Origin of the sequence: Neobacillus drentensis (assembly GCF_036962125.1) — a bacterium.
Classification (GTDB): domain Bacteria; phylum Bacillota; class Bacilli; order Bacillales; family Cytobacillaceae; genus Neobacillus; species Neobacillus drentensis_B.
This window is the reverse complement of record NZ_JBALOA010000007.1, coordinates 89,359-146,189: the sequence shown is the minus strand read 5'-3', so window position 1 is coordinate 146,189 and position 56,831 is coordinate 89,359. Positions and strand designations below refer to the sequence as shown.

The window sequence follows — 56,831 nt, the reverse complement described above, 5'->3', positions numbered from 1 at the left end:
GAGTGCCGTCATCCGCCTTTGATTTATCATCACTACTAGTGCTAGTTGCTGTAGATTTATTATCATCATCAGCTTTCACCTTAATTACTGTTTGACCATGTTCTGTTTCGATTTCTACCTTTTTCTTATTTATATTTGAACTTGCCTTTTTATCTTCCTGATGTATAGAGTCTTCTACTCGAGTGTCATTTTTTGAAGCTCCTGCTGCAACGGCACCGCCCAAAATTAGTAACCCAGAGAATGCACCAACAATAAGTTTCTTTTTCATTAATTATTCCTCCTTTGTTTTGTTTGCTACACTTATAGAATATCCTGTGAAGATTAGAGGAAATGGTAGCAAAACATTAGAAATTAATGAGAATACTTATTATTGCATTAGTCATCGTCCTTTTTTTTATCATCCGTGCCTCGATTCTTTGAATCATCATTTTTATCATCTGTGCTTGGATTCTTTGAATCATCGTTTCTATCATCATTTGTACTTTGATTCTTTGAATCATCGTTTTTCTTACTATTATCATTACTATGATCGTCCCAAGAAATTGACATCACATTGCCTGTAATCGCATGAATCTGCACAAATGCTTCTCTGTTATCATTGGTTTTTATTTTAACAAGGTAATAAGTTTGTTCTCCTTTTGTCTCTAGCTTAATATCATCGACAGTCCCACTAACTTGTTTATTGGCTATGTCCTTGGCCTCATCTTCAGTAAGCCTCTTAGTTGAATCAATAACTGGAGCTTGATTAGGAGGCTGAGATTTTGTTCCATTATTAGTAAAGGATAAAACTTTTCCACTTACTGGATCTAGCTTGATCTTATAGAGATTATTACCTTTTTCTATTTTTATCTGATATTGGTTGTCGGCTAACCTAATTTGTAATACTGTTCCCTGATAACGATCTTGGACGATTTTTTTTGCGTCTTGTTTTGTTAAAAGTTCCGCCGATGCATCGGTGGTTCCTAATACTTGCCAACTAACATAAATGAGAAAGACAAATAGCAGAGCAGCTAGCACAATCCAGAACCCTGTTTTTTTCTTCACTTTTTCACCTCACCACGATTAACTAAGTTTATTTTCTAATATCAATATTAGAAAATGATGAGAAAAGGATTAATTTTTATCATTTTAAAAAAAGAGATTTGCTGTGGTTCCCACTCCTTCTTCACTTTCAACTGTAATCTTGATGCCAATCGCATCAGCCATTTCCTTTGCTAATGATAGGCCGAGCCCTGAACCACCCATTTTTCTATTCCTTGCTTTATCTACTCGATAAAATCGATCGAAAATCTTTGGCAGATCATCATTATGGATACCAATTCCCTTGTCAGCGACTTTAATATAAACCATATCCTGCTCGATTCCTAAAATAACCAAAATGGCTTCATCACTATATTTCCTAGCATTTTCGAGAAAAATAAACAGCAGCTGCTTCAGTTTTTTTTCATCTGTTTTAACTGTTATTGGCTCACTATTTTCTTGTTGAAAGTGGATTTCCCTGTGATAAGCACCTTGGAAGGATCGAACCGTTTGCTGCAAGAACTCGTGAAGATTTACTGTTGTCTTTTTGATATTCCATTGCTCGTGGTGCTTTGCAAGCAATAACAACTGTTCCGTCATTTCTTTCATACGAACGGCTTCAGAATGAATTGCTTCAATAGATTCTGCAAAAAGCGCTGGTTCAGTTAAGCCTCTTCTTTTTAAAAGGCTTGCATAGCTTTCAATAATTGTTAACGGAGTTTTAAATTCATGGGATGCATTTGAAACAAACTGTTTTTGTTTATCGTAATTGGTTTCAAGTAAATCAATCATATGATTAAAGGTCTCACTCATTTGAAACAATTCATCCTTTGATTTTCCTTCGAGTGGTAACCGTTTAAAACGACCGCTTTGTCTAATTTCTTTCATTGTGTTGGTCATAGAGGTAACAGGGTTGGTGATTAAATTACTGAGAATACGGCTGGACACAACTACAGGAATTAACGCAAGGAGGGTGACCAATAGTAAAACAAGTTTAAGAACTTTTAAGTTATCAGTGGCCGCTTTGCTGCTTTTTGTGATTTGCAGATTGGCTACACTTCCATCAAATAGAATAATAGGCATTGATTCAAAGGTATAGAGCCTTTTTTGATAGGTAATGAATCGACTATCCTCTCCCTGAGAAAACCTAGTCTTCATACCAGCTAATTTTTGCTCAGTTGGACTTGTTACAATTAACCGTGCATGACCATCAGTTGAGATAATTTTTATCATCCCATTGATGGGTACGTAGGAACGTAAAAGCTCAGCTTCAGGTATAGAGCCGAGTGATTTTCCAATGTCATGCGCGGTTTTTTCCATTTCCTTTCTGGCAGTGTTTAGCTCGCTATCTAGAATTAATTTGCTGAAGGTAAAATACACAGAAATATTCATAATAATTAAGAGGGCGGCAAATAGTACAGCAGTGGACAAATTTATTTTATTACGAAGCTTCATTTTGCTTCCTTCAACACATACCCCACACCACGAACGGTATGAATTAATGGAGGTTTATTTGGTAGTTCCATTTTCTTTCTGACATAGCGAATATAGACATCAACTACATTGGTATCGCCAAAAAAGTCATAGCCCCATACAGCTTCTAATATTTGGTCTCTATTGAGTACCTGTCGCTTATTCGTAATTAAATAAACAAGCAAATCAAACTCCCTTGGTGTCAAATCAATAGCTTCTTCATCTCTAAACACTTCACGGGTTTTTGGATTGACTTTTAGGTCAGCGAATTTAATTAAATCTTCTTCTGGAGACTGATTCTGATTAGCTTGTTCTACCGTTTTCATCCTTAAGGCAGCACGGACCCGGGCTAAAACCTCCTCGATCTGAAAGGGTTTGGTAATATAATCATTTGCCCCATAATCAAGTCCAGATACCTTATCCTCAACTGAACTTTTTGCAGTAAGTAAAAGAACAGGTGTATGCTTGTCATTTAGCCGTATCCTTCTTAGAAGCTCAATTCCACTAATCCCTGGAAGCATTACATCGAGTAAAATTAGGTCCCAATTTCCTTTCTTATAAGCTTCAAACGCCTCAAATCCATCCATGACCTTTGTTACTTTATATCCTTCGTACTCGAGCTCAAGCTCGAGGAGTCTGGCAATCTTATCTTCATCCTCAACAACTAGAATGCTGTTCATTTTCATGAACCCCCTTAAAAAAATTAAACTTCTACTAATTTATTCCCTTTTCCACAGCTAGTTGTTAAATTCCTTTATTAAAAGTATTAAAAATACAAAAAATTCAAATGATTATAAGATTGGTATATTTAGGGGGATCAGGTACCACATTTTTGAGTGGTACCTGACACCCTTTTCAAGTATGATGAAAAAAAGAAATGTTATGAGGTGAATTTGGTGAGGCAACTTCATTTATACAGTAAGAAAATTCCTTTTACATATTCAAGTTTTTTCAGTCGATATTGTTCTCTTGCGGAGAACCGACCCCATCAGGTGCTATTAGAAAGTGGCCGCGGGGGGCGTTACAGCATTGCTGCCTTTCAACCTGAAGCTATTATTAAAGGGAAGAACCATATCCTTGAGATTCATAGTGAAAGAGGTACTGAGAAGCACGCAGGAAACCCTCTTCACTTATTGATGGACTATATGGGTCAATATCATGTCGAAAAATTAGAAGGTCTTCCTAGTTTCCTAGGCGGTGCTATTGGATACATAAGCTATGATTATGCTCGTAATATTGAAGCACTTCCGAATCTTGCAAAGGACGATTTAGAAATGCCGGAAATCTATTTTTTAATAATGAAAGAATGGTTTGTCTATGACCACCAAGACAATAGTTTGTGGCTTATGTTCTTAGCTGAAAATGATCAGGGAATGGAAGAGAAGTTAGCCTTTTGGGAAGCACAATGGCTTCAAGACTCACTTTCAATAGGAGCATCCAACCATAGAAAAATGAGCCCAAATAACTTTGAGGTATCTATGACTGAAGAAGAATTTATACAGGCGGTAAACAAAATACAGGAATACATCCGGCATGGCGATGTGTTTCAGGTGAACCTTGCTGTCCGCCAATCAAAACCGATTGAAATAGACCCATTGAAAATCTATGAGCAATTAAGGTCCATAAATCCTTCTCCCTATATGGCCTATCTACACACACCGGACTTTCAACTTGTAAGTGGGTCACCTGAACTTCTCGTTAAAAAAGATGGACTCGAAGTAAGTACACGTCCAATTGCAGGGACTCGATCAAGAGGTAAAAACCACCATGAAGATATCCAGCTCGCGAATGAGTTAATTGAAAATGAAAAAGAACGTGCGGAACATGTCATGCTCGTTGATTTAGAGCGGAATGACCTTGGAAGGGTATGCAAATATGGTACAGTTGAGGTCAATGAATTTATGGTCATTGAAAAGTATTCCCATGTTATGCACATTGTTTCTAATGTAAGAGGAGAATTGTCAGATGATAAATCATGCGGTGATATCATAGATGCTGTTTTCCCAGGTGGGACTATAACCGGTGCGCCTAAAGTTCGCACAATGGAAATTATCGAGGAACTTGAGCCTGTCCAAAGGGGTGTATACACTGGTTCCCTTGGTTGGATTGATTTTAGCGGTGATTCGGAATTAAACATTATAATTCGAACGATGCTTGTTAAAGATGGAATGGCACATGTCCAGGCAGGAGCAGGAATAGTTATTGATTCTAATCCAAAGCATGAGTATAAAGAATCGATGAAAAAAGCAGCAGCTCTATGGAAAGCGAAAGAACTGGCAGAGGAGAAAGTTCGATGATTTTTATGATAGATAATTATGATTCCTTTACCTTTAACTTAGTACAATACTTAGGTGAACTTGGAGAAGATTTAGTCGTTAAACGAAATAATCAAACATCGCTTGTAGAAATCTCGGAACTGCAGCCTGAATTTTTAATGATTTCTCCTGGACCTTGTAGTCCAAATGAAGCGGGAATCAGTTTGGATGCAATTAAAGCATTCGCAGGGAAAATCCCGATATTTGGTGTTTGCCTTGGACAGCAAGCTATTGCGCAGGCTTTTGGTGGGGAGGTTATTCGGGCAGAAAGGCTCATGCACGGGAAAACTTCCGATATGTATCATGACGGAAAGACGATTTTTCGAGGGTTGCCCAACCCTTTTCCTGCCACTCGGTATCATTCATTAATTGTCCAACGCGAAACCTTGCCTGAGTGCTTTGAGATTTCCGCCTGGACAAAGGAGGGAGAAATTATGGCCATTCGGCATAAAGATTTACCAATTGAGGGCGTACAGTTTCACCCGGAATCTATTTTGACAACATCTGGAAAAGAACTGCTACAAAACTTTGTCCATCACTATAAAAATATTGCCATGATTAAGAGTCATTAATGATGTTTATCTATATAAATGGACAATTTATAAAAAAAGAGAATGCAATGATTTCTCCGTTTGACCATGGATTTTTATATGGAATGGGATTATTTGAAACGTTCCGAGTGTATGAAGGACATCCTTTCTTACTTGATGACCATTTAGAACGTCTTAATCAAGGTTTAGCGGTTCTAAACATTAACTATCGCTTGCAGCACGAAGAAACCAAAAACATCCTGCAGGAATTATTGAAATTAAATAGGTTGACTAACGCTTATTTACGGCTAAATGTCTCTGCAGGGATAGGTGATATTGGATTGCAAGTGGATTCCTATCAAAATTCAAACATTCTTTTTTTTCCTAAACCTTTACCTCCTGCTGGAGAATTAACTGAAAAAAAAGCAGTTTTATTAAAGACAAAACGGAATAGTCCAGAAGGTGATGAACGCCTAAAGTCCCATCATTTTATGAATAATATCTTGGCAAAAAGAGAGATAGGGAATGCTCCGGATGTAGAGGGAATTTTCCTTACAGCAGATGGGCACGTAGCTGAAGGAATTGTCTCAAATCTTTTTTGGGTAAAAGGCAATGTTTTATATACTCCCGCAATACACACCGGTATTTTAAATGGGATAACGCGTCAGTTTGTGATTGAATTAGCGAAGAAAAATAATCTGAGCGTGGAAGAAGGACTTTATCCAATCAAAGAAGTACTTGAAGCAACTGAAATGTTTGTTACCAATTCCATTCAAGAAATCGTTCCTCTTTCAACCTTTGAAGGGCAGCAATTTCCTGGTAAACTTGGACAAGTCGTTCAACATCTACATCGTGAATATCGCGATTATTGTAAACGTTTATGGTCAAGGCATTGTCTAAGGAGTGAATAACTATGAAGGAAAAAATTCTTGCTGAAATCCAAAAAATTGAAGAACAATATGAAGTGAAAATCTGTTTAGCGGTAGAGTCAGGCAGCAGAGCATGGGGCTTCCCATCTAAGGACAGTGATTACGATGTCCGCTTTATTTATGTCCACAAAAAGGACTGGTATTTAAGCATTGATCAAAAACGTGAAGTGATTGAACTTCCCATTAATGAACTTCTTGATATCAACGGCTGGGAATTGCGAAAAGCTCTCAGGCTATTTCGCAAATCCAATCCGCCTTTAATGGAGTGGCTCCACTCGGGAATAGTCTATTATCAAGCATTTTCATTAGTCGATAAGATGAAGATGATTCAAGATCAAGTATTCATGCCGCAATCCGCTCTTTATCATTATTTAAATATGGCAAAAGGGAACTTCCGCGATTATCTGCGTGGTGATCAGGTGAAAATTAAAAAGTACTTTTATGTCCTAAGACCAGTATTAGCTTGTTTATGGATAGAAAAATACAATACAGTCCCGCCCATTGAATTTCAAACCTTGGTAGAAGAGCTTCTTGAAGAGGGACTTCTGAAACAGGAAATCCGTACCTTGCTTGAACGAAAAATTAGCGGTGATGAGCTAAACCTTGAACCAAAGGTTACAGCTATAAATGAATTTCTAGAAAAAGAAATCATCCGGATAGAGGAATATACCAAAACGCTATCCGGACAGAAGGTAGATTTAACACCAAGATTAGATGATTTATTTAGAAAAGTCCTTGATGAAGTTTGGAGTTAATTTTAGATAAATTCCAATGAATGTTCAAAAATTATTCACAAGTTGTGCCCATATCAATATTGTTAATGTCTCAAAATACCATTATCATAGTATCGATAGTGGAAAGTTGTGCGATCATTTAAAAGGGGAGTGAGGGATTGCAAACAAAACAAAAGGCATGGACATTACTCGTAATCCTTTCTCTGTTTCTAGTTTTATATCCGAGTATTTCTTCGGCACACGCTTACATAAAAAAATCGACACCTTTAGAAAATGAAACAGTAAAAAAGGCACCTGAACAGGTAACCATCATATTTGATGAATCGATTCAGCCCGCTTTTAACTCATTAAAGGTGTTTGATTCAAACGGAAATCGCGTCGATCAAAAGGATGGCCGACTTGATCCAAACCAACCATCTATCCTAAAAACTGGGTTAAAGAAAAACCTTCCAAATGGCGCCTATCGAATAAAATGGAAGGTGGTCTCAAGTGATGGTCATCCTGTCGAAGGGGTTATTCCTTTTCAAATTGGCAATGAAGGTAAAGATACAACTTCGATACATAAGGAAACAAGCGGATATGTACCCAAAGCAGATCTTATGGTGATTCGTTGGCTCCAATTTATAAGTAATGCTTCCTATGTTGGGCTTATCTTTTTTTATATGTTCATTATGCCTAAGCAGTTAAGGGTAGAGGAGACTGTCGGCAAAAAGTTTCGCAAACTAATTAACGCCAGTTTCGCACTTTTATTTCTCAGCATCCTGTTGAGTCTGCCATTACAAGCTACGATTGAATCTGGATTCCCTTGGGGTGAAGTGTTTAATTATTCTATACTTGAAAATATGTTAACTAACACTAGTTACGGTCAAACCTGGCTATTGCAAATAGCCATCCTAATAGCCGCTGCACTTCTTACATTATTTATAGGTATGGCTGGGATTACGAAACAGTTTATTGTGTGGGCTTGCTTTTGTCTTGGTATTGCCTTGTTGTATACAAAGTCGTTGACTAGTCATGCAGCATCACATACAAATCAATTATTGACGATTACAATGGATTTTCTTCATTTATTTAGCGCATCGATTTGGATTGGAAGTTTAATTGCTTTTGTTGCATTACTCTCATTTTGGAATGATGTAGATTTAAAACAAGAATATCTAGCACTGGTAAAAAAATTCTCTAAATGGGGTATACTTCTTGTCCTTCTGTTAACCTTGACAGGAATATATGGCAGTCTATTATATATTCCTAACCTTGCAGCCCTTGTACAAACGAATTATGGACAGGTATTACTATGTAAACTTTGTTTGTTTGTGTTAATGGTGCTTCTTGCAGCTGTAAACTTTCTTAAAGGAAAAAAGGAAACCGTTAAGGGACTTGGGATAACATTAAAAAGTGAGCTTTTTATAGGACTTTTGATTCTTATTCTCACTGTGGTATTAACCAACTTACCAACAGCAATGCAATCGCCAGGACCATTTAAGGAGACCAATAAAGTGAATCAAGGGGTGCAGGTGACATTGCGAGCAACCCCCAATATCATCGGAGTGAATTTATTTGAAGTCACTCTAAAAGACAAAGAAGGACAGCCCATCAAGGATATTGAACAATTACACTTAACTTTTACAATGCTTGAAATGGACATGGGTAAGGAACAGGTTAGTTTAACAAAAAAAGCGGATGGCAAATATGAAGTGGAGGGGTTGCATTTTAGCATGGCGGGTCATTGGAACGTCCATGTCCATGCCCTGACAACATCGCTAGAAAGTATAGACTCAGACTTCAAAGTTCTAGTGGGAAGTCAATAACATTTAGGAGAGTTACTTATGAAAAAAATGATTGGTAAGATTTCAAAACTATTTATTCCAGCAGTAATTAGCCTATTTTTCTTTTCAAATATGGCTAGTGCTCATGTGACAGTGATGCCAAAAACCTCTTCAACAGGTGCATGGGAAACCTATACCTTAAAGGTGCCGGTTGAAAAAGAGGTCGCTACCACAAAGGTTACGGTCAAAGCACCAGCAGGTGTGGAAATTATGTCCTATCAACCAATTCCGGGCTGGACCTATTCATCAGAAAAAGATGATAGTGGCAAAGTAAAAACCTTCACGTTTGAAGCAACTGGGGACGGAATCCAAAGTGGTCAATTCCAACAATTCATTTTTGTAGCAAAAAATCCAGAAAAGGCAACTAAAGCTGCATGGGATGCTTATCAATATTATAAGGATGGCAGTATCGTCGAGTGGACAGGTGATGAAGGCTCGGATGCCCCGCATTCAATTACCGAGATTGTAACAGCCACAACCACGGATCATCATAACAGCCAAACATCAGAACATACTGATAAGACGCAGGCAAAAGATACGGAAAAAACAAATACTAAAGTCACTAAAGAGAAAACCGAAACATCCAATTCCTTATCACTCGTTTTATCAGGATTAGCGGCGTTGCTTTCATTTGGTGCACTGATTATCGCCATCAGAAAAAAATAATTTCCAAGAGAAGGTGCTTATGCATCTTCTCTTTCTTTTAAGCAATATTAAAAGAAGTCATCAAAAGAATGTCCATGTTCCGAAACTTTCATAGCTTAAAGTGTTTTAAGTTAGAGAACAATACCTTCTTGATTTCTGCTTTTCTTCTTTTGGATACTTTCTACTAATGTCTTAAATAGCTTAAGAGAGCGTTGGAAAATTGGGCTTTGAATGAATGTATAAAGGAAAGTAGCTATAAATACAGGCCCACCCAATAATAAACCAACCACTAGAACAAAGCTTTCAACTATAATGCGTGCTTGACTAACTGACAATCTTGTTTTATCAGAAATGGACAGCATAAACCCATCACGAGGACCAGCGCCGATTCCTGCTGCAACATACATGCCGCCCCCAATCCCTGTTATGATAATTCCACTGAGAAGAAAAGCGTAATCGACCCAGGTGTTTGTAGCTTTTGGGAGAAAATCTAACCAGAGGAAGAAATCCATAATTGGTCCAATACATAGAGCATTTAGGATGGTACCAATGCTAATATAACTCCGTGCAACAAAAAAAGAAATGATGATTAGGACTAATCCGCACATCACTCCCCAACTACCGATTGTTAAACCATAATGTTGATATAAAGCAACATTAAGTACTTCCCAAGGGTGTAGTCCAACATATTTCACCTTTACGGCAATCGCATTTCCTAAGCCGAAAAAGGTTAGTCCCAAAAAAAATAAAAAATACCGAAACAAATTCATTTGAGTTTACCTCCACACACTCCGATGTTTTCTGAATATTAAAACCTATCCTAAAATTCTAAAGTATGATTTGATAATAATCAATGGTTAATTAGAAATTTAGAATTGAAATCATTACACTGATATAATTGAAAATATGTTAGAATAGTTTTAATTATTTATTAGATTAAGTTCTAATAAAGGAAATTTTCTTTTGATTGAGGGGATATCTATGAATCTCGTTGCAGCTGAAAAAGTTAAAAAAATGTCTGCAAGTATTTTTCAAGAGGTGGCTAATCGGAAACTTGAGGCCATAAAAAAAGGGAAGGATGTCATTGATTTAAGTGTAGGAAGTCCAGATTTTTCACCGCCCCAATTTGTAATTGATACATTGATTGATTATGCGGGCGACCCAAGTAAGTATGGATACACACTAACAGGAATACCTGAATTCAACAACGCAGTTGGTTATTTTTATCAGCAAAGATATGGTGTCGAACTAAACTCCGATACAGAGGTATTGCAGTTGATGGGATCACAGGATGGTCTAGCCCATTTGGCCACGGCAATCATCAATCCAGGTGACTATGTTTTAGTACCTAACCCAGGATATCCAATTTATGAGGCTAGCGTGAATATAGCAGGTGGGATTATCTATCCAATGCCGCTGTTAGCAGAAAATAACTTTCAACCGATGCTAGCTGAAATTCCTACGGAAATTTTAGAAAAAACAAAAATGATGATTATCAGTTATCCTGGTAATCCAGTTACAGCGTTAGCGGATCAGGCCTTTTTTGAGAAAGTCGTTGCCTTTGCTAAGCAGCATGATATTTTAGTCGTACATGATTTCGCCTATTCTGAATTGATCTTTGATGAAAATCCACAACTTAGTTTTATGTCGGTCCCTGGTGCAAAGGAGGTGGGAATTGAATTTAATTCTCTTTCCAAGACCTTTAATATGGCAGGCTGCCGGATAGGTTACGTCGTAGGCAATGAACAAGCAATCGACATCTTATCATCTTTTAAATCACATATTGATTACGGGATCTTTTATCCAATCCAAATGGCTGCAGTTAAGGCTTTAACATCAGACTTCTCCTTCCTTCAAACACAAGTGAAAGAATATGAGCATCGTCGTGATGTGTTAATTTCTGGACTTGAAAAAAGTGGTTGGCAAGTGCCAAAATCGCCTGCAACTATGTTTGTATGGGCAAGAATTCCAACTGGCTGGAAATCTCGTGATTTTGCTTTCGAATTGATTGATCAAGCTGGAGTGGCCGTGATTCCAGGGGATGCGTTTGGAGACCTTGGTGAAGGGTATGTCCGAATTGCTATGGTTCAACCGCCTGAACGACTATCACAGGCGGCCAAACGCATACAGGATTTCCTATTGGAGTTTGCACTAAAAAACTACTTAAGTAAATAATCCTGACACCTTGTGTTGGGATTTTTTATTGAAGTGTTGCTTACCTCTTCTATCATAATAAAGATCGTCATATATTTTTTTTAAGGACCTTCTGCCGCTCGAATGTCTTTTACTTTGAAGACGAAAGAGGGATAAAATGCTTAGCGATTTACAACATTTAGAATTAGATATCCCGATTGAAGTGATTTGGGACTTTATTCGTGACGAAAATAATTGGGCTCCGCTGGTACCAGGTTATATTCAACATGAAAAAATAAATGAACGGCAAATCTGTTGGGAATTTAAGAGTGATCTTAAAGTTATGAAAAAAAAGGTCAGTTTATTGATTGATATTAAAGAGTGGAATGAACCAGCGAGGGTAAGCTTTGAATTAAAGCGTTCAAATGAGAAATATTTGGGTGCAGGTTACTTTGAAGCCAAAGCATTAAATAGAAATAAAACTCGTGTGACGGGATTTTTGGAAATTAATGCAACAGGTCCGATGGGCTCCTTAGCCAATTCCCTTTTTAAAAAGGCTCTCCAAAAATCGGATGAAGAGGTAGCATCAGTGATTTCAGCAAAGTTAGAAGAATTTCATCGAAAGTAAATAATTAAGATAAACTTAAGCAATCAATGATAAAGTTAGTCCAAATTCCACTATCCGCCATGATAGTAGACAGGAGGATTAACTTATGACGCAATCAAAGCCAATCAAAGTTTTAAATGTATTGCTCGTTTTTTCAATGGTATGGATGGGGGTCGGATCATTCATTCCGTCCGTATCAGCGGAAACTAACCCGCCGACAGTTCAAGAGAACCAGCCCGGAAATACTCTTTCAAAATTAGAACTTGAAGGAATAGAGCTCGACCAGAAATTTGCAACTGATTTATATGATTATTCCGCCACAGTCGGAAATGATGTTGAAACCATTAATCTATTAGTAGAAAGTACCATAACAGATTCCATAATTACCATTAATGGGCAGGCAGTAATTAGTGGTGCAAAAGGGACTTATTCGCTTCAAACTGGTGAGAATAAATTCATCATTTCCATAGATGATGGCAGTGGCTCAGTAAATACCTATACCTTGACAATATCGAGAGAGAAAAATGCTAATAATCTCTTGCAAAATATTGAGCTATCAAAGGGGAAGTTATCACCTCAATTTTCTTATGCTGTTTCTGATTACAGCGTCGAAGTTCCCAATCAAGTCCCAGTGATTACTATTAAACCGGTTGCTGTTCAAACAACATCAACGATAAAGGTAAATAATATCTTAGTAAATAAAGATGGTGTAGATGTTCCGCTTCCTGTTGGTAGGACTAATATTCTTATCACAGTAACAGCTGAAAATGGTGAGCTAAAGACATATACCATCCATGTGACGAGAGTTAAAGTTGTGGATGTTAAAGGCACTACTCCAAATCAGAGCAATAAACCTGGTGCTACCACACAACCAAGTTCAAAACCAACTAATCGAGTTAATTCTGGACAGCCAACATCACAAATCCCAAGTGCTGTATCTACAGAAAAAGTGAGTAAAGCATTACTTTCCTCGCTATCGGTGTCGGAGGGAACATGGGACAGTACGTTTTCAAGCGATGAATTTACCTACCATGTAAAGGTATCAAGTAATGTAGATGAAATAACACTAAAGCCGATTGCCACGTATAGCAGTTCAGAAATTTTGATTGAAGGCAGTACTAGCAAAACGATTAAATTAGAAAACGATAAGAAAACAATTATCTCAATTGTTGTTACAAACGACAATAATGATCGGAAAACCTATGTACTTGTGTTTGATAGAAAATCATAAATTAAAGGTCTAATTAAAAGCTTAAAACCCTGCTGAAATCAGGGTTTTTTTTAAGTAGAGAAATTTTTACTAAAAAAAGAAAACTTATTTTTAACACCTCTTATGAAATTGTGGTATATTAATAAATAAAAAATTTAGCGAATTTTTCGATTAAGGGAAGGTGGCAGTATGACTACAGAATTAAAAGTGAATGACAGCAGTCTTCCATTGCGACAAGACGTGAAATTACTTGGCAAAATGCTTGGTGAAATTCTGGTCGATCATGGTGGTTCCGCGTTATTTGATAAAGTGGAAAAAATCCGTTTAATGTGTAAGACATTGAGAGCACATTTCGACCAAGCCATTTATGATGCTTTAAAAGAAGAAATTACTAGTCTAAGTGCACCAATGAGAAAACAAGTGATACGAGCATTCTCAATGTATTTCCATTTGATTAATGCCGCAGAATTGAACCATCGCATTCGTAGACGCAGACAGTACCAACTGGAAGATGAAACGATCCTGCAGCCTAATTCAATTGAGAGTGCGATTCTTTCACTGAAAGAGAATAATATTGAAGAAAATGTGATTCAAAATACCCTAAATACTTTATCACTTGAACTTGTAATTACTGCTCATCCAACCGAGGCAACTAAACGGTCAATTCTGGAAATTCAGCAGCGAATTGCTGATATCTTAAAAAGCCTCGATCATCCGTTATTAACAAGTAGAGAAAGAAAAAAACTTGAAGAAAGTTTGTTTAATGAAGTATCAATTCTGTGGCAAACGGATGAATTACGTCAGAATAAGCCAACTGTTTTAGATGAAGTTCGAAATGGTCTGTATTATTTTGATCAGACTCTTTTCGATGTACTTCCTGAAATTCATCAAGAAGTGGCTGAGTGTTTAGAAAAGAATTTTACTCAAACACAATGGGAAGTTCCCAATTTCTTACGTTTTGGTTCATGGATTGGCGGCGACCGCGATGGGAACCCCAATGTTACACATGATGTCACTTGGGAGACTTTAATTAGGCAGAGAAGACTTGTCCTAAAAAAATATAAAACTGTATTAGTCGATTTAATGAAGCGGTACAGCCATTCTACCTCAAGGGTGGAGGTAAGCAATGATCTTCTTAAATTAATTGAACAAGAAGATACATATTTAACAGATGATAAAAAATGGCCGAATAAAGGTGAAGTGTATCGCCGCGCATTTGCGATTATGATTGAACGCGTCAAACAAGTAGGAAAAACAGACTTAGGCTATAAATCCGCCGAAGAATTATTAGAAGACTTATTTGTTGTTAAGACAAGCTTAAGAAAGCACCACCCAGCTGCACATGAATTAAAGATTATTCAAAAGCTGATTCGACAAGTACAATTGTTTGGCTTTCATTTAGCAACTCTAGATATTCGGAATCATAGTGGAGAACATGAAGCAGCCATTACAGAAATATTGCGTAAAGTTAGCATCACTGAAAATTATGCCGCGCTTCAGGAAGAAGAAAAACTAAAAATATTGCAAAATATCCTCAAGGATCCTCGCCCGCTTCTATTATTAAATGAAGATTATTCGGACGAGACACAGGAAATGATTAAAGTATTCCATATGATTAAAAAAGCGCATGAAGAATTTGGAAAGCGATCCATTACAGTTTATTTAGTGAGTATGACAAAATCTCCAAGTGATTTGCTAGAAGTTCTTGTTCTTGCCAAAGAAGCAGGAATTTATCGACTTCACGCAGATGGTACTTTCGAAAGTCATTTAAATGTGGCACCATTGCTAGAAACAATTGACGATTTAACGGCTGGACCAAAAATTATGGAAACTCTGTTTGAGATGGCAATCTATCGAAATCATTTGGAAATATTGGGTGATCAGCAGGAAATCATGCTAGGTTACTCAGATGGAAGCAAAGATGGGGGTACATTGACTGCCAACTGGAAGCTATACAAGGCGCAAATTGAAATCCATGAAATGGCGAAAAGGTACCAAATTGGACTTAAATTCTTCCATGGACGTGGTGGTTCATTAGGACGTGGCGGTGGTCCGTTAAATAAAAGTATCCTCTCTCAACCGGCGGAAACAATTGGTGATGGTGTCAAAATTACCGAGCAAGGAGAGGTTTTATCTTCGAGGTATTTGCTTGAGGATATTGCTTACCGAAGTTTAGAACAGGCTACTTCTACATTACTTTTAGCAGCAACACATTTATCAAAGGAAGCTGATCAAGGTTACCATCGTGAGCCAGTTTGGGTTGAGGCAATTGAAGAAATCTCAAGCTTATCCTTAACCAAATATCAATCCCTGGTGTTTGGTGATCCGGATTTCCTCACCTACTTTACTGAAGCAACACCACTTAAAGAAATAGGGGACTTGAACATTGGCTCAAGACCAATGAGCAGAAAAAATCAAGGCAGATTTGAAGATTTACGGGCAATTCCATGGGTGTTTGCTTGGACCCAGAGTCGGCAACTGCTTCCTGCTTGGTACGCAGCTGGTACCGGTTTAGCTGGATTTGGTGAAAAAGGCGAATCAAATTTACGTCTTCTCCAGCAGATGTATGAGAAATGGCCGTTCTTCCATTCAACGATTGATAATCTGCAAATGGCATTAATGAAAGCAGACATCACGACGGCAAGAGAATATCTAACTCTTGTAGAAGACCAGAAAATTGCAGAACGGATATTTACAAATATTCTTGAAGAATTTGATAAAACGAAAGAAATACTGCTTAAAATTACAGGTGATAAAGAGTTGCTGGATCACACGCCAAATATTAAAGAATCGGTATATAGAAGAAATCCTTATGTCGATCCATTAAACTTTTTACAAGTGGAATTAATAAAAGAATTACGTAACCAAGAAGCTCCAAATGAAGACCTTTTAATAGAAGTCTTGCTGACGATTAGTGGGATCTCTGCAGGATTAAGGAATACGGGTTGATATTGATGAGGTTAAGCCATAAATTCTTTTTTAAAAGAATTTATGGTTTTTTTTAATTTGTGTATAAAGACTGTTCAGATAAATTTTGAACATTTTGTGAATTATTAAAAAATGAATGGTTATTCATTCATTTTTACGCAAAATTCGACATTTTTCGATTTGTCTGTCGTGATATATTTTAACCAATAGAGAAAAGGAGTGGAAGTTAACGTACCTGTATACTAAAGTAGCCTGGTTTAAAGTCTAATTTCTAAAATAGTAATGAATTTGGAGGAGATATAAATGGCAGTTGAAGAAAAGGTAGCACAGGAAAAACATTTGATCACTTCAATGATTGATACATTAGCGAACAACGCTGAGAAAGCACTTGGTGATTTTCGTTGTTACAATCAGGAAATGATTGATGAAATCGTTAAACAAATGGCTCGTACAGCACTTCAAAATCATAAGAATCTCGCAAAATTAGCCGTTAATGAAACTAGAAGAGGGGTTTATGAAGACAAGGTATTCAAGAATATGTTTGCCACGGAGTTTATCTATAACAATATTAGAGATATGAAAACTGTGGGTGTCATTAATGAAAATGAAAATGAAGGTATGGTTGAGATTGCCGAACCGGTAGGCGTGATCGCTGCTGTAATTCCGATAACAAATCCGACCTCTACAGTAATCTTTAAATCATTGATTTCTCTTAAAACAAGAAATCCAATTATTTTTGCATTTCCGCAGTTTGGTCAAAAATGCTGTACCGAGACAGCAAAGTTACTCAAAGAAGCTGCCATTCAGGCAGGTGCACCTGAGAATTGCATCCAGTGGATTGATGTCCCATCACATGAAGCCTTCCAAGCCTTAATGAAGCATCCAAAGGTATCTCTCATCTTAGCAACCGGTGGGCCAAATTTGGTTAAGGCAGCATATAGCTCAGGTAAACCTGCACTTGGGGTGGGGGCAGGTAATGTACCTTGTTATATTGAAAAAACAGCTAATATCAAACGGGCGGTTAATGACATCATCCTATCCAAGACCTTTGATAATGGCATGATTTGTGCCTCTGAACAAGCTCTCATTATTGACCAAGAAGTGTATGAAACAGTCAAACAAGAAATGATCGCAAATAATTGTTATTTTCTTAATGAGGAAGAACGGTTAATGGTAGAAAAGGTAGCGATATTTGAAAAAACCAATACAATTAATCATTTAATTGTTGGGTTGCCTGCTGCCATGATTGCTAAATTGGCAGGAGTGAACGTCCCTGTAAATACAAAAATTCTAATTGCTGAATTAGAAGGTGTAGGTCCAAAATATCCGCTTTCATGTGAAAAACTTAGTCCGCTTCTTGCCTGCTACAAGGTTAATAGTTTTGCGGAAGGTTTGCAAATTGCTGAAGAAACTTTAGAATTTGGTGGTCTAGGTCACTCAGCTGCTATTCATACCGAAAACCAGAGCTTGGTAGATATGTTTGCACTACGCTTAAAAGCTGGAAGAATCATGGTCAATACACCATCGACACATGGAGCAATCGGCGATATTTATAACACTTCACTACCGTCTTTAACAATTGGCTGTGGTACATATGGGGGGAACTCTGTGTCACAAAATGTAGGAGCCGAAAATCTAATCAATATTAAAAAGGTAGCAAAAAGAAGAAACTTTACCCAGTGGTTTAAAGTGCCATCACAAGTGTTCTTTGAAAGAAATTCAATCCAAATGCTTGCTTCTATCCCTGGTATCTCAAAGGCATTCCTTGTTACAAGCAAAAGCTCAGTAAAAAATGGCTATGTTGATAAAGTTCTCTACTATCTAAACAAGAACCACAGTAAGATTCAATTTGAAGTGTTCTCGGAAATTGAACCAGAACCTACCGTTGATACGGTTATGGTCGGCTCAGACAGAATGAGAAACTTTCAACCAGATTGTATTATTGCTCTCGGCGGTGGTTCGGTAATGGATGCAGCAAAAGCAATGTGGTTATTCTATGAACATCCAGAAACGGATTTTCAAAGTTTAACACAAAAATTCTTTGATCCTACTAAGAGAGTGGTGAAATTTCCGATTCTTCGTAACAAAGCAAAATTGGTTGCTATTCCAACTACATCCGGTACAGGTTCGGAGGTCACAGCTTTCTCTGTCATCTCAGATAATAAGGCGAATATTAAATATCCACTGGCAGATTTCCAATTAACACCTGATATAGCAATTATCGACCCACAATTTGTGATGACAGTACCAAAGCATATTACCGCGGACACAGGAATGGATGTATTGACACATGCGATTGAGTCATATGTCTCTGTTTTGGCTAATGACTATACGGATGGGCTGGCCCTGAAGGCCATCCAACTTGTCTTTAAATATTTACCAATAGCTTATCGGGACGGCAGTAATGAGTTAGCACGCGAAAAAATGCATAATGCTTCGACGATCGCTGGGATGGCTTTTGCCAATTCCTTCCTTGGAATAAATCATAGCCTAGCCCATGTTTTGGGAGCAGAATTCAATATCGCACATGGACGCGCCAATGCTATCCTTTTGCCACATGTCATTCGTTACAATGCTGCAAAGCCAAACAAATTCATGACCTACCCTAAATATGAAAGTTTCATTGCCGATGAGCGATATGCAGAAATTGCTAGAATGCTCGGGCTCCCTGCAAGAACCACTGAGGAAGGCATTGAAAGCTTAGTACAGGCGGTTATTCAACTTGCTAAAGAGTTAGATATTCCGATGAGTATCAAAGCAAACGGTGTTGGTATAGAAGAATTTGAAAGCAAAGTAGAAGTCCTTGCAGAACAAGCATTTGACGATCAGGATACGATTGCAAATCCAAAACAACCATTTATTAGCGAACTAGCTGAAATTTACCGGAAGGCTTTTGCTGGGATATAAATTGAAAAGAATCAGTCCCTATTTTACTGGGACTGATTTTCAAGAATAAAGTACCAAGAAATTTATTATCAAACTGCTAAGAAAATTGCTTGGTAAAGTACAGGAAAAAGTTGAAGTATAAGGAGGAGATATTTAGCATGCCAATAACAAATGTCAACGGTATTGAACTTTATTATGAGGTCCATGGTGAAGGTGAACCATTGTTAATGATCATGGGATTAGCACATAATTTGCTTTCATGGAAAAAAAGCCTGCCTGGCTTGGCAGAACACTTTAAAGTGATAGTTTTTGATAATCGGGGGACAGGAAGAAGCAGTAAACCAGAAACTGCTTATTCGATCGAGTTAATGGCAGAAGAAGCTAAAGCAGTCCTTGATGCAGCCTTAGTGGAATCAGCGCATGTTTATGGAATTTCCATGGGTGGTATGATTGCACAGCGGCTCGCCCTCAATTTTCCTGACCGAGTCAAATCACTCATCCTTGGCTGTACATCTCCAGGCGGCATAAATCAAATCCAGCCTGATACAGAGGTAATAATGACCTTACTATCAGGTGCATCCATCCCAACTACACCAGTAGAAGCAGCTTGGGCATCAGTTCCCATTCTCTACAGTCCCTACTTCATAGAAAACCATCGAGATTCCATTGCAGAGCACATCGAAACAATGATAGAGATCCCTACACCAGCGCATGGGTTTATGCAGCAGCTTCAAGCATGTTTGGCACATGATTCATATAATGAGCTTGAAAACATAAACACACCAGCTCTAATCATTCACGGAGATGCTGATCGTCTGATTCCAGTGGAAAATGGGAAGATGTTGGCAGATAAAATTAAAGATTCTAAGCTATATATTGTCCCAGGAGCCGGACATCTTTATGTAATAGAGGCACAAAAAGATGTTGATGATATTTTGATAGACTTCATAAAGAAACACTCGGTCGAAAAGAAAAAAGTAAAGTAATCAATATATTATCATTTAGTAACTAAAAAGGATGTGTGTTTGATGTCTGAGAAAAAAGAGTTTGAGCAAAAACAAATGAAAGAAACAAAGCCCAGAAAGCAAAAACAAGAAATGAACACCCAGACCGAAACTGAAGCAATCGATGTGGTAGAAAGTGTGGTAGGAATGGTAGAAGAACCCGTTATTGAAACAAAAAAGGAAGAGGAACCAATTTCTGAAACAGATTTAAGTGATGAAGAACTTTCTAGTTTAGATATGCTTTGGCACAATGCATTTCATGAATTAGATGAATGGGCCAAACGCGGGGACTTTCGCGATGAAGTTTTCCTGAAAGAGGCAATGTTTTTTGCTGACAACATTCAAAGGAATCAGGAAAACATTAAAGCACTATCAGAAAAATTTAATAAGGAATTTGCTGAATGGGAAAGAACAGCTAGAGAGGAATTTCTAATGTCCACCACAAGTCTGCAACATTTCTTTCCACTTCGATCGTACGAAGAAATCAATGTTCAGATTGACCAAATTCAAAAAAGGACAATGTCCATTTTAAGCACACCATGTCAAGCAATAACCCAAAATCAAGCAATGGATAAATACCTTTCGATTATTGAACAGTATATTGCGGTTAGGAAAAAAAGCCGAAAGCAATATATAAAAACCGTTAAACAAGCCGGTAACTTAATCTATGAAAATCAAAAAGGTTTTGTTAATCTTTTTGCACGGCAAATCAAAACGTTGATATTTCCTTTAAATAAGTACATGGAGAAAGTCGAAGAAATTTCAAAATCATAATTTGAGGGGCGATTCATCAATGTCTAAGGAAAAAGCATATGATCCTTTCCAAGGAATCAGGAAGATTAGTACGATGTGGGAACACCAACTGAATGGCCTATTATACATGATGACTGACAACAATGAGTTTGTACGCCTTCTTAGCGCTGGTACAGATAGTCATGCAAGATACATGGAATTATTAAGAAAGCGACAAGAACTCATGGCTGGTGTCATGAATATTCCAACGAAAAAAGATGTGGCTAGAGTAGCTAAACTGTCTCTTCAGACAGAAGAGAAAATAGATATTTTAGAGGAGCAAATTTGGAATTTACAAGATAGCTTAGGTTCGTTAAATAAAGAGAATCTAGCTATGTTTCAAGAAATAGTCAATATCGTAAAAGAGATGAAAACTGAATTCCAAAAAATAGGCCTGGAAATTTCTGAAACACACCAGTTGAAAGAGGATTTTCAGGAACTAAAGCAGGAGCTTGCCACCTTGAAAAATCTTGTGCAAAAAGGGAAGGCAAAGGACAATGAAAAAGTAAAAGATAAAGATAAAGATAAAGAGCTAGTCCTCACTGCAGTTGGCACCATGAATGAAGGGGGGGCAATATAAATGAGTGTTAAGGCATCAGGAACAAATTTTATACCATATGTTAATCTAGAAAAAGAAGTAAAAAGGTGGGAACAAGTCTATAACGTCTTAACTGAACCGAAACCGGATATTGTACCAACCGAAAGGAAAATTATTTGGAAAAAGAATAAATCCACCTTATATTTCCATCCTGCTAAAGAAAAAAAATATCAAATTCCCGTCTTTTTAGTCTATTCATTGCTAAATAAGTCGTATATTTTAGATATTGGGGAAGGAAGTAGTGTAGTAGGAGGGTTAACAGATAGGGGATATGATGTTTACTTCCTAGACTGGGGATCTCCTAGTTATGAGGATAATGATATTTCACTTGATAATTACATCCTTGATTATTTAGAAAATGGAGTCAAACGTGCCTTACGACATTCGGGTGCAAAGGAAATATCAATATTAGGTTATTGTTTAGGTGGTACTATTGCTGCTATCTTTACCTCCATTACCGAATTGCCGATTAAGAATTTAATCCTTGCAGCAGTTCCAATTGATTTTAGCGAGGGAATCGTTCCAGCTAAGTGGTTAAAAGGGCTGCAAAAAGGGACAATTAATTTTGATCGTCTATCAGAGGTTTATGGGGTTATTCCAACTGAAATCATGTACGGAATGTATAGGGGCCTTTCACCAGTTTCCATCAGCCCATGGGTAAACTTGGTTACCCGAGCACATGATTTAGAATATGTTAAAAAGTGGCGGCGGATGGACAAGTGGACAAAAGACTCTGCTTCATTTTCAGGGGCAGCTTTCAAACAGTTATTTAACGACTTTTATAAAGAGAACAAACTCCTTAAAGGCGAATTGACAATTGGCGGCAGGAAAGTAGATCTAAAGAATATTGATTGTCCTTTCTATGTCTTTTCCACATCAAGAGATACCTTGGTATTAGAGAAACAAAGCCTTCCTGTGATTGATATGGTCTCTAGTGAAGATAAAACGTACGAGGTTTTTGAAGGAGGACATGTTTCCTTGGCCTTAACTGGACACTTTGCGATTTTCGCCGACAAATGGCTTTCCTCGCGTTCACAGGAAATTTAGGGATCTCTTTCAAAAGACAGGAATAAAGTAATAGCGGACTGGACTCTTATCCTGCCCGCTGTTACTCGTTATGAAGCTGTTTTTTGTTGTTCGAGGAATTTCCTCAATAGTTTATTAAACCGGTCTTTTGCTTCCAATTTGGCAAGATGACCGGTATTCCTCATAATAATAAATTCTGAATGCGGTATTAATTTGTGCATCCATAATTGAATCCACACAGGCAAGATGGAGTCGTATTGTCCGCCAACAATTAAGGTCGGAACATCCACCCTTGGTAATAATGTCAGGTTATTAACATCAAAGCATGCCACTAAGGAGTCAACGAATATCTGCGGTTTCGGCTGGAAAAACTTATTAAACTTTTCAACTGTTTCCTTTTTCCAGGAGTACAGCGCCATACGTGATGCATATTCAGCGTGCTCCTTTGTATATGATAGCTGCTCGAGTAGTTCCTTTCGCGGCTCAAATAATATACTTTTTAGGTTCTTCGGAAAATAATGAAATGAACTAATTAATAGAAGTGTTCGACAGCGTTCAGGTGCCTGACGATACATCTCCTGCGCAACGGCACCGCCCATTGACAAGCCTAAAATGTGAGCGGTTTCAATTTTTAATTCCGTTAATAAATCAAGTATATCAATAGCAAAGTTCTTAATAGAGATTCCTTCCTGTTTATTACACTCACCATGTCCACGTAAATCTGGGATTATCAACTCATACTTATCAGCCAATTCATATTGATCTTCCCATCCTTCTTTCACTTCACCTAAACCATGGATCAAAACTAATGGCTCCCCCTTCCCAAAATGCAAATGGGGGACCCCCGATTGACTAATTCTTGCTTTTCTCATTTCACACCACCTTCTTATTTTTATTAGTTTATTTCCAAGATATAGAAAGTGTAAACACCAATATTTTACTTTTAATCATAATTATTTACTGCATTGACAAAATATTACTCATAGGTGTAAAATACATATATAGGGTGAGGTGATAAAGATATGGTGAATCAAGACAATCAAACTATTAATCCATCAAAAAACTTTGTGTTGCCATTTATTTTATTGCTTCTAAGCAGAATGTCACTCCATGGGTATGAACTTAGTCAGAAGCTTGAGGCATTTGGGTTTAAGACACTTGATCAAGGGAATTTATACAGATTGTTAAGACAATTAGAGAAGGACGAGCTTCTATCATCTGAATGGGATACAACCGGAAGCGGTCCCGCTAAAAGAAGATACTCAATAACAAAAGCTGGATTAACATACTTAAAGGGTTATGCCAATCAACTAGAGTCATATCAATCGTTATTAGATCAATTTTTCAAAATGTATACCAGTTTCTTTGAGCTCTACATTCCTTCGTTTCATAAGAAGGATCCAATAGAGAAAGTCAATATTAAAAAGAGGAGGAACAACGATGGCACAGAAGAAAAGTGATACGATTCAAGCGGCTGAAGAGAAAATAATACCTGCCGCAGAAGAATCGGTTGCCGTAGGTTCATTTGTAGATACTTTTTGGAATCAATTTGAACTATCACGGGAGCGTGCAGAACAGCTGCGGGAAAATAGGGAAGATGCATACATTAATGCATTAAGGGAAGTTATCAAGTTCAATAAACAGTTCAGGAAGTCAGTTGGGGAATTATATCAGCAATCGAAAAAAACAAACAAAGAAATGGTTTCTGAGCTAATGCATCAATTCTCATTCGGTAAAGCTGAAGAAATTAAAGCTGAAGATTTACCGATTACCGAGAGGGAAGAACTAAAGAAACAGCTTTCAGAGGTTTCTGGTCAATTGGAAAACCTAGCACTTACACCGATTAAATCAATTTTCCGAGTAGTTGATCAGTTGGAAGATAACTTTGAAAAAAATGCAGAATCAGGTGTAGCATTTAGCCGGGAGCGCAGAAATGCATGGCTTCAGGTTAGGAAGGAATACGTTAAATTAGCAAGAGATACACATTTAAACATTATCGACCGTAGTAAAGGGAGTTTGAAAGAATTAGTCAAAATGCAATAACAACCTTTTTAGCTGCATCTAAGGAGAATCTACAGCTTTGAGTAACATAAGAATCCAGGGTATATCATAAGAACCACAATCTCTTTTTCTTTTAATCATCGAGATTGTGGTTCTTTATTTTGTTTTATTTATTCCCAAAATTAATAGACAATCAAGTATTTTGGTGATTAATACCTAATAATTACCATTGAAATAAAAATGTAATATAATTAACACTGATTTGACAAAGTTAGTTGATATACTTCTAATTGAGACAAAATAAGATAATATTGGAAAGGTAACGTGATAATTGACCTACATAATTGAATTGTAGTTTGGTAAAATAGTAGTGGATTAGAGAATTCTACTGATATACGTATAGATTAAAAATACTTCATTCGTCTTAGATGCTTGATTTCTATTTTAAGAAAGCAGGGGAACCAAATTGAAAAAGAAGATAATCGCACTAAGCACGACAATTATTATAGGACTAGGAAATTTATCCTCTTTTCCAACAGTCTATGCAAAGGAAAATAATCTTAAAAGTGTTCAGAATAAACGATCTTCAATTCAAACCGATCTATCAAAAGCAAATCAAGAAATTTTCCAGGTTCTTGATGAATTATCCAAGCTATCTGAACAAATTAATAGGGTGGAGCAAGCAATTAAGGATAATAATCAAATGATTGTACAGACTGAAGAAAAAGTAAAAAACTCACAGTCACACGTAAAAGAACTTCAGCAAGAAATAACGACCATACAAGAGAGAATTAATAAACGGAATGAAATAATAAAAAAACGAGCCTTATCACTTCAAGAAAGTGGTGGTCAGGTTAGCTATATACATGTTATTCTCGGTTCTTCAAGCTTTAGTGATTTCGTAGAAAGACTTGAAGCGGTAGCATCAATGGTGGAAGCAGACCAAGATCTTGTTACTCAGTATAAAGAGGACCAAAAGGAAGTCGTAACCAAACAAGCTGCTGTAGTAAAAAATTTAAACGAATTGCAAAACATGCAAACAGAACTTGAAGGGATGCAAACTCTGATACTAGAACAAAAAGAGCAAAATGAAGTTTTAAAAGCGGATCTTAAGATGAAAGAACAAAAAATACTATCTGATAAAGCTGATTTACAAAAGAAGGATAACATACTAGCATCAAAAGAAGCTCAATTAACAGGTAATATTAATACTTCTATTCCTACATCCACCAATGAAGCAATTAATATTGTCATTCATGCAGGTGAACAATATATTGGCAACTCGGTTTATGTTTTTGGCGGAGGAAGAAATTCCTATGATGTGGCCCATGGAAGATTTGATTGTTCTGCATTTGTAGCCTGGGCTTTCAAACAGGCGGGAATAAAGGTCGGCGCACATACTGATATCTTGAAAAAGACTGGAACAAGAGTGTTGCTAAGTGAAGCACGGCCGGGTGATCTTGTTTTCTTTGATACTTATAAAATAGATGGTCACGTGGGGATATACCTTGGCGGTGGTAAATTTATTGGCTCACAAAGTTCAACAGGAATTGCAATTGCCGATTTAACAAAAGGATACTATAAAAAGAAGTTTAATGGACGAGTAATGAGAATCATCAATGATAAAAAGTAAATGGCAACCTTGTTGCCTAATAAAAATGAAAGAAGAAGCGATGCATTCAATGGCATCGCTTCGTTTATTGTTGTGAATTGCTTATTAAACTTTTTAAAAATGCTTTCATTTGAAGAAGCTCTTCCTCACTTTTTGGTTCCATTTCCACCTGTCCTCCCTCATTAATATTCAAACTGAACTGGGGGAGATTTGAATTATTTGCTGATACATGATGGGCTAATAATTTTATATTTTTCAGACCAATATTGCCATCAGCCGGCAAGTAATTCTCAGTGAATTCCGCATTGGTCACTTGCAGAGCTAGGTTATTAAAAAGGACCGTTTCTTTTGGACTCATATCAATTGTAACAATCCCCTTCGGAGACTGAACTAATTTCTTTATACTTAAACCCTCTGCTTTAAGTTGAGAAAAATTCAATTCAAGCATAGGCCGATCTTTTTGTTCGGCTGTATCGCCAGTTACCATAACAGGTTCTTCCATCGATCCTTCCATTTGGGCTGCTTCGATTATAAAGCCAATAATTTTTGGATTGCTTGCAAAACTATCCTTAGTTGGTATGAGAAGACCACATACCATTAGGACCAGTATGATAATGAATTTATAAGAATAATTTCTTTTCAAAGCGATCACCATTTCTGCGAATGCTATTTGTATTTCTTAAACATATTAGTCTGTTTATTAAAACTGTCACACCAGAAGTTTTATAAATACATTTATTCAGGTAATACATCTTTTCCAGATGCTACTTCTTTTTCAGCAAAATTATCTTTAATCGTCTGATCCTTTACCTCATTAGATACAATCTCAGGCTTCCAAGCAATCAGCATGGCACCTCCAATGATACCGAGAATAGTGCCAATGAGAAATCCTCCTAACGCTCCCATGATGGAAAGAACAGACGCGAAAATGGCTAAAACGCCAAGAAGGGTTGAAAGCCTAGGCATGATATATGACAGTACACCCATTAATAGTGTTAACCCTCCTAAGAAAAAGCCAACGAATAGGATACTGCCAGGTGCTGCAGCCACTTCATAAAGTTTTGCCGGTACCCATAAAATGATCAGTCCAGAAAGGATACACAAGGTCGCCCCCCAAAAGGGACGCCTTGATCTCCAATTCTTAAACCGCTCACGTTTTGAATAAGTAGAGGTCATTTTTATCATCCTTACTCAATGTTCTGTGATGGTTAAATTAGTTAAGCTTTTCGAAGTAAACCTTCATTCCAGGTAAACTTACGGTTTTTTGGAATAGATATAATGTTTGCAAATTACCATTTTCAATAGTAATCGTGTTAGCTTTTTGGGTGAATTCTTTAGCAATTGCTTCAGCTCTTTGTGCTGGGTCAGTGAGGTCATAATTTCCAATGTAATTTTCAGACATTGTGAGTTCTTCAAACTTAGCATCACCGTTTACCATGGTAGCTTTTTGAAGAAGTCCATTAATCTCAACTGGCTTGTCGGAGCTAATGACTACGCGAATCCCAAGTGCTGGAATGGCTTTGGAGATTTCTAACCCATTAATAGTGGCTTTGTCAATCGCATTGACGGCAACAGGATTATTCTTAGTGGTTGCTCCATCAGCAACACCACCGTATAATTGGAAGCCCTGTCCAACCATTTTATCGAATTTGACGGTAAATTCACCAAATCCACTTAATGGAGCTGCTACGGCTACACCTGTAAGTCCAAAGATACTAAGTAGCATCCCTAAGAATAAAAAACCGCCTAATAATGCATAGACCAACTTCTTTTTAACCGTTTGCCCACCTACAATTACTGTTTCTGCTGTTAAATTCATTCCCTTTCCTCCTTTTTTTGGTTTAAATTGTGCAAGTATTAATAGGAATGTAAATGCTTACACCATTCGTCACAATTTTATGATAAATTAACAGTTTACGAAATCCCTACATTTGTAGGAAAATATAATTAGTAAGGACAAAGTTCTACAAAAAAGCAAAAATCTCCAAGATTAGCAGGAATTTAGGCGGGTTTAGTTGAAATATGTATAAAGATAAACGGTGATATAAATCAGGATAAATAACAGCATAGATTTTTCAGGGAAGGAAGTGCGAGTGTATTGTCCAAGTCATTAAACCTCCATTTAGACAATCTCTTAAATGATGCCGTTAAAATGTTAGCAAATTATCAAGACAATCTATTACATGAATGGGGATTAATGCTCCAATTATTAAAGAATACAAATAAAAAATCTGTAGCGGTTTTTGAATTTATTAGTCAGTTTTTAGAAAGGTTTCTACAGTCTGTTAACGAAGATCGTTTTGATATATATAAGATGCTAAATGAGCTTCAAGACGAGTGGTTTGCCCACTTTCAAAGGCGTCCAGAGCCTGAGGCCCTAATTTTTCATTTGAATTTATTGGAAAATACAGCGCATAGGGTTCTTAAATCCAGGATTACCTACTCATCAAAATTACACCCATCCGTCCATTATTTGTTTTCAAAGATAAGTGAAGTAATGCTGTTTGATTCTGAAAAAGATAACTATAGTATTTGGAAGGATGCCGTCATTCTTTTTAATGAATGGATTATCCGATCACAAAATTTTCGTGAGTCGATTGAAAATATTTGCTTTGGATTTGGTTATTTTCTTCCCTTTAAACGATGTGCGCTTTTTAAGTTCACCAATGAAGAGAGTATTGGCATTGGTTTATATGGACATCACTTCAACAATGACGAAGTTCAGGCCATTGCTGAAAAAATTACCAATATACCTGTTCTTAGTGAAAGTCTTGTAAAACTAAAATCACAAGGTCATGAAATGAAAAACTTTCAACCGATCTATATACCTAGAGCAGAAAATGATCTCCCTTCGAGTTATGTAAAAAAGTTTGACCTTGGCTCACTAATTATTGTTCCTATTTATGTTCCAGAAGAAGGGAAAATTATTGGAGGGGTGATATTAGATCAAGGTCAGGGGACACATTTTACTGTTGATACCAGCCTATTTCCTGCTTTGATGAAATTCGGCCAAAGTTCAGGAGAGTTATTGTCAAAGTATATGGAAGCAGATATCAAGAAGCAAGATTTACCTTCTGCGGAATCTATTTCCCTGTCTCCGCGTGAAACTGAAATTATCAAACTATTAGCCGATGGCGCTTCGACTGCAGAGGCGGCTTTAAAGCTCTATTTAAGTGAATTTACGGTTAGGGATTATATATCTAATATCATGAAAAGATTAAATGCTCAAAATCGAACAGAAGTTGCAGTAAAAGCGATTCGCATGGGAATAATTGATTAGTAACTTAACTTAACACGAGGAGAAATCATCCCAAATGTGGCACAATCATTTAATGTGCCACATTTTTCATGAGGGAAAAAAACTTGAAACAATTTCGCTGAGAACTTCGTTATTATGAGTGCGGAGCGAAAAATGGAATTTAATAAATATTGCAATGTGATAGGTTAGTAAGTAAAATGTAAAAGTTATACAACATAATACTAATAAACTTTCACGAAAAAGTTAGGAGATTACAACAATGGATCTACTTATGATAATTAAAGCTATTATTCTAGGCTTAGTAGAAGGCTTAACTGAATTTGCCCCAGTTTCTTCCACAGGGCACATGATTATCGTCGATGATATGTGGCTACAATCCGAAAAGTTCCTGACACAGCATGGAGCGAATACGTTCAAAATCGTCATTCAACTTGGTTCGATTTTGGCGGTTGTCGTCACCTTTAAAGACCGCTTTATTGATTTATTAGGGTTGGGTCACTTCAAAACAAAAGCAACATCAGGACAAGGCCGTCTTAAACTTTCCCAAGTTATAGTGGGCTTAATTCCTGCCGGTGTACTTGGTGTCCTTTTTAATGACTACATTGATGAACACTTATTTTCAACCGCAACAGTGTTAGTTGGGTTAGTTATTGGTGCAATCCTAATGATGCTTGCCGACTTTTTTGGTCCAAAACATCCCAAAGTTCAAACTGTTGACCAAATTACCTATAAGCAGGCACTGACCGTTGGATTATTTCAATGCTTTTCACTTTGGCCAGGGTTTTCTCGTTCAGGGTCAACTATCTCAGGCGGTGTTTTAATGGGAATGAGTCACCGGGCGGCAGCTGATTTTACCTTTATCATGGCTGTGCCAATAATGGCAGGGGCGAGTTTTCTCTCCTTATTAAAAAATTGGGAATATATGACGTTGGATGCTTTGCCTATTTTTATTGCAGGATTTATTAGCGCTTTTATTTTTGCCCTTTTGTCAATTCGCTTTTTCCTAAAGCTCATTAACAAAATCAAATTGTTGCCATTTGCGATTTATCGTATTGTTTTGGCACTCTTACTATATATTATTTTCTTTTAGACTAAGTCAGCTTACAAAACACTGTAAGCTGTTTTTTTATAAAAAAATATTTTAATTTTTGTCTAAAATGTGACAAAATTAACGGTGTTTTCCTTACTAATGAGATATGATTGAATTATTAAGGAAAGGAGGGGTAAAATTTGCTAATTATTCCATCATATATTGGATTATGGACATTACAAATTTTATGTATGTTATTTTCTTTCGGTGTATACTATTTCTATTTTCACAAAAAAATTATACATAAAAAAGCCCAACGGATCTTACTGAGGATAGAACAGAGGGAAATCAGTTTTGTAAAAGAGCTGCAGGACACTGTCCTGTTAATGAAATCATTTGCTAAAATTCATCAGGTGGAGCTGATTTATACGTCAACTGCGAATGATGATGTTACCATTAAAGGTGATCCAGGGCTGCTCCGGTTTGCACTAATAAATATAATTAAGAATGGGGTAGAGGCAAGTGCTCCTAAAGGTTCTGTTAATATATCCCTTCATGAAATGCTTACTGATGTATATATAGTTATTGAAGATAATGGAAATGGCATGCCAAAGAAGATTTTAAGCCAGTTAGGAAAACCGCTCGCTTCAAGAAAGTTGAATGGGACGGGCTTGGGGTTGGCATCCACCTATAAAATAACCGAATGTATGGGTGGCAGAGTTAAAGTAGAATCGGATGTGAACAAAGGAACTATTTTTAGTCTATATTTTCCAAAATGGGTTTCTTTAGAGGTCTAATACTTAGGAACTGGTAGTGAAGAAAAGTACTTTTTCTTTACTGCCAGTTTTTTATATTCATGCGGATTATTTTATAAAACGATAGAAAAGTATATTTAGAAATAATTAGTTCCTCACCTGTTTTCTGTAAGAAAGTTGCCTATACCAACAGCTCTAAATAGAATATTTTAAAATAAGGGACAGTTGAATGGTGATAGGGAGGAGGGAAAACATGGGGGAAAAACGGTGTGAAGAACACTGTTTATGTAGAGAAATGGAACAACTTCTTGACGAGCAGCAACGATTAGCGTTTGAAGGGTTTAGATTTGTGTGTGAGAAGATCGGTTATGATACCATTCCGTTTGTCCTGTCGAATGGAAAATGTGCTTTTGAAGTATTTGGAAGAACTAAGAAGGGTCTTTTTTTTACTACTCAGGTGTTTCGATTAGAAAATCTAGATACAAGACACGGCTGTGCAACATTATCTTTGCTACTTCCAGTAGATATGGATGGTCATCCAGTAGAATTTTGCAATGATGTATTTTCACTAGTAAAAACAGATAATTGTATTATGGTGGATCTGACTTGTTTTTGCAGTATTAAACCATTATCGCCTAAATTAGTTAATCGAGAGTTGCCCATTATTGAACCTAAATGTTAAAGGAACGAGGAGGGATCTATTTAGAATGAATAGATCCCTATTCTATTTTTTATGATAAATCGGGATAGTCACTGATAATACCTTCGACCTGTAATTTTTTTAACGTTTTACGATCATTTTTTTTATTAACAGTCCAGATAATTGTTTTAAAACCATAGTGATGGATTCTTTTAATTATCCGCTTATTGACCATCGTTATTTTAGGATTTATAAACGTTACATAATTTTTAAATGCTTTTAAATTCTTATTCGAAATCATTTTAATACCAGTATTCTTCACCAAAACCCCAATAGGAATGGATGGAAGAAGTTTATGGAAATGTTTGAGTGCGTCCCTATCAAAGGATTGAACAATAATTTGCCCGTCTCCTGATGTTAACTTTCTTTTCTTTAGTTCCTCGACAAGTTTTTCTTCTATTTGGGGATAAAGAGCAGGTTTTTTTAATTCAAGTAAAAAGCCAATCTTTCCTGTAAACTCATCAAAAACTTCGGAGAGGGTGGGGATCTTTTCACCAGTATACTTACAATCGAACCAACTTCCAGCATCTAAGCCTTGGATTTCTCGGATGGTAAAATCCTTTACTCGACCCTTTCCGTTCGTGGTTCTGTTAACAGTTGTATCATGAATGACAACTAATTCACCATCTTTTGTCATCTGTATATCGAGTTCGAGGTAATCTGCACCTAATTCTATAGCTTTTCTAAAAGATGAAAGAGTATTCTCTGGGCAGTAACCAGCTGCACCTCGATGGCCAATTTTCAAAGGAGATTTATCATTCGTCTTCAAAGAAATTCTTGTAATTGCCCGGTAACATACCATGAACAGTACAAACAAAATAGTAGCGATGTTCCTCAAATTTGGGGTCTCCAATCTATATATATATATTTGTGAACATGGTATGAAAAACAGAGAAGAATGTCAATTGGGTTGGAGATTAATTATTTTTAGGAAGCACATACCGATACAAAACCTAGTGTTGAAGTCAGAATGGGCTTCTTCTTTTTTTCAAAACTGATTATTTTGGATATGTATCTATCGCACATTTTTATCTAGGTGAATAGGATATATGGAATTAAGAAAAGGAGGTAATGTAAATGTCAGGTGCAGTTGGTGGTTACGGCGGCGGATTTGCTCTACTTGTCGTTTTATTTATATTGTTAATCATTATTGGGGCTTCTTGGTGCTACTAAGAATTTCATAAAGATAAAAAGGAGGTCATAGGTATGTTTGGTTATGGATATGGCGGCGGCTGCTGCGGTTACGGTTATGGCGGCGTTGGCTACGGTGGCGGATTTGCTTTAATCGTTGTGTTATTTATCCTCTTAATAATTGTTGGGGCAGCTTGCTTTAGATAATGTCACTAAAAATGGACCCGCTTGGTTAGTCAAGCGGGTTTTGCTCTGCAAAAATCTTTGCTTGTTTCCATTTACTAAAGGCTTCTAATTCGGCGGAAACCTTTTTAACAGTAAAGCCTATGAGTGCTGCATCATCAAGGATACCAAGACCCACGATGAAATCGGGTACTAAGTCAAGTGGTGAAACAAAGTAGAGCAGTGTACCAATGATGGTAAGGACTGTGCTGGGAGAAACATTTTTATATTCACCTTTTGAATAGGCTTTTACTAATTCTAAAAATAATTGCAGCTTTCCCCATCCTTCGCCTAAACTTGCTTTCTTCTCATTCGCCAATTTTATTGCCTTGTTAAGTAAGCCCTCAGTTTTTTGTGAATTACCAAGGTATTTCTTCGCTTCATTCGAATATTTATGCTGCTCTTTTTCAAAAATCTTAGTTTTATCGAACATATCGTTCACTTCCTTTTAATGAAGTCCAAGCTTAGTTTACCACCAAATAAAAAAATCATTTAAGGAATAAGCAAAAACCAGATACTTAAAGTAGCACCTGGTTTTTGTAGGAGATATTTTATATTAATATCATTTTATCACTTATGTTTGCCTGTGTACCCCAAACAATTTCTTCAATTTCTGAACCTTCAAGTGTTTCTTTCTTTAATAAGGAATCGACTAATAGTTGATACTGATACTGATGGGTCTTAATAAGATTTTCTGCTTTGTCTAAAGCTTTGCCAAAAAGGTCTTGCATCTTCCCTTCTTTATCTGATTTATTAAAGGTTAAAGTAAATCCTTCTTGAAGCATTCCTGTATCTACCATCTGTTCAATTATTTGTTTTGCCTGCTGAACATCTCCACTAACGCCAATGCTATGCTCTCCTAAATGCATTCTCTCAGCTACTCCGCCAGCTAAGACCATAGCCACCCGTTCAAGGAGGTCACTGGTTGTCGATAAATGCAATTCTTTTGGAATAGGTGCAACATAGCCGAGTGCCTCACCACGAGGGATAATGGTTGCTTTACGAACTGACCCTGGCTTCGTTAATGAAGCTACAATAGCATGACCCGCTTCATGAATGGCGACCCTTCGTTTTGTATCATAATCCTGTAAAGAACGGGAAGTATTCCCTAAGATCGTTCGATCAAGTGCATAGTCAAGATCTTGCTTTTGAATCATATCTTGGCCGTTTCGAACGGCTCTTCTACTAGCTGTTTCAAAAAGAGATTGTAGCTCCGCTCCAGAAAATCCTGATGTACTTTCTGCTAATTCATTTAACTGCAGGAGTGCATCATTGGAAAACGACTTATTTTTAGCATGGATAGCAATAATTTCTCTTCTTCCCTTTGTATCCGGAAGTGGAACGTGGAAAGAGAAATCGATTCTGCCTGGACGAAGAAAGGCTTCATCCAACATATCTTTTCTATTCGTAGCCGCAATAAAAAGGATACCATCATTCGGATGACCGCCATCCATTTGTACCAGCAATTCTGTTAAGGTCTTTTCCGCTTCCTCACCGCCATGTGCCTTTCTTTTAGCGGCTAGAGCATCGACTTCATCGATGAAAATAACAGCTGGACCTTGTTTTCTTGCTGATTTAAATAAGGAGCGAACTCGGCTTGCCCCAACTCCGATGAACATTTCGTTAAATTCTGATCCGCTAGCTGAAAAGAAAGCAGCATTTAATTCACGGGCGATTGCTTGTGCAAGTAAGGTTTTACCAGTACCCGGAGGCCCGTATAAAAGAATCCCTTTTGGTGGTTTAATCCCTAACTGGGCTGCACGCTCCGGTTCTTTCAAAGTGGAAACTGTTTGCAATATTTCTTCCTTCATTTCGTCCCCAATTCCACCAACATCTTTAAAAGTAATAGCAGGAAGGGCTCGAGACTTGGCAATACTATTTTTCATTGACTTATTTAATCCTAAGCCGCCGTTTGTTTTTTGAAGAGTGAACGCAGTCGCAGCTAGGAGTAGAATGACACCACCTAGAATCCATTTTCCATATTTACTGCTCGTTGAATAGGAGTAATCAATATTATATTTAACTACTAACTTATCAATCATTTGGCTATTTGGAGGAACATGGGAAACAAATACTTCATCCCCTGAATGAATGTAGAGGCTGCCATCGGGCTTTTCAATTAGTTTTACGACCTTTCCTTGTTGAGCTTGAATGGTTTTTTCAACAGAGGAGAAAGGAATCGTTACTTCCTTATTCACGTTCTGTATAATCCAGAAGATTCCTGCAATAACTAATATAAACGCTGCAATTAGCGGGATAAATTTAGAAACTTTTTTTATATTGGGCTTCAACTGTCTTCATCTCCTTTAACAAGGTCATAGCCTATTATAAAGGAATTTCCAGAAAAATGGATGTGGGAATCGATGGGAAATAGCTGTATCTTAGCTCATAAAAAAACACCATCAAATTTAAAAAAGTGATGGTGTTGTTTAATAATTCCTAGGATAAGAGGCGAAGATGTGGAAGGATTGGCATTAGGACGCTTTGGGCAATGACACCAATACTTGCACCGATACACGATGATTTACTCCATTTAAACACATGAACTTTTTCGTCTTTTCCTTCATACAAAAATAATAACTGATCATTTTCTTCAGCAATCCCAATTTTGTTAAAAGATATTTTATTCTCGTTTAGAACAATTTCAAAAGCTTTATGTAATAACTTAAGGGTTTGTTGATCAATTTGAGTGATATTCAATCCTGTTACCTCCGGTACGGTTATGTATTAACGGTATATATATCAATCATTACCGCTTTCTTTCATTATATTCTTTATGCGCATCGGTTTAAAGAAATATTGCAAAGTTTTCGTTTGAGAGATAAGATTGAAGTTATGGACAAAAATTTTTATTGTCAAAAGAGAGGAAAACGAAATGGGTAACAATTTTAAAGAAGAAGTATTATCACGCCGGACATTTGCGATCATATCCCATCCAGATGCCGGAAAAACCACGCTAACTGAAAAATTATTATTATTCGGCGGTGCGATTCGAGACGCGGGAACTGTTAAAGCGAAAAAAACGGGAAAGTTTGCAACAAGTGACTGGATGGAAATAGAAAAGCAACGGGGAATTTCGGTAACCTCCAGTGTCATGCAATTTGATTATGAAGGTTTCCGAGTTAACATTTTGGATACTCCAGGCCACCAGGATTTCAGTGAAGATACGTACCGTACTCTAATGGCTGTAGATAGTGCTGTAATGATCGTTGATGCCGCTAAAGGGATTGAGGCACAAACACTCAAGCTTTTTAAAGTATGCCGGATGCGCGGGATTCCTATTTTCACATTTATGAATAAGCTCGACCGTCAAGGAAAGCCGCCACTTGAACTTTTAGCTGAATTAGAAGAGGTCCTCGGTATAGAATCCTATCCAATGAACTGGCCGATTGGGATGGGGAAAGAATTCCTTGGAATTTATGACCGCTATAACAATCGAGTGGAACAGTTCCGTGTAGATGAGGAAGACCGATTTATTCCACTAAATGAAGACGGAGAAATCGCGGGGGACCATCCACTAAAAAATTCAGGACTCTATGATCAAACACTAGATGAAATTATGCTGTTAAATGAGGCTGGAAATGAATTTTCAGCTGAAAGAATTGCGGCGGGTAACTTAACACCTGTATTCTTTGGAAGTGCGCTAACTGCCTTTGGGGTCCAAACATTTTTGGAATCTTACTTAAAGTTTGCTCCGCCGCCAATGGCACGTAATTCGTCTGCCGGGGAAATTAATCCGTTAGGGGAAGATTTTTCAGGCTTTGTGTTTAAAATTCAAGCGAATATGAATCCTGCACACCGTGATAGAATTGCGTTTGTCCGAGTGTGTTCCGGAAAATTTGAGCGAGGAATGACAGTGAATATTCCACGTTTGAATAAACAAATAAAACTTTCACAATCGACATCATTTATGGCTGAAGAACGTAATACCGTAGATGAAGCGGTTAGCGGAGATATTATCGGGTTATACGATACAGGGACTTACCAAATTGGTGATACATTAACTACTGGGAAAAATGACTTTCAATATGAAAGGCTGCCCCAATTCACACCGGAATTATATGTCAGAGTATCGGCAAAGAATGTCATGAAACAAAAATCCTTTTATAAAGGAATTCAGCAGTTGGTCCAAGAAGGAGCGATTCAGCTCTATAAGACCATTAAAACGGATGATTATTTATTAGGTGCAGTTGGGCAATTACAGTTTGAAGTTTTTGAGCACCGGATGAGAAATGAATATAATGCTGAAGTTTTAATGGAACGAATGGGATCAAAAATTGCCCGCTGGGTAGACAGTGAAACGGTTGATGAAAATTTATCTAGTTCCCGTTCCCTTTTAGTTAAAGACCGATATGACAATTATGTGTTTTTGTTTGAAAATGATTTTGCACTTCGCTGGTTTCAAGAGAAAAACCCTACGGTTAAACTATATAATCCTATGGATTCGGAAAATTAAAAAGTGGCGGGATTATCGATCCCGCCGTTTTTTTAAATACATTAAACAGAAAATTCAGACTAATTACCCATGGACGAATCTTTAAATAGGAACTTACAATGATTACAATCGTCTAGTTATAGACTAAGGAGGAGATAAATTGGAAAAAGGATTTTTTTTTACTGGTTTTCCTGGGTTCATATGTAATCAATTGATTCGTGAAGTCCTAAAAAGAAATAAGTTCAATAGCACCGTTTATGTGCTTGTCTTGCCTAATATGGTGGAAAAGGCTAAACAAGAATCTGCGGCGATTATTTCTGAATTTGGTTTAGAGCCGTCCTCCTTCAATATTATAATAGGAGATATAACCAAACCGTTATTAGCGATTACTCCTGAAAAACAAGAAATTTTACAACAAAATCTTACCCATGTTTTTCATCTTGCAGCCATTTATGATTTAGCGGTTCCAAGAGACATCGCTCAAAAAATAAATGTAAACGGAACCGAGAATGTAAATGAATGGGTTAAAGACTTAACGAATCTAGAAAGATATATTTATTTTAGTACTGCCTATGTGGTTGGGAATCGTGAGGGGACCCTTTATGAAACCGAACTTATTGAACCAAACGGATTTAAAAACCACTATGAAGAAACAAAATATCATGCGGAGGTTTTAGTTGATAAATTAAAAACCGAAGTACCTGTTACCATTATTCGTCCAGGAATTGTCAAAGGGCATTCGCATACAGGCGAAACGATTAAATTTGATGGACCCTATTTTATTATGAACTTTTTGGACCGGCTAAAATTTCTCCCACTAATCCCACGATTAGGAAAAGGTGAAGCCTATGTGAACCTTGTTCCTATAGACTATATTATTCAAGCCACCACGTATCTGAGCCAATTAGACAAAGCTGCTGGAAAAACCTATCACCTCACAGACCCTAATCCCTATCGCGCATCAGAAATTTATGAAATAATGATGCAAGAAATGCTAAACAAACAGCCAAAAGGAATGATACCATTATCCTTAGGAAAATTGTTCCTTTCCTTTAAACCAATGAGAAAATATCTTGGGGTTGAGAAAGAAGCATTAGATTATTTCACTTGGAAAGGACATTTTGATTGCACACAAGCTGTCACAGATTTAAAGGATTCGGGAATTACGTGTCCAGACTTTAAAGATGGAATTAAGCCGATGGCAGCGTTTTATTTAAATCAAAAGGATAACCCATCGTTTCAAATCAACATTTTATAAAAGGGGTGAAGATTTATGGAGGCGATCCAGGAAAAACTTAAAGTAATTGCCCCAGCAACTGGAGAGCAGATTGGAGAAGTTCCTGAAACCCCAGTCAGCCAAGTCAAAAGTTTTTACCAAAAAGGTAAAACTGCTTTCATGCAATGGAGTAGTTTAACTATGGCGGAGAGGGGAAAATATCTTTCTAAGCTTAAGGAAATAATGGTAGAACAGATGGAGGAAATAGCTAAAACAGTAGCTGCTGATACAGGTAAGGTGATAACAGAGGCATTGATTGCCGATATTATGCCAACATTAGATTGTATTGACCATATTCTGAAGCATGGGGAGAAAAGCCTTCATCGTCAGAAGGCTAAAACCCCTCTTTTATTAATTGGGAAAAAGTCATTTGTTGAATATATGCCAAGAGGAGTTGTTTTGATTATTTCGCCATGGAATTATCCATTGCAGCTTGCCATGGTCCCCATGCTCAGTGCCTTGGCATCCGGAAACACTGTTATATTGAAACCATCGGAAGTAACTCCATTAGTAGGGAAATGTATTGAAGAGCTTTTCGGCCAAGCAGGCTTTCCTGATGGAGTAGTTCAAGTCGCCCATGGCGGAAAAGAGGTTGGCGCGGCATTTACTAATGGTAAACCAGATTATATCTTTTTTACTGGGTCTGTTCGAACAGGAAAAATGATTCAACAAGTTGCCGCTAAGGAACTTATTCCAACGACGCTAGAACTTGGCGGCAAAGACCCGATGATTGTGTTTGCTGACGCCCACCTGGAACGTGCAGCAAAAGGGGCTGCGTGGGCGGCATTTACCAATAGCGGTCAAGTATGTATGAGTGCTGAAAGGCTATATGTTGAAAATTCAATCTATCCCAAATTTTTGTCCTTATTAAAAAATGAAATTTTATCACTCAAACAAGGGACTGATATGGATTCTGATGTTGGTTCGATGACTTTTCCTGCCCAAATAGAAATCGTTAAGGAACAACTAGTGAATGCATTGAATAATGGGGCGAAATTGGAGACTGGTCTCTATCCTGAAGAGTGGAAGAATGGAATGTTTTTACCCTTAACAGTGGTTTCAAATGTGAATCATAAAATGAAAATAATTCAAGAGGAATCTTTTGGTCCCCTCCTGCCGATTATTCCATTTGAAAGCGAAGAAGACGTCATCAGGCTAGCAAATGATACGGTTTTCGGATTAAATGCAAGTGTGTGGACAAAGGATATAGATAAAGCGAGAAGGGTAGCCTCTCAGCTGGTTTCTGGTGCCGTTGTTATTAACGACGCAATTATTAGTATCGCAAATCACGGTCTTCCTTTTGGTGGGGCAAAGCACAGTGGAATTGGCCGGTACCATGGGGATGCTGGATTAAGAATCTTTTGCCATGAAAAAGCTATTATCGAGGATTCAGGACGAAAAAAAACCGAAATCCATTGGTACCCTTATCAAGATAAATTCCCATTATTTATCCAACTTTTTAAAAGTTATTTTCGTACCAAGCGAGAGTGGCTTAAATTTGCCCAAACCTATATGAGAATCCTAAAGAAGAACTAAGGTTGGGAAAAATTATCGAAATTCTGCTGTTTTTTGACATAGTTGGATAAGCTAAGTTGAGGTGTTCTTAGCTAAAAAAATATGCCAAGCGAAGCGGGATAGTACGATGAAAAAAATGAGCAAACTCGAAGCCGTCTTATGGAATATTGCTTTTCCTGGTTTTAGTCAGCTAATCCTAGGTCAATATCTCAAGGGGATATTATTTGTTGGATTAGAAGTAATGATTAACGCCAAAAGTCACTTTAATAGGGGGATTATGTACAGTTTCTTAGGTGAAATTGACAGGGCAGAAGCAGTTATTAATTTCCAATGGCTTATGTTTTACCCCTGTGTCTATATGTTTTCCCTGTGGGATGGATATCGTACTGCTATGCCTGCAAATGAAAAAAACTCATTTTTCCCGTTTGTTTTTAGTGCCTACTTTGTAACAGTGGGTTTAATGGTATCACCAAAGGTAACAATTCTTCAACTTCATCCTGGTCCTGTGTTCTTACCGATGTTGTTCTTAATACCCGGTTTACTTATTGGTTTCTTTATTAAATTTTTGTTGTCATCAAGGCCTTAAAAATAAATAGTCGTGCTTAAAAAAACTTCAAATCAGCCTAGCTGTTTTGAAGTTTTTTTATTGGGAAAAATTTTTTGAAATTAACCCCCACAAATTGTTTAAGATACTACGTAACTATGTAGTGAAACTTTTTTTTCCAAAAATGCTTATCCTTAAAAAAAGTCCAAGATAACACTCGTATGTTATAATTGGTCGAATAGAGGTGAGCATATGCTAAGTTTATTGTTTATGGCCAAAAAGAAAAAGAGGACCTTAGAAGAAACTGTCCTCTTAATACAGCAAGGCGATCTTTACCTGCTTGACGAAATTATCCAATCCTATAAACCATTTATTGCTAAAACCGTTTCTTCTGTATGTAAACGATATATCTATGAAAGTGATGATGAATTTAGTATTGGGCTCATCGCATTTAACGAAGCGATAGAGAAATACTCCACTGAGCGTGGGAATTCCTTGTTGAGCTTTTCTGAAGTCATTATCAAAAGAAGAGTAATTGACTATATCCGTAAACAGTCGAAAAATCAACATTTAAGTTTCGATTTAACCAATGATACAAACGATGAAGAATCTGCTGGAACAGTAATCGTGAATGAACTCTCACTTGATGAGTACCAAAAAAAGAAGGATGAAGAGCTAAGAAAAGAGGAAATTGTTCACTTTCAGAAATTACTAACTACCTTTGATTTAAGTTTTAATGACTTAGTTGAAAATTCACCTAAGCATGTTGATGCCCGCAAAAATGCAATCATTGCCGCGAAAATGTTAGTAGATAACGAAGAATTAAAAGAAATGTTATTTACTAATAAACGTCTGCCTATAAAACAATTGGAAAAAATGGTAGATGTAAGCAGAAAGACAATTGAACGAAACAGGAAATATATAATTGCGATTGCACTTATTTTATCGAGTGATTATGTTTATATGAAAGATTATATAAAGGGGGTGCTTGACACATGAAAAAAGGAATTATAATGGAAATCGATGATGAATTCCTTACGCTTTTGACCCATGAAGGTGAGTTTTTGCATACCAGGAGACTGAGTCAGCAGTATGCTATTGGGGAAGAAATTCACTTTTTTCCAATGGAACGTGTTAAAACTTCAAATTCATTACATCCATTAAAAAATATTTTTAAATTTAAACCGGTTTGGGCACTTTTGGCTGCGTTTGTTATTATGTTGGGCTCATTATTTCCCATGTATCAAAATAATAAAGCATATGCCTACATGTCGATTGATGTCAATCCAAGTATCGAGCTGGGAATTAATAAAAAAATGAAAGTGGTTGGGATTAAGGGTTTTAATGAAGAAGGTAAGCAGATTGTTTCTCATCTTAGAAACTGGAAAATGAAAAATGTTTCTAAAATAGCCGAGGCTATTATCCTTGAAATGGATAAGGAAGGCTATTTGAATACTACAAAACAAGTTATCATCGCTACTGTTCGAACGGAAGAGCCGGAAGATAAAGTAGAAAAGGAACTTAAAAAGAATATTGATGAGATAAAAGTATCCGTAGATAAACAAATGATGGAACCTGTCGTTCGAGATGCTACAGTGGAAGATCGAGAAGAAGCTATTAAACATGGTTCTACAACTGGGAAGTATATAGAAAATAAAACTGAAGCTTTAACTAATGATACAAAAACAAAAAAGCAGATGAAACCTGCTGATAGTAAAGTGGTACAAAAGAAATCTGATAACTCCATTCCTTCAGAAGTAAACAAAAAACAAAAAACAAATAAGGCTCTTCAAAATAAAGGTACAGAAATGAAGAAGCCAGTAGAGAAGAAATTGGCGAATGGAAAAATGATTCCACCTGGACAATTAAAAAAGATTGATGAAAATAAACTAAAACAAAATAAAGGTCAAGCCAAAAAACAAAATAGTCAAAAAGGGAAAAACACTGAGAGTAAAAAAAACTCGAAGCAGGAAGATAATAAAGGGAAATACCGAGGGAACAGTGTCCTTAAAAATAATAATAGTCATCGAGATACCGCTAAGACTAACAATGAACATAAGCTGAAAAACAAAGAAAAAGATTCAAAAAAGGATAGTGGCAAAAATAATAAAAAGTCTAATGGAAATCATGGGTATGTTCATTCTAATAAATAAAGTCCGGAGTTAATCCGGACTTTTTTCCATTGTATTAAATTATTTTTGTGAAGATTGTCCTGAAAGTTGTGCTTGGGCTTGTTGAACTAAACGTTTAGTAATCTCGCCACCTACTGAACCGTTTGCTCTCGAAACTGTATCTGATCCTAAATTAACGCCAAATTCTTGGGCAATTTCGTATTTTACTTGATCTAAATATTGTTCAATCCCAGGTACTAACAACTTATTACTGCTATTAGCCATTTTTTTCAACTCCTTCTTTTCGGTACAGAGATAATTTACCTCTGTATAAATAGTATTATTTGATATTGGATGTTTTATTAATGGTAATGTTTTTCGTTAATGGATATTAATTTCTAAAGCAAAATGAAAAAAGAGCCAAATGGCTCTTTTTTAATTCTTAACAGCTTCTAATAGGAGGTCAACGATATGGACACCTCTCATTTTCTCAGCCAATCCTTCCTTTTCAATGCCCACCTTCATTTGTAATAAACAACCAGGGTTGGCAGTAACAATTGTTGCTGCATGTGTGTTTTTGGCTTGCGTCATTTTATAATCGAGCATTTTCATCGACATTTCGGACTCGATAATATTATATATTCCTGCCGAACCACAGCAACGATCGGCATCCTTCATTTCTGTATAATCTGCACCTTTAATTGATTGTAGAAGTATTCTAGGTGCTGAGGCTGTTTTCATCACATTCCTCAAATGACAGGAATCCTGATAGGTAATAATTTGAGCTGGAAGCTCTAATTTTACCTTTTTATGAAAGTCAACAGCAACCAAAATCTCTGATACGTCTTGAATTTTTTCAGTGAAATCCTTCGCTCGTTGGCTCCATTCAGGATCATCCTTTAACATATGATCATAACCAAGTAAGAAGGCACCGCAACCGCCGGCATTCGTTATGATAAAATCTACATTTAAATCTTCAAAAGCTTTAATATTTCGTTTAGCTAAATCCTTTGAACCGCTTTTTTCACCATAGTGTCCATGGAGGGCACCGCAGCATGTTTGGTCCTCAGGAATAACAATTTCACAGCCTGCCAATTGGAGTAATTTGATGGTTGCATCATTAGTTTTCATAAACATGGAGTCCATCAAACAGCCGCTAAAAAAGGCGACACGATGAGTTTGTTTGCCAATTGGCTCGACATGTACAGGTCTATTTTTCAATTCCTTCATGGTCGCGACTTTAGGAAGCGCTTTTTCCATTAAGGCCAAATGGTCAGGTAAAATACCTAAAAATCCTATTTTCCTTGCAATCGACTGAATACCAGAGCGTTGGTAGAATCCAATTAGCCCGGTTACGTTTTTCATCCGATTTGGATGTGGAAACAGTCCATCAAATACTGTCTTCCGGACAATTCTAGTGGGTAAGGAGTACTTCTTGTTTTGACTGACAATATCTCGCGCTTCCTCTAATAAATGACCATAATTTACTCCAGAAGGGCAAACCGTTTCACAGGCTACACAGCCGAGACAGAGGTTGAGCGATCGCTCAAAATCTTCATCGGGTTCAATCAGACCATCGACAACAGCCTTCATTAACGCAATTCTGCCCCTAGGAGAGTGGGATTCTTTGTAACCTGATTCAATATAGGTGGGGCAAGCAGGTAAACAAAAACCACAGCGCATACAATTTAATAGCTCATCTTCATTCATTCTTTCTTTGAATTGTTCTTGAATCATTTCTTTTTCTTTCACAGTTGTCATTGTGTAACCACCACTTTTTCCATTGCTGTTCCTTGTTCTGTCAGGACTACGCGCTTTCTTTCCTCTTTTGCAAAGACTTTACCAGGATTCATAATATTATTTGGGTCCAAAGCTTGCTTAATTGCTTTCATTACAGCAATGCCTTCTTTGCCCAGCTTTAATTCTAGGTAAGGGGCTTTCATCACGCCGACACCATGCTCACCGGTTATGGTTCCGCCTAGTTCAACAGCTTTTTCGAAGATTTCAGCAAAAGCCATTTCGACACGTTCCATTTCCTCATGATTTCTTGAATCAGTAGGGCAGGTGGGGTGGAGATTACCGTCACCAGCATGACCGAAAGTACAGATTTGCAGGTTGTATTTTGCAGCTATTTTATTAATGGCATTTACCATTTTAGCTAGTTCAGATCTTGGGACAGTAGCATCTTCCAGTACCGTGGTTGGCTTAAGACGGGCCAATGCCGAAAGAGCTGTACGCCTAGCTGCTGCTAAAGCTAAGGCCTCTTCCTCTGAGGAAGCCACTTGAACGGATACGGCACCTTCCTGTTTACAGACCTCGATAATTTTCTCAATATCGCGATCCACCACTTCTGGTGAGCCATCTTGTTCAATTAATAATATTGCCTTTGCTTCTGTCGGTAAGCCGATTTTTGAATAGTCCTCAACGACCCTAATGGTCGGCTGGTCAAGAAATTCAAGTGTAATAGGAATAATTTTATTAGCAATAATCTTGGAAACGGTCTTGGCAGCTGCTTCAAGATCTTGGTATAAAGCTAACATTGTTTTCTTAGTTTCAGGCATAGGAATGAGCTTCAAAATTGCTTCAGTGATAATACCAAGTGTGCCTTCAGAGCCAACCATTAGACGAGTTAGGTCATAACCAGCAACATCTTTTGCCAGCTTTCCTCCCGTTTTGATGATATCACCGTTTGGCATAACAACTTCAAGACCAATTACATAATCCCGTGTAACCCCATATTTAAGTCCACGCAATCCACCAGCGTTTTCATTTATGGTTCCACCAATGGTGGCAATTTTCATTGAACCTGGATCGGGTGGATAGAATAATCCTTTCGCAGATGCTGCATTAGCTACATCGAGTGAAATGACACCAGGCTGGACAGTTATGGTCAAATTTTCTTCATCTAGGTCAATGATTTTATTCATATGTTTGAAAAGGATAACAATGCCACCTTCAGTTGGACACGTTCCTCCACAAAGATTGGTTCCTGAACCGCGTGGAACGATGGGAACTTTATATTCATTACAAACCTTAACAACTTCAGATACTTCCTTTGTATTCCTTGGTGCAACTACGGCATCTGGCATAGACTGCAAATTTGGTGTCGAATCATAAGAGTAGACAAGTCGTTCGGTTTTAGCATCATCAAAATTTTCCTTTGAAACAATTGCTTGTAACTTTTCTTTTACTATATTGGAAAGCATTCTGTTTCCCCCATTCCTTGAATACGCTTACAAGTTAATAAGTTTTATTACCTAAATAAAGTATAAAAAAAACAGGCATCTGCCTGCTATAGATAAACATCTAAAAAAAGTCGATTTTATTTTCTAATTTTTGTTTGTTCATCCAAAAAGAGAATACCTAGATACAGGTTGACCAAATCTTGGATATTATTAGCATTCAAATGGGTTAATTCTTCCACTTTTTTTAAACGGTAATGGAGAGTATTAATATGTATATGTAATTTTTTTGCTGTATTCTTTAAAGAATGATTTTGCTTAAATAATTCCTTTAAAGTCTCAAGCAGTTCCACTTCCTTTAGAAGAGGTCCAATGGTCCTGATTACAAAATCCGCTTTAGTTTTGGGATTTATCTCTTCAGAAATCATTTCTAGGGTCAAATTTTCGTCAAAGGTAATCGTGCCATTTACCTTGGCAATTTTTAATGACCGTTCCGCTTGGCGATAGGAATGACTAATTTCAAATGATTCTGCCGCTTGGCCAACACCTGCCACTGCTTGAATTCCAAAATTATTGAATAAGAACAGAAAAAATTTCATTAATCTCTTCTCGATAGAAGCGCGAGTAGGACCTTTTGAAGAATTTATGAGCAATACCATTCGTTCGTTCCCTGTACGGGCTACAACTTCTTGTGTATTCTCCTGAAACCTATTAAAAATTGAAGACCAACTGTCTCTCGACAGTGGCGAGTTTAGTCCTAAAAATTCAATAATAACCACTGTTCTTTTGGCCTTTAAATCAATGGCTAATAATTTCGCACGATTGATAAAAGGGTCGTCCCATTCTTTAGATTGAACCCAGTCCATTACAAATGATTCTATAGCACGTGTATGCCAGTCGTGTTGTTCTGCATAATAATTTTCACTAATGAGAAGTTCAGTCATTTTTCGGATAATCTCACCAAAAGGGGTAACTTTATTGGGGTCCCCCGTAATCCCAAGCACGCCAATCACATCATGCTGAAAGAAGATAGGAAAGTTAATCCCTGCTTTTACACCAGCTAACTTTAACTGATCTTCTTCGGTAATAATCAGTTTCCGCTTTTTTTGGGCGGTTAACAACGCTCCTTCGTGGAAGGTGCCGACTCTTTCCATGTCTGTACTTGCAATAATATCCCCTTCTGTGTTTACGACAATAATATCTTCTCCGATTAACTTTCTAACTTCTTTAACAATTTTTTCAGCTAATTCAGGTAATATCAATGCTGCCACCTCCGGTAAATCCTGAAAATAATTATATCAAGCTTTTATTAAAAGCGGGTCTTTAAAAATTAAATAAAAAAATGCTCTGGAAATTCCCAGAGCGATTTTTTATTTATTTTTCAATCACTGCCATGGCTTACGTCTTTAGTGGGATGCATAAAGGGGTAGGCTTGTGGTTTCTTCTTACTTTCAAGCAATTCTCGATTTTCTGATGTGTTCCAGCCAATATCATTGGTGGGATGAACCCACTCATCCCCAGCCATAATTGAGGGATCTGTATTAGTATCCCAGTTTTCCAACGGAGAATTTTCTGAGGCGTAATGACTGTCACCTATAACTACTCCGTGTTTATTAACAAAGGGAGGTTCAATTTTTATTCCGGTCCCCTTAAAACTAGGAGAATTTATCTGGTGCGGAAAAGTTTCATTTATGCTTAGTTTTTCCTGCTTATTTTCTTTGTTTTCATTTGTCATCTACAACACACTCCTGTTTTTTCTTATTTTCTTCGAGTAACAAAATTTTATTTATGAAAAATAAGGAAAGGAATGATAACCATTAATTTGTTAAAAACTATGGAGGTAAGATTGATTTTAAGGGAGGAATATTTGATGGCTAAGCGTAAAGCAGAATTTGATGCGGTAGAAAAATATACAAAAACCCCTCATAAGAATGTACAAGAAAGTGAATTTTCAGCGGAATTTACCGATAATAACAATGCTATTAGGTTTCAGAATAGAAATTCCAAACAAGGAAAAAAGGGTAGAAGTTAATGAAAAGCCGCCGTAAAACCCCACCGCGCATTCCTACGGAAGAATTCAGTGTTGAATTTGGCGATGTTAACGGCACAAAATTATATGATGTTTTACAAGTGTCCCAAAAAGAGAAGAAAAGTAATAAAAAAAAATAAGCCGGCAATGCCGGCTTTTTTAGTTCTCAAGAAATGAAAAGATAAGTGTTCGACCATTAATTGGGTCAAAATAAGCTAATAAACAAGAAGGGTGCTTATCAATCTTGCCCGTTGTTTGAAATTGTGGTAAATCAAAGGAAATCTCTTCAAGCATTGTATGTTTAAACAATTCTTTTTCATCAAGGCCAAGATCAACAAAGGATTGTCCAAGTAGGGAAGGCTTCTCAGAAATTTGTTTGTAAATTTGTGTTCTTTTATCCTTGTCAAAACTTGCTTCCCACCATGGTTTTCTTGGTTTATATTTATGGTTCTTAAGATAATCATACTTCATCAGGCCAGCTATAACATCTAAGTCATTAACGTCCAAGTATTCCAAAAAGGCATACAGTCTTCGGAATAAGTCTTCAAGTTGATGACCAATTCTGGACCAACCTTGGTTTTCCCAATATGAACCGAACTGTTGAAAGAAATCAAACGGTGACGGAAAAACATGTGTAATTAAAAATTCAACTGTAGCATCCATCCGGTGATCATTCCAGTATTTTTCCAAAACATCCTCAACCTGCTTTATTCTTACAATATCATCAAAGGAAAGGACATTATTGCTTAAGATTTCATAAGGAGAATGATCCATATAAATATAGTCGTGTTCCGCGGCTCGAAGACGTACTCCCGTTCCACGGAGCATTTTTAAAAAACCTAACTGCAGTTCTTCCGGACGTAATTCAAAGACATCATTGAAGGTCTTTCGAAATGAATCATAATCTTCCTCAGGTAAACCCGCAATTAAATCCAGATGCTGGTCAATTTTTCTTCCTTCCTTAACCATCGAAACCGTTCTTGTCAGCTTCGAAAAATTTTGTTTTCGCATCACGAGTTCATTGGTAAAGTCATTGGTTGATTGGACGCCAATCTCAAAGCGGAATAGTCCCTTTGGTGCTTCTTGATTAAGAAATTCAATTACCTCTGGACGCATGATATCTGCAGTAATCTCAAACTGAAAGACGGTTCCCGGAAGATGCTCATCTATTAGAAAGCGAAACATTTCCATTGCATAACTTCTGCTTATATTAAAGGTTCGATCAACAAATTTAATTGTTTTTGCCCCATTAGCCATTAAGTAACGAATATCCTCTTTAATTTTTTCACGATCAAAGTACCTGACACCTACTTCAATGGATGACAAGCAAAATTGACAGCTAAATGGGCAACCGCGGCTTGTCTCAATATAGGTGACTCTTTTGCCTAAATGAGTGATATCTTCAGGGAATCGATATGGTGATGGCAGTTCCTTAAGATCAAGTTTATTCATTTGAGGTGTAATTACTACCTGTTCTTTGTCACGAAAAGCAATACCCGGTACATTTTTGAAATTTTTTGTGGTCTTAATTTCAGTAAGCAGCTGTTTAAAGGTTTGTTCCCCTTCACCGATGACAATAAAGTCGGCCTCTGGTATTTTCTCCATCCATTCATGTGTATCATAAGTTACTTCAGGCCCGCCGAGGACAATCTTTATTGATGGATTAACCTTTTTTATCATATTGACCACTTTAATGGTCTCTTCAATATTCCATATATAACAACTAAATCCAATCACTTCAGGCTTTTGTTGATAAAGGTCAGTAACAATGTTTAGGACGGGGTCCTTAATCGTATATTCTTTGATTTGTATAGTAAATTCAGGTTCTGCGTATGCTTTTAAATACCGTATCGCTAGGTTGGTATGTATATACTTAGCATTCAAGGTAGAACAAATCACATTCATGATAAAACTCCTTTGCTTAAATAAGAACAATATTTTATTATAGCTTAGTTTAGACAAAAAGAGTAGTAAACCATTCAAAAGACCCATGCCGTTTCGGGCATGGGTCTTAACCAACTGTTTATTAAGGGATCATTATTGAAAGGAAATGACTTTGAATAAAGGTCATAATTCCAATAATAATAACTAAGAAGAAACTGTGTTTAATTGTAAAGCGGAACAATTCAGATTCCTTACCTGCAAGACCTACAGCAGCACAAGCAACAGCGATCGATTGTGGTGAAATCATTTTTCCGGTTACCCCACCTGAGGAGTTAGCCGCAAGTGCTAGGACTGGGTGCATGCCGACAGATTCTGCGGTGATTTTTTGTAGGTTACCAAATAATAAGTTTGCAGAAGTATCAGAACCAGTAATGAACACTCCAAGCCAGCCAAGGAAAGGTGAGAAGAACGGAAATAGTAATGAACCTGTTTTTGCTAGAGTCATTCCAAGAGTTGTACTCATTCCAGAGGCATTGGTTACATAAGCAAAACCAACCACAGCTGCAATTGTAATGACTGGATATTTTAGTTCATTAATTGTTTCTCCAAAAGTAGCCAACCAATTTTTCCAAGAGATACCAACAATGAATTTTGTTATGATGGCTGCAATTAGGATTGCTGTACCAGCGGCGCCAAGAAGTTCTAATTTATAAATGGCAGGAATCGGTGCGCCAGCTATATTAATTATTTTATTATTGATTAATGGTACATTAGGAATAAAAGTAAATGCGTGTCCAATTGTATTCACAGCTTTTAGAATAGCATTTGCTCCTTCATAATGCCCAGTTAATGCTAGTTTAACAGTTGGCATACCCCATAGAGTTATGATGGCTGTTAATAATAGGAATGGTGACCATGCCTTGAAAACTTGTCCACCTGTATGTTTTACTTCTTGTGTTTTAAGTTTTCTTGCTGATGTAGCAGCAAGTTCTTGCTCAGAAGCAAAGCGGAAAATGGTTTTTGGCTTCCAGAATTTTAAGAAGATAGCAAGTGCAAATAATGAAACTAATGCAGATAAGATATCGGGAAGTTCTGGTCCCATATAGTTTGAAGTAAAAAATTGAGTTCCAGCAAATGCAACACCTGAAACAAGAATCGCTGGCATTACTTCTTTTGTTTTTTTCCAGCCTGCCATGATAAATACTAGATAGAAAGGAATGAAGACTGATAGAAATGGTAACTGACGGCCAACCATTTTAGAAATTTCTGTAGCTGCAATACCAGTTGGACCTTCCATTGCAATGATTGGTGCACCAATAGCTCCAAATGCAACAGGGGCAGTATTAGCAATAAGACAAAGTCCTGCAGCATATAAAGGGTTAAATCCTAAACCAACTAAAAGTGCTGCGGAGATGGCAACTGGTGCTCCGAAACCTGCTGCACCTTCAAGAAATGCTCCAAAAGAAAACGCTACCAATAATGCTTGTAAACGGCGATCCTCGGTAATAGAAACAACGGAACTACGGATAATATCGAATTGTCCTGTTTTTACAGTAAGTTTGTACAAGAATACTGATGTAATGATAATCCAGCCAATCGGAATTATCCCATATACAGCACCTTGTGATGCAGACATAAATGCCATTCCAGCCGGCATTTTATAAGCGAAAATGGCAATCACTAAAGCTATGGCAAGTGTTGATAATCCAGCAAGATAACCCTTCATCCGTTTAATAGCTAAAGCCCAGAAAAAGTAAAGAATTGGAATTAGTGCAACGACTGCAGAAAGTGCGAGATTATCTCCCACTGCAGTAAAATTTTGAGTAAATGTCATAATAGCTTAATCCCCCCGAATTAGCTTGTTTTGATTTTTAAACCCTAAGAGAAAGTGCCTACCCTCCTTTTTGTGAGTAACCGCTTACAAACGGTGACAAGGTCATCAGATGACTTGATGTCTAAGTTGCTAAAATGAATTATATGGTTAATTTGGTAGAAAAACAATATTTTTTTGAAAATTTACATTTTACAACATTACCACATTAAAAAATTGTAAAAGGTGTTTTTTTAAAATAAAAGTAACTCGTAGGTGCAGTTTTAAGAAAAAAATGTATAATTAAATTGCGTCTGATTTATGAAATGTTGTTAGATGTTAGGGGCTGGATGGGTGCAATATAAGAAAATTAAACCAAAAAAGATTTATGAAGAAGTAGCAGAAGCCATTTATGAAATGATACGCTCTGGTCAGGTTAAACCGGGAGAAAAACTTGATTCTGTCCAACAATTGGCTGAAAATTTTCAAGTTGGAAGATCTGCGATTCGAGAAGCACTAACTTCCTTGAGGGCGATGGGGCTTGTTGAAATGAAGCAAGGGGAAGGCACGTATATTAAAGAATTTGAAACAGAGCAAATTACTTTTCCACTATCAACTGCAATTTTAATGAATAAAGAGGATATCGCTCAACTATTAGAAGTTCGGAAGATTATTGAGATTGGAACAGCATCCGCAGCCGCTAAAAAAAGGACGGCTGATCATCTTTTAAAGATGGAGAAGGCACTTGAAGAAATGAAGAGTGCCAATGGAGATGAGGCACTCGGTGAAATAGCTGATTTACAATTTCATTTTGCCCTTGCTGAGGCTGCACAAAATCCTCTTTTGCTGAATTTGATGAATCATGTATCTGGATTAATGGGAGAAACAATGAAAGAAACACGTCGGGTATGGCTCTTTTCTAAACAAACTACGGTGGAACGGCTTTATGAAGAACATCGGGATATTTATGAGGCAATTAAAGACAAAGATGAAGAAAAGGCAAGAAATTGTATGCTTGTTCACTTAGAGAATGTTGAAGCAATCCTGCAAAAGTATTTTCTCTCAACGAACTTATCAAGATAATTTCTAAACACATGTATGCCAGCTTCGGCTGGAGATACGTGTGATTTTTTTTTCAGAAAATTTTCTGGAAGCACTTTCAAAGTTTGCCACTTTTGTTGTAGTATAAATAATATAGAAATATTTCTTTTTTTTATTAAGTCATCAGATGACCAGTTCATCAGCTGGATTATAAAAATCTGATTTATAGGAGAGGAAGACCGCCATGAAGGTTACACTTTTTGCAACGTGTATAGTAGATATGTTTCAAAGTAATGTAGGAAAAGCAACAGTAGAACTACTTGAAAAGCTTGGGTGTGAAATAGATTTTCCTGAGTCCCAAGTATGCTGTGGGCAGCCATCCTATAATAGTGGGTATGTTAAAGAAACAAAAGAAGCAATGAAACGTATGATAGATACTTTTAATGATGCCGAGTATATCGTATCTCCATCAGGTTCATGCATCACAATGTTCCACGAATATCCTCACATATTTAAAGGCGATCCAATTTGGGAACCAAAGGCTAAGAAATTGGCAGAAAAGTCTTATGAACTCACTCAATTTATTGTCGATGTCCTAAAAATTGAGGATGTTGGGGCACGTTTTGAAGGAACGGTTACATATCATACCTCCTGCCATATGACAAGATTGTTAGGAGTTAGAAAAGCGCCAATGATTCTGCTAAGTAATGTTAAAGGTTTAAAGTTCACAGAATTGCCTGGAAAGGAGCAATGCTGTGGATTTGGAGGAACTTTTGCTGTTAAGATGGCACAAATTTCAGAACAAATGGTAGATGAAAAAGTTCGTCATGTAGAAGAAACAGGTGCCGAGTACTTAATTGGTGCTGATGCAGCATGCTTAATGAACATTGGCGGTCGAATTGGAAGATTAGGAAAGCCAATTAAAGTGTTGCATATTGCAGAGGTCTTAAATAGTCGATGACCGAACGTTTATTATATCTAGATTAATATATTCTACAAAGGTGGAGGAATGTTTGCATGGCTATGAAAATTAGCACGGATCAATTTAAAGATCGTGTTGATAAAGGGATTCATGATGATTTCATGCGCGGTGCTGTTGCTGGAGCACAGGATGGCATGGGCGTAAAACGGAGAATCGCTACTGAGGAATTAGGAAACTGGGAAGACTGGCGTTCGCATGGTGAAGAAATCCGTCAGCATGTACTTGAAAATTTGGATTATTACTTGGAGCAATTAAGTGAGAATGTTGCCAAACGCGGCGGGCATGTTTTCTTCGCTCAGACGAAAGAAGAAGCTAATGAGTATATTAGAGAAATTGTCAAGAAAAAGGAAGCAAAGAAAATTGTAAAAGCTAAATCGATGGTAACGGAAGAAATCAGCTTAAACTCCATGCTCGAGCATGAAGGCTGTGAGGTCATTGAAACGGACTTAGGCGAATACATTCTGCAAATTGATGATCATGATCCGCCATCACATATTGTTGTGCCAGCTTTGCATAAAAATAAAGAGCAAATTCGCGATGTATTTACAGAGAAGCTAGGTTACACAAAAACATCCAAACCAGAAGAATTAGCGTGGCATGCACGTGAAATGTTACGTAAGGAATATCTATCAGCTGACATCGGTATTACGGGTTGTAACTTTGCTGTTGCGGAGACAGGATCTTTTAGTTTAGTGACTAACGAAGGTAATGCTGATTTAGTAACGGCATTGCCGAAAACGCAAATTACCGTTATGGGAATGGAAAGACTAGTTCCAACATATGAAGAAATGGAAGTCCTTGTTAGCTTATTAACAAGAAGTGCAGTAGGTCAAAAATTAACCAGTTATATTACTGTGTTAACAGGACCGAGAGAAGCATTAGATGTTGACGGTCCAGAGGAATTCCACCTTGTCATTGTTGATAATGGCAGATCTAAGATTCTTGGGGGAGAATTCCAGTCAGTATTACAGTGTATCCGCTGTGCTGCTTGTATAAATGTATGTCCGGTTTATCGTCATGTCGGTGGACACTCATACGGCTCCATCTATTCAGGGCCAATCGGAGCAGTGTTATCGCCATTATTAGGCGGATATGATGAATTTAAAGAACTTCCGTATGCCTCAACACTATGTGGAGCATGTACAGAGGTATGTCCAGTAAAAATACCGTTACATAACCTTCTTCATAAACATCGCGAAGTTATTGTTGAGCAAGAAGGGAAAGCACCAATCGCCGAAAAACTACTTATGAAAGCTTTTGGTTTGGGTGCAGCATCACCAATGATGTATAATATTGGTTCAAAAATGGCACCAGCAGCAATGAATCCATTTACTGTTGGGGAGAAAATTTCAAAAGGACCAGGTCCTTTAAAGGCATGGACAGATATTCGTGATTTTCCAGCACCAAATAAAGAGCGTTTCAGAGATTGGTTTAAAAACCGTGAAAAAGGAGGGAAATAATCATGGCAGGGACTATTCAAAATCGGGATAAATTTTTAAATCAAATCGCCAGCCGCCTTGACCGCCCACGAATTTCCTCTCCGGTTGATAGACCAGTTTGGAAATTTCGTCCCCAGGATGAGGTATTGAAAGATACTACGCAGGATGATCTTTTAGAGGTTTTAAAGGAACAATGTAAGAAAATTCATACAAATATATATGAAACGAATCAAAAGGATTTAGCGGCTACCCTTAACCAAGTGGTTTCAGGCTATGGCGGCGGTCCAATCGTAACGTGGAAAGATGAGCGTTTTTCGAAGTGGGGACTTGATTCATTATTTAAGCAGGAATGGCCTTGTCAAGAGATGGATGTCTATGAATGGAACCACACCAAGGGTAAAAAAAATATCGCAAAAGCGGAAAAGGCAAATGTGGGGATTACGATTAGTGAAATAACACTGGCTGAATCAGGTACGGTTGTATTATTTAGCGATGAGAATAAAGGCAGAACCGTCAGCTTTTTACCAGCCACCTATATTGCTCTTGTTCCGAAAAGTTCATTAGTGCCGCGGATTACGCAAGCTGCGCAAAAGATGAGGGAAATTCATAAGAAAACCGGTCATGTTGCCTCATGCATTAACTTTATTACTGGACCAAGTAACTCAGCAGATATTGAATTAAATCTTGTTGTTGGAGTTCACGGACCAGTAAAAGCTACCTATATCGTTATTAATGATCTTTAAAATTTACAAAGGGTCTGCACCATAACCGGGTGCAGACTTTTTTTATGGTGTGCTGTAATACAACAATAAACCTCCTGTTATATAATTAATAACCACCTTGAAAATCATATTTAGACGTATTTTTTCAATATAAAAATTATGTGTTATAAAACTTTTTTTGTTGTGTTTGACTTTTATCACAGCTTAATAAAAATATAAGTCTTACAATAGTCGTGGGGAAGTTAAAATTTTATGTCTATTTCGTTTTACGAGATTGGGGAGGGACATTATGTCTATTTTACCGAAAAAAAATGAATTAGGATTCTTTGAAATCCGCCTAGAATCAATCGGAGGACTTGGAGCTAACCTTGCTGGAAAAATGTTGGCTGAAGCTGGCGTTTTAAGTCTTGGTTTGAAAGGGTCCAATTTTTCATCCTATGGTTCTGAAAAGAAGGGGTCGCCGGTTAAAAGCTTTATCCGTTTCTGTGACCCAGA

At 37.2% G+C, this 56,831-nt stretch carries 57 protein-coding genes (1 of these 57 running past the window's edge); 37 read left to right on the top strand and 20 right to left on the bottom strand.

Translation table 11 applies throughout. From position 1 onward, the window contains the following. The 4 genes from V7121_RS08240 to V7121_RS08225 form a co-directional block, all read right to left on the bottom strand. Positions 1 to 268 (bottom strand): hypothetical protein (locus V7121_RS08240; RefSeq protein WP_335499957.1); only part of this gene is annotated, 268 nt, incomplete at its 3' end. 107 nt (positions 269 to 375) lie between these two features. After that, entirely contained in the window at positions 376 to 1,044 is a 669-nt protein-coding gene (locus tag V7121_RS08235) for a PepSY domain-containing protein (protein ID WP_335546319.1), read from the bottom strand. Between the two features lie 84 nt (positions 1,045 to 1,128). After that, entirely contained in the window at positions 1,129 to 2,475 is a 1,347-nt protein-coding gene (locus V7121_RS08230; RefSeq protein WP_335546317.1) for a sensor histidine kinase, read from the bottom strand. Beyond that, the gene (locus tag V7121_RS08225) at positions 2,472 to 3,179 is read right to left on the bottom strand and encodes a response regulator transcription factor (RefSeq protein WP_335499951.1); all 708 of its coding nucleotides are present in this window, start codon (positions 3,177 to 3,179) and stop codon (positions 2,472 to 2,474) included. The genes V7121_RS08230 and V7121_RS08225 overlap by 4 nt, the downstream gene beginning before the upstream one ends. Before the next feature lie 210 nt (positions 3,180 to 3,389). On the opposite strand from V7121_RS08225, the gene pabB reads away from it, so the two are divergent. The 6 genes from pabB to V7121_RS08195 all read left to right on the top strand — a co-directional run bounded on the left by pabB (position 3,390) and on the right by V7121_RS08195 (position 9,493). Continuing rightward, a complete protein-coding gene (gene pabB / locus V7121_RS08220) occupies positions 3,390 to 4,790 on the top strand; it encodes an aminodeoxychorismate synthase, component I (protein ID WP_335546315.1) in 1,401 nt (466 codons plus the stop codon). Next, positions 4,787 to 5,380: an aminodeoxychorismate/anthranilate synthase component II gene (gene pabA / locus V7121_RS08215; RefSeq protein ID WP_335499948.1), complete on the top strand. Its 594-nt coding sequence runs from the start codon at positions 4,787 to 4,789 to the stop codon at positions 5,378 to 5,380. The genes pabB and pabA overlap by 4 nt, the downstream gene beginning before the upstream one ends. A 2-nt stretch (positions 5,381 to 5,382) precedes the next feature. Further along, complete coding sequence (gene pabC, locus V7121_RS08210; RefSeq protein ID WP_335499946.1) at positions 5,383 to 6,249, top strand: aminodeoxychorismate lyase; 867 nt, start codon at positions 5,383 to 5,385, stop codon at positions 6,247 to 6,249. 2 nt (positions 6,250 to 6,251) lie between these two features. After that, the gene (locus V7121_RS08205; RefSeq protein WP_335546313.1) at positions 6,252 to 7,022 is read left to right on the top strand and encodes a nucleotidyltransferase domain-containing protein; all 771 of its coding nucleotides are present in this window, start codon (positions 6,252 to 6,254) and stop codon (positions 7,020 to 7,022) included. A gap of 137 nt (positions 7,023 to 7,159) precedes the next feature. Beyond that, complete coding sequence (locus V7121_RS08200) at positions 7,160 to 8,809, top strand: copper resistance CopC/CopD family protein (protein ID WP_335546311.1); 1,650 nt, start codon at positions 7,160 to 7,162, stop codon at positions 8,807 to 8,809. 27 nt (positions 8,810 to 8,836) lie between these two features. After that, a complete protein-coding gene (locus V7121_RS08195; RefSeq protein ID WP_335500017.1) occupies positions 8,837 to 9,493 on the top strand; it encodes a YcnI family copper-binding membrane protein in 657 nt (218 codons plus the stop codon). Positions 9,494 to 9,603: 110 nt separating this feature from the next. On the opposite strand, the gene V7121_RS08190 is transcribed toward V7121_RS08195, so the two are convergent. Continuing rightward, positions 9,604 to 10,242, bottom strand: a complete 639-nt coding sequence (locus tag V7121_RS08190; RefSeq protein WP_335499941.1) for a YczE/YyaS/YitT family protein — start codon at positions 10,240 to 10,242, stop codon at positions 9,604 to 9,606. Positions 10,243 to 10,453: 211 nt separating this feature from the next. Between V7121_RS08190 and V7121_RS08185 the strand changes: the two genes are divergently transcribed. The 9 genes from V7121_RS08185 (at position 10,454) to V7121_RS08145 (ending at position 22,677) form a co-directional block, all read left to right on the top strand. Further along, positions 10,454 to 11,647 (top strand): LL-diaminopimelate aminotransferase, encoded by a 1,194-nt coding sequence (locus tag V7121_RS08185; RefSeq protein WP_335546309.1) that lies wholly within the window; start codon positions 10,454 to 10,456, stop codon positions 11,645 to 11,647. Positions 11,648 to 11,783: 136 nt separating this feature from the next. Next, entirely contained in the window at positions 11,784 to 12,233 is a 450-nt protein-coding gene (locus tag V7121_RS08180; RefSeq protein ID WP_335499937.1) for a CoxG family protein, read from the top strand. 85 nt (positions 12,234 to 12,318) lie between these two features. Then, on the top strand, positions 12,319 to 13,443 hold the full coding sequence (locus V7121_RS08175) for a cadherin-like beta sandwich domain-containing protein (RefSeq protein WP_335499934.1): 1,125 nt from the start codon (positions 12,319 to 12,321) through the stop codon (positions 13,441 to 13,443). 168 nt (positions 13,444 to 13,611) lie between these two features. After that, positions 13,612 to 16,371, top strand: a complete 2,760-nt coding sequence (ppc, locus tag V7121_RS08170) for a phosphoenolpyruvate carboxylase (RefSeq protein ID WP_335499932.1) — start codon at positions 13,612 to 13,614, stop codon at positions 16,369 to 16,371. A gap of 282 nt (positions 16,372 to 16,653) precedes the next feature. Next, positions 16,654 to 19,257 carry a bifunctional acetaldehyde-CoA/alcohol dehydrogenase gene (gene adhE, locus V7121_RS08165; protein ID WP_335546308.1) on the top strand — a complete coding sequence of 868 codons (2,604 nt, stop codon included), beginning with the start codon at positions 16,654 to 16,656 and terminating at the stop codon, positions 19,255 to 19,257. Positions 19,258 to 19,394: 137 nt separating this feature from the next. Then, positions 19,395 to 20,222: an alpha/beta fold hydrolase gene (locus V7121_RS08160; protein ID WP_335501688.1), complete on the top strand. Its 828-nt coding sequence runs from the start codon at positions 19,395 to 19,397 to the stop codon at positions 20,220 to 20,222. Between the two features lie 42 nt (positions 20,223 to 20,264). Beyond that, complete coding sequence (locus V7121_RS08155) at positions 20,265 to 21,014, top strand: hypothetical protein (RefSeq protein WP_335501686.1); 750 nt, start codon at positions 20,265 to 20,267, stop codon at positions 21,012 to 21,014. Positions 21,015 to 21,033: 19 nt separating this feature from the next. Continuing rightward, positions 21,034 to 21,612 (top strand): polyhydroxyalkanoate biosynthesis repressor PhaR, encoded by a 579-nt coding sequence (locus V7121_RS08150; protein ID WP_335546307.1) that lies wholly within the window; start codon positions 21,034 to 21,036, stop codon positions 21,610 to 21,612. After that, positions 21,613 to 22,677 (top strand): alpha/beta fold hydrolase, encoded by a 1,065-nt coding sequence (locus tag V7121_RS08145; RefSeq protein WP_335546305.1) that lies wholly within the window; start codon positions 21,613 to 21,615, stop codon positions 22,675 to 22,677. Between the two features lie 68 nt (positions 22,678 to 22,745). On the opposite strand, the gene V7121_RS08140 is transcribed toward V7121_RS08145, so the two are convergent. Further along, complete coding sequence (locus V7121_RS08140; RefSeq protein WP_335546303.1) at positions 22,746 to 23,528, bottom strand: alpha/beta fold hydrolase; 783 nt, start codon at positions 23,526 to 23,528, stop codon at positions 22,746 to 22,748. Positions 23,529 to 23,678: 150 nt separating this feature from the next. On the opposite strand from V7121_RS08140, the gene phaQ reads away from it, so the two are divergent. From phaQ to V7121_RS08125, 3 genes are all read left to right on the top strand, one after another. Then, on the top strand, positions 23,679 to 24,116 hold the full coding sequence (phaQ, locus tag V7121_RS08135; RefSeq protein ID WP_335501677.1) for a poly-beta-hydroxybutyrate-responsive repressor: 438 nt from the start codon (positions 23,679 to 23,681) through the stop codon (positions 24,114 to 24,116). Continuing rightward, positions 24,097 to 24,699, top strand: a complete 603-nt coding sequence (locus V7121_RS08130; RefSeq protein WP_335501674.1) for a hypothetical protein — start codon at positions 24,097 to 24,099, stop codon at positions 24,697 to 24,699. The genes phaQ and V7121_RS08130 overlap by 20 nt, the downstream gene beginning before the upstream one ends. Before the next feature lie 424 nt (positions 24,700 to 25,123). After that, positions 25,124 to 26,290 (top strand): C40 family peptidase, encoded by a 1,167-nt coding sequence (locus tag V7121_RS08125; protein ID WP_335501672.1) that lies wholly within the window; start codon positions 25,124 to 25,126, stop codon positions 26,288 to 26,290. A gap of 64 nt (positions 26,291 to 26,354) precedes the next feature. Here V7121_RS08125 and V7121_RS08120 read toward each other — a convergent pair whose 3' ends face one another. From V7121_RS08120 to V7121_RS08110, 3 genes are all read right to left on the bottom strand, one after another. Beyond that, positions 26,355 to 26,912 carry a hypothetical protein gene (locus tag V7121_RS08120; protein ID WP_335501670.1) on the bottom strand — a complete coding sequence of 186 codons (558 nt, stop codon included), beginning with the start codon at positions 26,910 to 26,912 and terminating at the stop codon, positions 26,355 to 26,357. Positions 26,913 to 27,004: 92 nt separating this feature from the next. Then, the gene (locus tag V7121_RS08115) at positions 27,005 to 27,445 is read right to left on the bottom strand and encodes a DUF6114 domain-containing protein (protein WP_335501669.1); all 441 of its coding nucleotides are present in this window, start codon (positions 27,443 to 27,445) and stop codon (positions 27,005 to 27,007) included. A 37-nt stretch (positions 27,446 to 27,482) separates the two neighbouring features. After that, a complete protein-coding gene (locus V7121_RS08110; RefSeq protein ID WP_335501667.1) occupies positions 27,483 to 28,088 on the bottom strand; it encodes a DUF6230 family protein in 606 nt (201 codons plus the stop codon). A gap of 279 nt (positions 28,089 to 28,367) precedes the next feature. Here V7121_RS08110 and V7121_RS08105 point away from each other — a divergent pair, with 279 nt between their 5' ends. From V7121_RS08105 to V7121_RS08090, 4 genes are all read left to right on the top strand, one after another. Further along, entirely contained in the window at positions 28,368 to 29,549 is a 1,182-nt protein-coding gene (locus V7121_RS08105; RefSeq protein WP_335501665.1) for a response regulator transcription factor, read from the top strand. Positions 29,550 to 29,787: 238 nt separating this feature from the next. Next, positions 29,788 to 30,618, top strand: a complete 831-nt coding sequence (locus V7121_RS08100) for an undecaprenyl-diphosphate phosphatase (RefSeq protein ID WP_335501663.1) — start codon at positions 29,788 to 29,790, stop codon at positions 30,616 to 30,618. 140 nt (positions 30,619 to 30,758) lie between these two features. After that, entirely contained in the window at positions 30,759 to 31,355 is a 597-nt protein-coding gene (locus V7121_RS08095; protein ID WP_335546301.1) for a sensor histidine kinase, read from the top strand. A gap of 211 nt (positions 31,356 to 31,566) precedes the next feature. Further along, complete coding sequence (locus V7121_RS08090; RefSeq protein ID WP_335546300.1) at positions 31,567 to 31,995, top strand: CotY/CotZ family spore coat protein; 429 nt, start codon at positions 31,567 to 31,569, stop codon at positions 31,993 to 31,995. A 49-nt stretch (positions 31,996 to 32,044) separates the two neighbouring features. On the opposite strand, the gene V7121_RS08085 is transcribed toward V7121_RS08090, so the two are convergent. Then, entirely contained in the window at positions 32,045 to 32,851 is an 807-nt protein-coding gene (locus V7121_RS08085) for a glycerophosphodiester phosphodiesterase (protein WP_335501657.1), read from the bottom strand. 239 nt (positions 32,852 to 33,090) lie between these two features. Between V7121_RS08085 and V7121_RS08080 the strand changes: the two genes are divergently transcribed. Next, entirely contained in the window at positions 33,091 to 33,186 is a 96-nt protein-coding gene (locus V7121_RS08080; protein ID WP_066252345.1) for a YjcZ family sporulation protein, read from the top strand. A 33-nt stretch (positions 33,187 to 33,219) separates the two neighbouring features. Next, on the top strand, positions 33,220 to 33,351 hold the full coding sequence (locus V7121_RS08075; protein WP_335501655.1) for a YjcZ family sporulation protein: 132 nt from the start codon (positions 33,220 to 33,222) through the stop codon (positions 33,349 to 33,351). A gap of 25 nt (positions 33,352 to 33,376) precedes the next feature. Here the strand turns inward: V7121_RS08075 and V7121_RS08070 are convergent, their stop codons facing one another. The 3 genes from V7121_RS08070 to V7121_RS08060 form a co-directional block, all read right to left on the bottom strand. Further along, complete coding sequence (locus V7121_RS08070) at positions 33,377 to 33,799, bottom strand: YkvA family protein (RefSeq protein ID WP_335546297.1); 423 nt, start codon at positions 33,797 to 33,799, stop codon at positions 33,377 to 33,379. 118 nt (positions 33,800 to 33,917) lie between these two features. Then, positions 33,918 to 35,657, bottom strand: coding sequence for an AAA family ATPase (locus V7121_RS08065; protein WP_335501652.1), 1,740 nt, complete (start codon positions 35,655 to 35,657; stop codon positions 33,918 to 33,920). 148 nt (positions 35,658 to 35,805) lie between these two features. Continuing rightward, positions 35,806 to 36,066, bottom strand: coding sequence for a hypothetical protein (locus V7121_RS08060; RefSeq protein ID WP_335546295.1), 261 nt, complete (start codon positions 36,064 to 36,066; stop codon positions 35,806 to 35,808). A gap of 175 nt (positions 36,067 to 36,241) precedes the next feature. On the opposite strand from V7121_RS08060, the gene V7121_RS08055 reads away from it, so the two are divergent. The 6 genes from V7121_RS08055 to V7121_RS08030 all read left to right on the top strand — a co-directional run bounded on the left by V7121_RS08055 (position 36,242) and on the right by V7121_RS08030 (position 43,289). Beyond that, on the top strand, positions 36,242 to 37,822 hold the full coding sequence (locus tag V7121_RS08055; RefSeq protein ID WP_335546292.1) for a peptide chain release factor 3: 1,581 nt from the start codon (positions 36,242 to 36,244) through the stop codon (positions 37,820 to 37,822). A gap of 139 nt (positions 37,823 to 37,961) precedes the next feature. Beyond that, positions 37,962 to 39,059, top strand: coding sequence for an SDR family oxidoreductase (locus V7121_RS08050; RefSeq protein WP_335546290.1), 1,098 nt, complete (start codon positions 37,962 to 37,964; stop codon positions 39,057 to 39,059). Between the two features lie 15 nt (positions 39,060 to 39,074). Further along, positions 39,075 to 40,613 carry an aldehyde dehydrogenase family protein gene (locus V7121_RS08045; protein WP_335501645.1) on the top strand — a complete coding sequence of 513 codons (1,539 nt, stop codon included), beginning with the start codon at positions 39,075 to 39,077 and terminating at the stop codon, positions 40,611 to 40,613. Between the two features lie 106 nt (positions 40,614 to 40,719). Further along, positions 40,720 to 41,178 carry a hypothetical protein gene (locus tag V7121_RS08040; RefSeq protein WP_335501643.1) on the top strand — a complete coding sequence of 153 codons (459 nt, stop codon included), beginning with the start codon at positions 40,720 to 40,722 and terminating at the stop codon, positions 41,176 to 41,178. A 210-nt stretch (positions 41,179 to 41,388) separates the two neighbouring features. Beyond that, a complete protein-coding gene (sigI, locus tag V7121_RS08035) occupies positions 41,389 to 42,135 on the top strand; it encodes an RNA polymerase sigma factor SigI (protein WP_335501641.1) in 747 nt (248 codons plus the stop codon). Then, on the top strand, positions 42,132 to 43,289 hold the full coding sequence (locus V7121_RS08030; RefSeq protein ID WP_335546288.1) for an anti-sigma-I factor RsgI family protein: 1,158 nt from the start codon (positions 42,132 to 42,134) through the stop codon (positions 43,287 to 43,289). Before sigI ends, V7121_RS08030 begins: the two co-directional genes overlap by 4 nt. Before the next feature lie 39 nt (positions 43,290 to 43,328). On the opposite strand, the gene V7121_RS08025 is transcribed toward V7121_RS08030, so the two are convergent. The 5 genes from V7121_RS08025 to V7121_RS08005 form a co-directional block, all read right to left on the bottom strand. After that, the gene (locus tag V7121_RS08025) at positions 43,329 to 43,532 is read right to left on the bottom strand and encodes an alpha/beta-type small acid-soluble spore protein (protein ID WP_066252362.1); all 204 of its coding nucleotides are present in this window, start codon (positions 43,530 to 43,532) and stop codon (positions 43,329 to 43,331) included. Between the two features lie 150 nt (positions 43,533 to 43,682). After that, a complete protein-coding gene (locus tag V7121_RS08020; RefSeq protein WP_335501637.1) occupies positions 43,683 to 45,008 on the bottom strand; it encodes a (Fe-S)-binding protein in 1,326 nt (441 codons plus the stop codon). Further along, a complete protein-coding gene (gene glcD, locus V7121_RS08015; RefSeq protein WP_335501635.1) occupies positions 45,005 to 46,453 on the bottom strand; it encodes a glycolate oxidase subunit GlcD in 1,449 nt (482 codons plus the stop codon). The genes V7121_RS08020 and glcD overlap by 4 nt, the downstream gene beginning before the upstream one ends. Positions 46,454 to 46,569: 116 nt before the next feature. Further along, positions 46,570 to 47,700, bottom strand: a complete 1,131-nt coding sequence (locus V7121_RS08010) for a CdaR family transcriptional regulator (protein ID WP_335501634.1) — start codon at positions 47,698 to 47,700, stop codon at positions 46,570 to 46,572. A gap of 110 nt (positions 47,701 to 47,810) precedes the next feature. Continuing rightward, positions 47,811 to 48,164: a DUF3905 domain-containing protein gene (locus V7121_RS08005; protein WP_335501633.1), complete on the bottom strand. Its 354-nt coding sequence runs from the start codon at positions 48,162 to 48,164 to the stop codon at positions 47,811 to 47,813. Between the two features lie 135 nt (positions 48,165 to 48,299). On the opposite strand from V7121_RS08005, the gene V7121_RS08000 reads away from it, so the two are divergent. Continuing rightward, positions 48,300 to 48,461, top strand: coding sequence for a hypothetical protein (locus tag V7121_RS08000; RefSeq protein WP_335501631.1), 162 nt, complete (start codon positions 48,300 to 48,302; stop codon positions 48,459 to 48,461). Beyond that, positions 48,461 to 48,598, top strand: a complete 138-nt coding sequence (locus V7121_RS07995; RefSeq protein WP_335546286.1) for a hypothetical protein — start codon at positions 48,461 to 48,463, stop codon at positions 48,596 to 48,598. The genes V7121_RS08000 and V7121_RS07995 overlap by 1 nt, the downstream gene beginning before the upstream one ends. Before the next feature lie 19 nt (positions 48,599 to 48,617). On the opposite strand, the gene V7121_RS07990 is transcribed toward V7121_RS07995, so the two are convergent. Next, positions 48,618 to 50,363: a B12-binding domain-containing radical SAM protein gene (locus V7121_RS07990; RefSeq protein ID WP_335546283.1), complete on the bottom strand. Its 1,746-nt coding sequence runs from the start codon at positions 50,361 to 50,363 to the stop codon at positions 48,618 to 48,620. Positions 50,364 to 50,484: 121 nt separating this feature from the next. Beyond that, entirely contained in the window at positions 50,485 to 52,176 is a 1,692-nt protein-coding gene (locus V7121_RS07985; protein WP_335501625.1) for an L-lactate permease, read from the bottom strand. Positions 52,177 to 52,506: 330 nt separating this feature from the next. On the opposite strand from V7121_RS07985, the gene V7121_RS07980 reads away from it, so the two are divergent. The 5 genes from V7121_RS07980 to V7121_RS07960 all read left to right on the top strand — a co-directional run. Further along, positions 52,507 to 53,235: a FadR/GntR family transcriptional regulator gene (locus tag V7121_RS07980; RefSeq protein ID WP_335501623.1), complete on the top strand. Its 729-nt coding sequence runs from the start codon at positions 52,507 to 52,509 to the stop codon at positions 53,233 to 53,235. A gap of 202 nt (positions 53,236 to 53,437) precedes the next feature. Next, on the top strand, positions 53,438 to 54,154 hold the full coding sequence (locus tag V7121_RS07975) for a (Fe-S)-binding protein (protein ID WP_335501621.1): 717 nt from the start codon (positions 53,438 to 53,440) through the stop codon (positions 54,152 to 54,154). Positions 54,155 to 54,210: 56 nt separating this feature from the next. Next, positions 54,211 to 55,635, top strand: coding sequence for a LutB/LldF family L-lactate oxidation iron-sulfur protein (locus V7121_RS07970; RefSeq protein ID WP_335501620.1), 1,425 nt, complete (start codon positions 54,211 to 54,213; stop codon positions 55,633 to 55,635). Between the two features lie 2 nt (positions 55,636 to 55,637). Further along, complete coding sequence (locus tag V7121_RS07965) at positions 55,638 to 56,357, top strand: LutC/YkgG family protein (RefSeq protein ID WP_335501618.1); 720 nt, start codon at positions 55,638 to 55,640, stop codon at positions 56,355 to 56,357. Between the two features lie 268 nt (positions 56,358 to 56,625). Next, on the top strand, positions 56,626 to 56,831 hold the 5' end (the start) of the coding sequence (locus V7121_RS07960) for a 2-oxoacid:acceptor oxidoreductase family protein (protein WP_335546281.1). The gene runs 808 nt beyond the window's last position; only the first 206 of its 1,014 coding nucleotides appear in the window; its start codon is at positions 56,626 to 56,628; its stop codon lies beyond the right edge, outside the window.

Coding starts and splice junctions, on each gene's coding strand:
- V7121_RS08025 (WP_066252362.1), bottom strand. CDS start 43,532: ATGGCTAATAGCAGTAATAAGTTGTTAGTACCTGGGATTGAACAATAT.
- ppc (WP_335499932.1), top strand. CDS start 13,612: ATGACTACAGAATTAAAAGTGAATGACAGCAGTCTTCCATTGCGACAA.
- V7121_RS08160 (WP_335501688.1), top strand. CDS start 19,395: ATGCCAATAACAAATGTCAACGGTATTGAACTTTATTATGAGGTCCAT.
- V7121_RS08155 (WP_335501686.1), top strand. CDS start 20,265: ATGTCTGAGAAAAAAGAGTTTGAGCAAAAACAAATGAAAGAAACAAAG.
- V7121_RS08175 (WP_335499934.1), top strand. CDS start 12,319: ATGACGCAATCAAAGCCAATCAAAGTTTTAAATGTATTGCTCGTTTTT.
- V7121_RS08020 (WP_335501637.1), bottom strand. CDS start 45,008: ATGACAACTGTGAAAGAAAAAGAAATGATTCAAGAACAATTCAAAGAA.
- pabA (WP_335499948.1), top strand. CDS start 4,787: ATGATTTTTATGATAGATAATTATGATTCCTTTACCTTTAACTTAGTA.
- V7121_RS08205 (WP_335546313.1), top strand. CDS start 6,252: ATGAAGGAAAAAATTCTTGCTGAAATCCAAAAAATTGAAGAACAATAT.
- V7121_RS08225 (WP_335499951.1), bottom strand. CDS start 3,179: ATGAAAATGAACAGCATTCTAGTTGTTGAGGATGAAGATAAGATTGCC.
- V7121_RS07975 (WP_335501621.1), top strand. CDS start 53,438: ATGAAGGTTACACTTTTTGCAACGTGTATAGTAGATATGTTTCAAAGT.
- V7121_RS08115 (WP_335501669.1), bottom strand. CDS start 27,445: ATGACCTCTACTTATTCAAAACGTGAGCGGTTTAAGAATTGGAGATCA.
- V7121_RS08140 (WP_335546303.1), bottom strand. CDS start 23,528: ATGAGAAAAGCAAGAATTAGTCAATCGGGGGTCCCCCATTTGCATTTT.
- V7121_RS08000 (WP_335501631.1), top strand. CDS start 48,300: ATGGCTAAGCGTAAAGCAGAATTTGATGCGGTAGAAAAATATACAAAA.
- pabC (WP_335499946.1), top strand. CDS start 5,383: ATGTTTATCTATATAAATGGACAATTTATAAAAAAAGAGAATGCAATG.
- V7121_RS08075 (WP_335501655.1), top strand. CDS start 33,220: ATGTTTGGTTATGGATATGGCGGCGGCTGCTGCGGTTACGGTTATGGC.
- V7121_RS08045 (WP_335501645.1), top strand. CDS start 39,075: ATGGAGGCGATCCAGGAAAAACTTAAAGTAATTGCCCCAGCAACTGGA.
- V7121_RS07970 (WP_335501620.1), top strand. CDS start 54,211: ATGGCTATGAAAATTAGCACGGATCAATTTAAAGATCGTGTTGATAAA.
- V7121_RS07995 (WP_335546286.1), top strand. CDS start 48,461: ATGAAAAGCCGCCGTAAAACCCCACCGCGCATTCCTACGGAAGAATTC.
- V7121_RS08180 (WP_335499937.1), top strand. CDS start 11,784: ATGCTTAGCGATTTACAACATTTAGAATTAGATATCCCGATTGAAGTG.
- V7121_RS08040 (WP_335501643.1), top strand. CDS start 40,720: ATGAAAAAAATGAGCAAACTCGAAGCCGTCTTATGGAATATTGCTTTT.
- phaQ (WP_335501677.1), top strand. CDS start 23,679: ATGGTGAATCAAGACAATCAAACTATTAATCCATCAAAAAACTTTGTG.
- sigI (WP_335501641.1), top strand. CDS start 41,389: ATGCTAAGTTTATTGTTTATGGCCAAAAAGAAAAAGAGGACCTTAGAA.
- V7121_RS08145 (WP_335546305.1), top strand. CDS start 21,613: ATGAGTGTTAAGGCATCAGGAACAAATTTTATACCATATGTTAATCTA.
- V7121_RS07985 (WP_335501625.1), bottom strand. CDS start 52,176: ATGACATTTACTCAAAATTTTACTGCAGTGGGAGATAATCTCGCACTT.
- V7121_RS08100 (WP_335501663.1), top strand. CDS start 29,788: ATGGATCTACTTATGATAATTAAAGCTATTATTCTAGGCTTAGTAGAA.
- V7121_RS08150 (WP_335546307.1), top strand. CDS start 21,034: ATGTCTAAGGAAAAAGCATATGATCCTTTCCAAGGAATCAGGAAGATT.
- V7121_RS08005 (WP_335501633.1), bottom strand. CDS start 48,164: ATGACAAATGAAAACAAAGAAAATAAGCAGGAAAAACTAAGCATAAAT.
- adhE (WP_335546308.1), top strand. CDS start 16,654: ATGGCAGTTGAAGAAAAGGTAGCACAGGAAAAACATTTGATCACTTCA.
- V7121_RS07990 (WP_335546283.1), bottom strand. CDS start 50,363: ATGAATGTGATTTGTTCTACCTTGAATGCTAAGTATATACATACCAAC.
- V7121_RS08070 (WP_335546297.1), bottom strand. CDS start 33,799: ATGTTCGATAAAACTAAGATTTTTGAAAAAGAGCAGCATAAATATTCG.
- V7121_RS08030 (WP_335546288.1), top strand. CDS start 42,132: ATGAAAAAAGGAATTATAATGGAAATCGATGATGAATTCCTTACGCTT.
- V7121_RS08130 (WP_335501674.1), top strand. CDS start 24,097: ATGGCACAGAAGAAAAGTGATACGATTCAAGCGGCTGAAGAGAAAATA.
- V7121_RS08080 (WP_066252345.1), top strand. CDS start 33,091: ATGTCAGGTGCAGTTGGTGGTTACGGCGGCGGATTTGCTCTACTTGTC.
- V7121_RS07965 (WP_335501618.1), top strand. CDS start 55,638: ATGGCAGGGACTATTCAAAATCGGGATAAATTTTTAAATCAAATCGCC.
- V7121_RS08055 (WP_335546292.1), top strand. CDS start 36,242: ATGGGTAACAATTTTAAAGAAGAAGTATTATCACGCCGGACATTTGCG.
- glcD (WP_335501635.1), bottom strand. CDS start 46,453: ATGCTTTCCAATATAGTAAAAGAAAAGTTACAAGCAATTGTTTCAAAG.
- V7121_RS08185 (WP_335546309.1), top strand. CDS start 10,454: ATGAATCTCGTTGCAGCTGAAAAAGTTAAAAAAATGTCTGCAAGTATT.
- V7121_RS08195 (WP_335500017.1), top strand. CDS start 8,837: ATGATTGGTAAGATTTCAAAACTATTTATTCCAGCAGTAATTAGCCTA.
- V7121_RS08230 (WP_335546317.1), bottom strand. CDS start 2,475: ATGAAGCTTCGTAATAAAATAAATTTGTCCACTGCTGTACTATTTGCC.
- V7121_RS08190 (WP_335499941.1), bottom strand. CDS start 10,242: ATGAATTTGTTTCGGTATTTTTTATTTTTTTTGGGACTAACCTTTTTC.
- V7121_RS08090 (WP_335546300.1), top strand. CDS start 31,567: ATGGGGGAAAAACGGTGTGAAGAACACTGTTTATGTAGAGAAATGGAA.
- V7121_RS08110 (WP_335501667.1), bottom strand. CDS start 28,088: ATGAATTTAACAGCAGAAACAGTAATTGTAGGTGGGCAAACGGTTAAA.